Raw genomic sequence first — 57,492 nt, 5'->3', positions numbered from 1 at the left:
GCCACTCGATACGACAAGTCGCCCGAGAGCTACCTCGCAGGCCTCCACCTCCGCGCCTCCATGATCTGGATCAACGACCTGCTGAAGGCAACTGATTGATCACGACGTCACACAGGCCCTAGGACGGTTCGGCGGATGCGGAGCCGTGGCTGCGGCCATTGCCCGCCAGGGGCGTGCCCGACGAGCTGCCCGGCAGAGCGAGGCGTACGGCCGGCGCGCACAGCTGGCGCGGGTCGATGTCCATGACGGGCAGGCTGGCCACGTTATGGAAGGCCGGGGTGGGGATGCCACGGTAGGGGTCCTGCATGGGCGCCAGCCCGACGTGCATGCCGCGCTCGACGGGAGCCGGCTGCGGCGTGGCGGTGCGGGACGGGCCGCGGCCCGCGTGCTCCAGCAGGGAGCGCACCAGCCGGGCGATGGCCGTCTCGTCCCGGGTATGGCCGCCCTTGTCGAGGTGGGCGGCGGTGGCTTGGTCCCAGACGTGCTCGCTCCAGGCGTCGCCGATCAGCCGCTGGTAGACAAAGTCGGCCTCCGCCCACTTGTTGCTGCGGCGGTCCTCGAGCCAGACCTTCTCCGGCTGGTGGGGGTGGTAGCGCACCGGCCACCGCTGGCCCTTGCCCGGCCAGCCCGAGCGGGTGTTGCGGTAGCCGTTCAGGGCGCGGCTGTCGTAGGTGCGGTTGTTCAGGCGGATGCCCTTGTCGGTGACCTGCACCCAGGCAGTGGGCAGCAGCCGCAGCCGGTCCTCGGCGCCCAGCCGGAGGGGGACGTAGCCGCTACTGGCGACGTGGGCGGCGAACATCTGGTTGGGAGTGCGCGGCGGCATGGACGGCAGGAACGGGTTGCGCAGTTCGCTGTGCGGGCGCTGCTGCCAGCCCAGGGCGATCCACTGCTGCAGGAAGTCGTTGATCTGGTCGACGCGCCACAGCCGCTCTTTGGCGACGTGCTTGCCGCGGTGGGTGAGGTCCTTGCCGGTGTAGCCGGGCAGGAACTGGCTGAAGAGGCTTTTGACCGAGCCGAAGGTCCGCTCGATGATCGCCTTGTGGGTGGGAGAGTAAGCGCAGGCCGGGCGCACGGAAATGCCGAAAAGGCCCGCCCGGCGAACACCTTGCCGTTGTCCATGATGATCATCTCTGGGATGATCACCGGCCGGGCGGCCGCGCCCTCCATCCGCTCGTCGGCCTCCACCAGCTGGGCGTAGGGCAGATCGGAGCCCTTCACGCCCGCCTTGAGCGACCAGTGCGGGCGCATCGGCTGCGGGGTGCACATCTCGGCCAGCAGCAACAGGGCGTCCACCGCCTTGGTGGCCCGCCCGCCATGACGGCGGGAGTTGGCACCGGTCTTGGTGCCGCTGGACTTGGGCCGGATGACTGCGGCCAGGATCGTCCGGCTGGCCACGTCGATGGCCGCGGTCAACTCCAAGGAGACGACGCGTCCGGTCTCGTCCAGCGCCAGCACGTCCAGAGCGGTGGTGTCGATCTGCACCTGCTCGCCCGGCGTCGTGGCCATGGCCAGCGTGAACGGCGGCTCGGGGCGGTGACTGCCGTCGCCGCGCCGGGCGGCGGCCTGCTTTCCGTAGACGATCCCGAGCCGGTCCAGCAGCCGGTAGAACGTCGCCCTGGACGGCAGCAACTGCTGCGCCTTCTTCTTGAATTTCCGCACGCACGCCCTCCTGAGCAGCTCAAACAGTCGTGACCTGGTCCCGATGGACTTCTTCTCCTGCCGCTTGTGCACCTTGTGCAGCAGCTTGACGACCTGTTCGTCGACACGGCCGTGCCGGCTTGGGCCGCGCACCCGCTGTGGCGTAGCTGGTGTGTGCTTAATGATCTTGGTTGTGACCTGCTGTTGTTCAGCTGTACTGGGCGGTGGGTTCGCTCTGTAGGGGAGGCTGACGCGGGGCCGAGGGGCCGGCGGCGGGTGGTATGTGGGCTGAGCTGGTTGTTTGGTGCTGCGCAGTGTGCTGGGTGGGGCAGCGGTTTTTGCGCAGGGTGGTTGGCGCGCCTATAGGTACGGGAGTTGTCGGCTGGTCTTGTCAGGGCTGGGGCGGTACGGGTATGTGGGTTGGTTCAGCGGGTGGTCAGGCGTTTCCAGAGCAGGTCGTGGTCGGCGGGTGCGAGGCGGGGCAGTTGGAGGCGGCCGGCGAGTTGGTGGAGGAAGGCGGTCTGCTGTGTGCGTGTCAGGGGGTGCGGGGGCAGGCGGTGGAGGGCCGCGGCGAGGGTGAGGGTCTCGGGATAGGTGATCAGTTCGCGGCAGGTCAGGGCGCAAGAGGCCGGGCCTGGTGGCATGCGGGGGTTGGCGGCGGTGAGCCGGTGCAGGCGTGTGTGCCAGCGTTCGTGTACGTGCTGTTGGTGGTCGTACCAGCGGGTGGTGATCGTCGATGCCCAGCTCAGGGAGACCGGTGTTGCCGGGCGGCGCGCGCGAAGGTGGGCTTGGGTGAGTTCGGGGACAGCTCGGATGTCGAGGGGCGCGGGATGCCGGGGGTCGCTCGATGCCTGCTGGTGGCGGGTGCAGATCATGATCCGGGGCAGGCCCGGCGACGGGTGGATCCACGCGGAGGCTGCCGTGTGCGGGCTGCGGCCGATGGTGCAGGTGGTACACGCCGGCAGTGGCTGCAGGGCGGTCTCGAGGGCGCGCCAGTGGGCGGTGGGCGTGCCGTGCGCGCCGGTGTTGGCCGACGAGGGTGCGGGCGGGCGCAGATGGGGCAGGGCGCGGGTGAGGTGCGTGAGGGGGATGCGTGTGAAGCCGGACAGGCGGCGGGCGGCTTCGGCGCTGAGGCGGATCTCGGCGGCGGGCGGGGCGTTCTCGGTGCCGGTGACGGTGATGCAGAGACCGTCGAGGAGCTGGGCGGGGCTGAGGCGGTAGGTGGTGGCGAGGCGGGTGAGGTAGGAGGCGGTGGCTTCGCCGGGCAGTGGCCGTACGCGCAGCGGGCCGGGCACGGATGGCCACATGGTGGCGGCCCGCACCGGGGGCGATGGCCTGGTTGCGGCCGGGGAGGTCACCGGCCGCTGGGGCGGGCGGGGCGGCGGGTGGGGTTGCGGGGCCGGTAGTGCTCTTCGGCGAGGTGGTCGAGCGCGATGCCGTCCAAAAGTGTCTTGGTGATGCGTTCGCTGCTGTCGAGGATGGCTTCGATGGCGGCTTGGCGGATCAGGCGGGCCAGGCTGCCGATCCGGCCGGCGGTCCGCTCGTGCAGGTAGGGGGCCAGCTTCGGCAGGCTGCCTGCCCGGTGGGCGTGCAGGTCCAGGGCCTGCTCGAGGGCGGCGATCAGTTCCCGGAACGGCTCCCGCTTGCCGGCGCGTGCGGGTAGCGCCCCGCAGTCGATCAGGGAGGCGCGCCCGGCCAGCTGCGCGCCGCGCACCCCGGTGAACACGGCGCTGTCGGTGACGTCGATGCCCGCGTAGACGAACGTGGCCCGCACGCGTTCGGTGAGGTCTTTGAGCCAGTCGGCGGCCTCGGCGCCGCTGGAGGTGCGCGGGTTGAGCCGGTGGATCTCGTCGATCAGCACGAGCTTGACCCCGGCCGCGGTGTAGGTGTGGCAGACGGCGGTCGTGATCTGCGTGGTGGTCATGCGGGCGGTGACGGGGATGCCGAGGTAGCGGGCGAACTCCCCGGCCAGTGTCTTGGCGGTGGCGCCGGGCGGCACCAGCACGTAGGCGACGGGCACGCTCTCGTCGCCCGGGGCGGCGCGGCGGGTGTGGGCCAGGTGGCAGGTGCGGCCCACTTCGAGCAGCGCGGTCGTCTTGCCGGTCGTGGCCGGCCCGGTGACGATCAGGGACGGGCGGGCGGTCACCTGCTGGTGGCGGCCGAGGATCATCAGGGTGCGCACACTGCGCGAGAGGGTTTCGATGGCCGGGGTGCGCACGGTGACGAACTGTGAGTGGTAGGCCAGGCGTTCCTTGGGCGAGCGGGGTGCCTGGCCCGGCTGCGGCGGTGTGGGCGGTGCGGCGCGGGCGAACCGGGCGAAGGCGTCGAAGGTGGTGACTGCCCCTGCGGACGTCTCCTCGGCGGGGGGCGTGGTGTCGGGGCTGATCACCAGTGTTCGGCCTCCTCGAAGGCGTCGTACAGCGCGAATCGGGCCGGCGGCGGGGACTCTTCACCACCGGCCTGGCTGTCGTCATCGTCATGGGCGCGGGCTTCGGCTGCGTCGAGACTGCCCTCGGGGTCCCGGGCGGGATGCTGAGCCGGCGGTGTCCCCGGCGGGGAGTCCGACGGCTGGGACGGGGTGGCAGCCGCTGCCGTGCTCCCGGTCAGGGGGCGGCTGCGGCGCAGGACCTGGTCGGCGGCCTCCGCGAGGGCGGCTTCGTGTGCCTCGCGGTCGCCGCGCCGGCCCAGGGCGGCGCGGATGTGACGCCAGGCGGTCTCGCCCATCGGGGCGTGGACGTGGTCGCGGTGGATCCACGGGACCTCGTGCAGCTGTCCGTCGGGCAGCCGGATGTAGACCTGCCGCACGTCGTGCGGGTTGAGGTGAATCTCCCACTTGCCGCCGGGGCCGGTGGGGGAGGGCCGTCCGCGGTGTTCATTGAGGCAGGCGTGGTCGTAGGTGCGGTGGTTGATGCGGATGCCGCGGCCGGTTACGGGGTGGAAGCGCACGGGCAGCAGTTCCAGGTAGTCGGCGCCGGCCAGCGGCAGCGGCACGTACCCGGACGCGCCCAGCAGCGCGCCCCACATCTCGTTCGGGGTGAGGGCCTTCTTCGGCAGGACCGGATGGCGCAGGCCCTCGTGGCGGCGGTGCTGCCAGCGGGCGGTGACCCACTCGTCCAGAAGCTCCTGCAACTGGGCCACCGTGAACCGCGCTTCGTCCTCCACCGCCTCGCCGCGCTCAAGGACGTGGGAGCCGGTGTAGCCGGCGACGTGCTGTGCGAACAGGGTGTTGATACTGCCGAAGGTCCGCTCGACGGCGCCTTTGGCGGCCGGCGAGCGGGGCGGCGTCGGCTGCACGCTCACCCCCAGGGTCTCGCAGGCGGCCAGGAACGCGGCGGAGACGAAGATGGCCCCGCGGTCGATGACGATCGTCTCCGGCACCACCACCGGCCGCGCCGCCGCCTGCTCCAGCCGCGCGTCGAGGGCGAGCAGCCGGTCGTAGGGGACGGCGGCGTGGGCCAGGCGCAGATGGCCGGGCCAGCCGGGCCGTGCGGGATGGGGCACGGCCATCTCCGCCAGCAGCAGCGCCGCGTCCACGGCCTTGGTGCCCTCCTCACGCAGCACGGCCGCCACCACCGAGCGGGTCGCCACATCGAGAGCGATCGTCAGCTCCGGGCGCACCGGCTTCCCGTCCTCCCCGACGGCCATCACGTCGAGGCGGGTGGTGTCGACCTGCACCAGCTCGCCCGGCCGCAGCGCCACCGTCGGCGTGTACGGCCGTACCGGCGTGGCGGTGGAGGTGCGGGCCGGCCGTCCGGGATGCTCCAGAGGATCGGCGATCACGCGCACCAGCCGGTTGAACGTCGACGGCGCAGGCAACCCGACCGCGCCCGGCCCGTGGGTGTCGGCCAGGATCTGCCCGGTCAGCTCCCGCAGTCCCTTCAGCGTGCCCGTCGAGCGGCCGCGCTGGCGGCGCAGCGCCTCCAGCACCGCGGCCACCACCCGCTCATCGGCCCGCCCTGTCGCACACGACGGCTTGCGGCGGGGGACCAGCCCGAGCAGGCCGCTCGCGTGGTAGCGGGCGCGCATGCGGCGCACGGTGGCCCGGCTGACCTGCGGCCAGCCCAGCCGGGCGAGTTCGTCGGCCTTGGCCTGCTCCCGCTCGGCCATCGACCGCCGTGCCGGGTCGTATTCGGGCCGGGGCGTCCCGCCGCTTGCCGGGCCGCCGGGCAGCCCGGTCTCGACCTCGCGGATGTGCCGCTGCCAGGCCAGGGCCCGCTCGCGCTCCCGCTCGGGCACCGACTCCAGCAAACCCCACGGCGGCACCCCGGTGGCGGGGGAGCCCACCACCGTGAACGTCGGATCGGCGAACAGGAACGAGGACAGGACCGACGCCGTCTGCCCGTCCTCGCCGACCAGCGTCACCGACGCCCCGGCCACGGCGGCCACCTGCCATGCGCGGCCCTCGAACGTCACGTACGCACCCAGCTTCACCTGCCGGTGCCGGTGCCGGGCGCCGGCCACCGGGCGGCCGCCGTGTGCGCTCACCACAGCTCGGCCTCCGCCCGCGGGTCGTACACCCCAAACCCGCCGGTATCCCGGGCAACGCGGCCACCGGCACCGCCGCCATCAGCGTCGTGCACCGTCATGGCGCCGGCGATCCCCTCCACGGCCGCGACGTCTGCGGTGCGCCCTGCCTCACCGGAGCCGTCCCTCGTCTCGCTGCCCGGCTGTGCGCCCGCGCCGCGGCGCGCAAGGACGCCGCCGGTGCGGCGCCGGACCATCTCGTCGAACGGGCGCAGGGTGTGCTCGCCCTGCGCCCACCCGACCGCGTGGAGCAGGCCGTCGGGCAGCCGGACAAAGACCTGCCGCGGGTCGTGGGGATGGTGGTGGACCTCCCACCGCTGGCCGCGGCCGCGGTGTTCGTCCAGACACGCATCGTCGTAGCGGCGCCCGCCCAGCCGGATCCCGGAATCGGTGAGGGCACACCGGCGCGCCGGCAGCAGTTCGCCGTAGTGCTGCCCGGCCAGCGGCAGCGGCACCATCCCGGCCACGCCCAGCAGCACTCCGTGGGGGCGAGCCCCGCCCGGGGCAACAGCGGATGGCGCAGCTGCTCCTGGGGGCGCTGGTGCCACCTGACGGTGATCCATTCGTCCAGCAGGTCCTGCAGCTGCGGCATGCTCCAGTACGCCCCGACCTCCTCTCCCGCTCCGCATGCCTCTTCCGCCGTGGTGGCATGCCGCGCGAACAGGCCTGCGAGAACCTCCAGCGTGCGCACGGCGCCGCGCTTTGCGCCCGCCGTCCGCAGCGGGGCCGGCTCCAGGCTGATGCCCAGGCTCTCGCACACGGCCAGGACAGCGGAGGTGACGGCGGCTGTGGACTCGACGATGAGCGTCTCGGGCACGGCAGCCGGACGCGCCGCCGTGGCCTCGATCCGTGCGGGCAAGGACACCAGCCGCCGGGCAGGCCCGCCGGCATGGGCCTGCTCCAGCAGGGCCGGCCAGCCCGGGCGCTGAGGCCTGGGCACGGCCATCTCGGCCAGCAGCACCGACAACTGAACCGGCCCGTCCTGCTGCGGATGCAGCACGGCGGCCAGCACGCAGCCGCTCGCCGCGTCCAGTGCCGCCGTCACCGCCACCGGCACCACACCCCCGTCCTCGCCCACCGCCCGCACACCCAGGCGGGCGCCTGCGATGTGGACCCGCTCTGCGGGCCGCAGCGCAGGCGGCGGGCCGCCCGAGCGGGCCGGGCCGGTGGCGGTGCGCGCCGCACTGCCCGGCGGCTCGGCCGGATCCGCCAGCGCCTTCACCAGCCGGTACAGCGACGAGCGGCCGGGCAGCTTCACCCGGGCCGGCCCGTAGGTGTCCGCCACGATCTGCTCGGCCAGCTCGATGACCTGCAGGGTGGTGGTCTTCGACCGGCCGCGGCGCCTGCGCAAGGCCTCCAGCACGGCGGCCACCACCCGCTCGTCGGTACGCCCGGTGGGGGAGAAGGTGCGCAGGTGGCGCTTGTCGACCAGCCCTCACAGCCCCTGCCGCTGGTAGACCAGCCGCATCCGCTGCACCGTGGTCCGGCTGGCTCTAATCCAGCCCAGCGCGGCCAGTTCACGCGCCTTGACCTCTTCCCGCTCGGCGAGGGTGAAGCGCTGCGGGTCGTATTCGGGCCGGGGCACGCCGCCGCTTGCCGGGCCGCTGGGCAGCCCGGTCTCGACCTCGCGGATGTGCCGCAGCCAGGCCAGAGCCCGTTCCTGCGCGGCCAGCGGCACCGTCTCCCACAGCGCCGGGGCCGGCGGCTCGACGGCCGTGGGACCGGTCACCGAGAAGCCGGGCGCGGACACCAGATGGGCGGCCAGCACACATCCGGTGGCCCCGTCCTCGGCAGCCAGGTGCACTCGCCCGTCGACCAGGCCAGTCACCTGCCAGGTGCGGCCCTCGAACGTGACCTGAGCGCCCACCTCAACACACCGCCCACCAGGGGTGGCCACCACGTGCTTGCTCAACTTTCCTGCTGCTCCCGCCGCTTTCCATCGCCTGCGGCCGGGCCGGGCTTCACGAGGGTGTGCTCGTCCAGCGGCCGTGTCAGGTCCGCGGCCAGCCGACCGCTCCACAGCGCGTGGTAGAGCACCGGCAGCGTAGTGAGGACCTCGCCCGCCGCCGCGGCCCCGGCCATCAGCGGCCGTTCGGCGGCGAACGCCTCGAGCACCGCCTGCTCAAGGCCGCCTGCGTCACGGTGGCGGGGATGTCGGTAGCCGGCCAGCCACCGCACGTTCGCCGCCACCACCTTCTCGGGCGGCGCCAGACGCCGGTAGGTGAACCCCACCGCCTCACACGCCGCTTCAAGCACCGCGGCGGCGCGCTCGGCCCGGCCGGCGGCGGGAGCCGTCGCGGCGGGGCAGTCGGCGAGCACGGCGACCCCGTCGGCGTAGCGGGCGAACAGCTGCGGCACCCACGTCAGCACCCGCCCGCTGCCCGGATCACGCCAGATCAGCCGCACCGGCCGCGCCGACAGGCCCACCACACGCGGATCGCGGTCCAGGAACATCAACTGCGTGCACATTGCCTGCGATCCGTGCATCACATGCCGCCCGGTCGTGGCCGACCACCACCAGCCCGGCCCCCACCGCCGCCCGGGCACCACCGGGAACGCCGCCACCGGCGCCAGCTGCTCGAACTTGACTGCGATGGCGGCCTCCACCCAGCGGCGCTGCACGAGCGTGCCGTCCGCTCCGGCGAACTCAGCCTCCACCGCGCCCGTTTCCGGCACCCCGCAGGCGCCGCCCGGGAGGGCGGGCAAGCCGGTCTGCGCGCTGTCCTGGCTGCTGTCGGTGATCACGAACTCCACATAACGCCATGCCTGTCCTGCCGCGCAGGAGAACCGGACGGTAACCCCAACTGTGCTGCGTAGTGAACCCGTTGGGGTGCACGGCGGGGTCAGGATGCCACCCGGACGCGCCGGTGTCAGTGCGAACTCCTGCACTTTCCGCCTGCCGGGCCACCCCTGCTTCGGCACCACCCGCCGCACCCAGAGCGGACCGTGGCGCCAGGGCCGTTGCCCGGCCGCCGCCGGAGGCGTCAGTCTTCGCTACCGCCTGCGGCGAGCACCCGGGACAGCTCCTCGGCGGGCAGGCGCGACCACTGGGCCACCTCCTCCAGCGCCACCCCGGCCGCGACAGCCGCGGCGGCGGTATGCAGCACGGCCCGGTCGACCAGCTCGGCACTCTGGCTGAGGTGCTCCAGCAGCGTGCGGGCCACCTCGGCGGTGGTGCCGCTCTGCGCGCCGCGCAGTTGCGCCAGCTCCTCGCGGGCGTCGTCGAGCAACCGCGTGATGTGGAAGCGGTGTTCGGCGGAAACGGTGGCACGCCACCGGGTACCCGAGCCGCCCGCCTGTGCCTCCGCAGCCATCACGCGCAGCTGGCCGGCCATCGTTGCGGGCTGCTCTTCCCGCTTCAGATACCACGGATCGTCCCGCCACCCCGGCGGCCCGCCACCACGGGGGGCACGCACGATCGCATTCCTCCAGCCGCTCAGCGGGCCGCCGTAGTCGACCGCGGCCTGCGGCCCCAGCCAGTCCCGGTCCACCCGCTCGCCCAGCTGGTGGCAGAACGGGTCATCCCCGCCCCGCACCCGAGGCCGCGTCCCCCCGCTTGCCCGCCACGCCAGCTCGGCCATGGCCGGGTCCAGCAGTGCGTCGGCGACGGCCACCACCTCGGGGAAGACGACCGCGTCCCGGCCCACGATCCGCCACCGCTCCAGCTCCGTCCCGGCGTTGCCGCCCGCGACCTGGTGCAGCCGCCGCGGCCAGACCGCCTCGCGCTCCCAGTGCAGGGCCTGTTCCCACCATCGGGCCACCACCGCGTGCGCCAGTGCGAACACCCTCTCCGGCTCTGCTCCGGCCCGTACCGCCCGCCGCGCCACGCCGGTCCACCGCCGCTGCGCCGCGGCCACCTCCGGCACACCCCGCACGTCCAGATACTCAAGAAGCTGGTCGGCGTCCGCGTCCAGGAGCCACCGCCGGTGCCGGACACACACCCGCTCCCAGCGCGGCACGTACCGCACCACCCGCACGGCCGTCCCCGTACGCCGGGCCGCGCACAGGCGGCAGCCGAAGGCGACCGGCCCGGCGACCGCGCCGCCGGTCCGCCACGCCGCCGCCGGCACCGCGTTCTTTCCGGCCGACAGCTTGGCGTCCTCCTGTCCCCAGGACGGCAACGCCCGCGCCAGGATGTCTTCCTCGACGCCGCACAGGGCTGCCAGGAGCTGCCGTCCGGCTGCGTTCAGCAGTACCTCGGCGTCGGCCCGCGCGCCCCCGCCGTCGTGCCCCGGCGGGTAATTGCGCCACTGCCAGGACGACCGCAACACCCTCGCTTCCATCCCGTAACGGCTCGCGATGCGGCAGATCAGCGACGAGGTCGTCTCCCCCTGCAGGGGAGCGGTCCGCAGCAGGCCGGGGTGATGGGTCACTCCACCACGGTCTCGTGTCCGTCGTCCTGGCGGGCGCTTTCGCAACGGATGCCCAGCGGAATCCAAGCAAAGCCGGTTCCCCGGAACGGCTGTGGAGAGTTGATTCCTTTCGCAAGCTGCCTCTCTGCTCCTTCGCCGAGCCGGGGGCCACCCGAGGTCGGCCCAGCTGGTTTCAGTCGGAGCTGTCTCTCCTGGTCCCCACAGCGGACGGCGGCGCACGGACCCAGGTGCCGCGCGAACGGGACACAGGGTCAGGACTCCTGGATCGACACCTAACGCAACGCATTTCGTACGCACTTCGTACGGCAACCGTACGCTATCCGTACGGTTCGTGGGTTAGGGTGTTGCTCAGGAGGTGTTCCATGTCCGAGTTGTTCGATCGGATCGATGCGCTGGTCGCGTCCCGGTCTCCGCTGCCGCCGCCGTCGGAACGCAAGCGGCTGCGCGCCGCGCACGGCCTGACCCTGGATGAGGTCGCGGCCGCCCTGGATGTGCGGCGGGCGACCGTCAGCGGCTGGGAGTCCGGCAAGACCGAGCCGCGGCCGCCGGAACGCGAGGGGTACGCGCGACTGCTCGGCAAGCTCGCGGAGCTCTACCCCGCCGACACCAACGCCACGGCGCCCGTTGAGGACACGGCCGTTCCACAGACGTTCTCGAGCGCTCCCGCTCCGCAGGTGCAGCCTGTGCCCACAGACGTGGCGCCCGAGGCTGCGGCCATGACGACCGAACAGAACACCCAGCCCCGCCCCGCCGCCAACGCCGTGCCTCCGACTGCCGCGTCGCGTCCGGCGCGCACCACCACCACGACGACGTCGCGCCGTACGGCCGCGAGGAAGGCGGCCCCGGCGAACACCCCGGCAGGCGCCGACCCGCGGTTCGAGAACGGTCCGCTGGCGGTCGTTGATGTCGACGCCGACGGCCAGGTCCTCGCGTACTGCGTCGGCGGGCTGGTCCTGGACGTGCCCGCCAAGTCGATCCCGTCCCTGGTGGACTGGACGCTGCGTGAGGCGAAGCTGGGGCAGCCGAAGCTGTCCGGGCCGGGCAAGGACGCCGACCCGCTGCTCGTGCTCACCGAGTCGGCACTGGAGCGCTACGGCCTGCCCGTCGCCCTCACCGACGAAGAGCGGCTCGCCGGACGGATCCCGGAGGGCCACAAGGTCATCAAGCAGCTGATCCGTGCGGAGTGGAAGCTGACGAAGCGGGGGTTCGGGCCGTGGGCGCGGATCTACCGTCCCGCCACCGGTTCGGAGCGGGCCTGTGTGCAACTGTGCATCCCGTCGTGGAACGCGCTGGACACCCGGCACTGGGGCGAGGCCGGGCAGCTGCCGCCGGCGGAACTCGCCCGCGTGCTGGGCGTGTACGCGTCGCGGGTGATGACGCCGCGCGGATCGACCGCCGTGACCGGTCTGGAGCTGATGACCGCCCTGCACCCGCCGACCCGGGCCTCCGAGCCCGACGCCGACGGCAAGCGGCATTCCGAGCACAACCCCGGCAGTCTGGGCAAGGATCCGGTGGACTGTGCGCCGTGCGAGGCCCCCGACGGGCACCCGTTGCTCAAGGAGCTGCCGCGCTTCCACGTGCGCGGTCCGGCGGAGAAGTTGTTCGAGGAGGCGTACGACTGGGCGCGGCCGATGACGGATGCCGAGTGCACCCTGCGGCACCTCGTGGGCATCGACGTGAACATGGCCTTCGCGGCGGGCGCGAACGGCCTGGTCGTCGGCGTCGGTGCGCCGACGCATGTGAAGGCGCCGGTGTTCGATGCGAAGCTTCCCGGCTCGTGGCTGGTCGACCTCTCTCACGTCGACCTGTCCAGGGTGAAGGTCGCTAAGGACAAGTGGGCGGATCTGGACGCGAGTCTGCTGCCGAGCCCGTTCACGCCGAAGGGCGAGCGCCCGGAGGGCCCGGCCTGGTACGCGACGCCGACCGCGGCGTACGCGGTGGAGCTCGGCTACGAGGTACGTCCGGTCGAGGCGTACGTCCGGTACGAGAACGGCCGCTATCTGGACGGCTGGTACAACCGGCTCCGTGACGCTTTCCTTGCCACCATGGCCGACCTCGGTGTGGACGCCGACCTGTCGCCGGCCGACTTCCTCGCCGCCATGGACCGCTACCAGAGCCGTGACCCCGAGCTGGTGATTGTCGTCTCGGCGATCAAGGCGACGGTCAAGGGCGGTCTGGGCAAGCTGCGCGAGCGCCCGCGCGGTGAAGGCTGGCGGCCCGGCGAGCCGTGGCGGGCGCTGTCCCGCCCAACATGGCGGCCGGACATCCGCGCGGCGGTCATCTCCCGCACCCGCATCAACCTCCACCGCAAGATCGTCAAGCACGCGGCATTTGCCGGGCAGTATCCGGTCGCGATCCTGTCCGACTGCGTCGTCTACGCGGCCGACGGGCCCTCGCCGCTGGACTTCCTGCCCTACCGGGAGGGCAAGCCGCTGCCCGGCGGCTTCAAGCTCGGCATCAACCCCGGCCTGGTCAAGCACGAGGGTACCCAGGACGTCTTGTGGGGCGAGGAAGTCCGCGAGCGCTTCAACGCCCCGGAGCTCAACCTCGCCCGGTACATCAAGGACGGCACCGTCACCGACATCGACAACGGAGAGTAGGAGTAGGCCACGATGAGCTTGATCGGCGACGGCCTGGACGCCGCGGTGCAAAAAGCGTTCACCCGCCCGGCGCCCAAGAGCGCGGGTCCGCAGATGCGGTACCTGGTCAAGCAGCTGGGCGGCACCAAGGCGGTCGCCCAGATGCTGCGGGTCTCCCAGCGCACCGTCGAGCGGTACGTGAAGGACCAGATCAAAAAGCCCCGCCCGGGCCTCGCCGCGCGCCTGGAGCGCGAGGTGAAGGCCCGCTGGCAGCCGCAGATCCGGGCCAAGGCCCGCGAGAAGGCGGCGACCACCGGCGGCATCGTCATCGACACCCGCGCCCGGCTCGGCTACACCGCACCGATCGGGTCGACGGACCAGGACCGCATCCGGCACCTGACCGTCGCCCTGCCGCCCCGCTACGCCGCCCGTCTCTTCGACGCCCAGGAAGCCGGCTCCAGCGACGCCCAACTGCAGGAAATCGCGGCCGAAGCGCTCAAGGAGGTGTACTTCCAGGACAGCGGCCGCCGCGCCGGCAGCCTGGAAGAGGTCCGCTTCACGGACATCGAGCACCTCGAGTTCGACCTGTAGACCCCGAACAGCGACCACCGTCGACCACATTGACGCCCTCAGGACCGTGTGGTGGGGGCTATGGCCTGCCCGACTCGGGCTCCGCACGTGCGTCGGCAGTGCGATTCTGGCTGGCCACCCTTCAATGCTCGTCCCGCAGCGTGCCTTCAGGAGCGCACATTCGAATGACGATGTGCTGCCGCTCTACCCCCAGCCGTCCTACCAGGCAGGGACAGTCTCGTGACCAGGCAGATGTCACAACTCCTCGGAGAAATCGCACTGTTGAGGTGTGCGAGGTGCGTGAGGGTGGGCTGGAAGCCTGTACGGGAAAGGGAAGGGTGCGGAATGGAGCCTGTGATCACCGCAGCGGTGGTGACCGTGGCCGTCAGTGTCGTCAACGCCATTGTGAAGATCGCTCAGCGGCGGTTGAACGTGTCTGTGGAGATGGCGCGTATCAGTGAGGCGGCGCAGACCGAGCGGGTCCGCTGCCTCACTGGGCGGTCCGTCGCACTTGCCCCCTACCGTGACGGCCGTGAGGCGGATCTCGCCGACGGGAGCGGGGGTGGCGAGCGTGGACGACGCCGTCAGCGCTGACCTGCACCTTGCTGAGCCGCTGGAGACAGTTGCCACCCCCCTGCCGGGTATCCAGCTCGCCGGGGCCCTGCATGACGAGCAGTATCCCGCTCTGGTCCGTTTCCTGTTGTTGCAGGGGGCGTCCTGGGCAGAGGCCCAGGACGCCGCTCAGGATGCTTTCACTCAGATGTGCGCGCCAGGTGTCACGATCACCTACCCTCGCGCCTGGCTCCGCACGGTGGCATGGCGGTCTTGGGTAAGCCAGCAAGTGAAACTCGAAGAGACCTGCGCGGACCTGCCCGAACCGCAGCTCGGCCTGCGCTGGCAGACCCCGGCCCACGCCGCCGAACTGGGGGAGGAAGAACGCCAGGTGATCTCCCTTCTTCAACATTTGCCAGCCAAGCAACGAGCCGCAATGGCCTGGCATCTGGACGGTTTCACCACTGAGGAAAGCGCACGCGCGATGGGGACCACTCAGGCGGCCGTCCGCCAGAACCTGGCCCGCGCGAGAGCCGCACTGAAGCAAGGCCTGCGGCTGGAAGGCCGGCTCATCGACGAGAGGAGGAAGACGTGATGGGCAGCGATCCCCGCGCAGCGGAAGGAAACAGCCGACACGACGACGACCTCGACGCCCTGCTGACAACTATGCACCGTCGACTGGGCATTGCCATTGTTGACCGCCTCAACGCTCACGGTGGGCCGCCCGAACTGCGTACCCCGGACCTTGCTCTGGACCGCCTCCTGGCAGCGACCCACCGCGCCACGGGGAAGGCTGTCAGCCGCCGCCTGTCCCGGGACGACTACGCCGCTCAGCGCAATTCCGCACTCCAGGCGAGTCTCGGGCCCCGGGGTCACCTGGCCCGCCGCCCTGCGACGATCCGTGTGAAATACCGCGAAGGGGCACTGCGCTTGGTGCACACCTACTGGCCTTTCGACCTGGCCGAGGCCATGCGCACCGCTGTCCGCATCGTCCAGGACCTGTGTGACCTTCTGGGCGACAGCGCACAGCCGCTGGGCCGTGCCGACACTGTGGTGGAACAACTCCGAGACCACCTTGAGGGCATGTCCCGGCGGCCCCAACCATACCGGTCCCAGGCTGCGCTCAGCGGCCTGGACTACCTCAACGCCGTCCAGTCCGCCCTCGCCGACCCGGCCGAGCGCCTCGCCAACGAACTGCACAGCATCCGGGAACTCCTGGATGAAGAACTGGCCCCCTCCGTCACCGCACTCCAGGCACCCGGACGCGCCTACCTGTTCGGCGTCGGGGCAGTCGCCCAGGACCTCATCGACGATCTGGCCCACGGCTGTGGGCATGCCGACACGCTGGCCAGAGTTGTCGCAGAAGTCGAGCGGGCCAGCAACGACTTCATCGGAGCAGACCTCACCAGCGCCAAGCTGGACGATGTGCCCCTGGAGGGAATCCTGTGGGACGCAACAACTCTATGGCCAGCACAGTGGGAAACCCGGGTGCGCCGTGCCTCACTGCCGTCCGATGAAGAGCACGGAGTCCTCGTGGTCGCGGCCGAGGGATGCGACTCTGTGGTCCACGCCGATGCATAGGACGTCTGCTTGGCGATGCTGCGTCCAGGTCGGAGCTGTGCTGCCTATGGCAAGCGAGGGGGATGGCGATGGCCGTGCTTGCGAGAGAATTGCGTACGTGCAAGGGACACGTGAGCCGTCTTCGAGCTGACGCGTCCCGGTCGACGTGCCGTCCGGGACGCGCGCAGAGCAGTTGCCGGTCCGCGGGCAGTGCGGCACGGGGAGAACCTGATTGGCACAGCTCATAAGGCTCGAGGCAGTGGTTCACTCTCTGTCGGGCTGGACGGGGCTGGCACCGCTGCCTTCGCCCAGAGCACACCCAAGGCGCGGAGCGCATCGAGCTGTTCTGCGGTGAGTTTGTCGCGCCTCACCTTGGTGTTTGATACCCATACGCCCAGCTTCAGAAGCATCGGCTCCGTCTCGCCGTCGACCGTGGTCTCTTCGCTGTGGCCGCGCGGGACAGGCCGGTGGGCGCCTTCCCGTTCCACCCATTGCGTGAGGATGGCCAGGCCGCGCTGGAACGCCTGCTGCGCCATGCTCAGACTTTTCCTTGCGGACGTCGTCGCCGGGGTGGGAGACGGGGCCTCAGCGGCCTTGATGCCCAGCGTGGACAGCCGCTCCTGTTGCTCGCTCGATAGCTGCACCCAGGTGCCCGGGTTCTTTTGCCGCTGAAGCCACTTGCCCAGGTCGTCACCCTCGAACAGCACCCCGGGTTGAATGGCCGGCAGGCTGCCGTCGGCGTCGACCAGGTCGGCGAGCACCCGGTAGTGGCGCTGCCAGTCGAGCGGCCAGGGGCAGTTCCAGTCGGGGTCGAACGCCGCCAGCTGCTCCGCACGCTCCGCCGCCCGCTCGGGGTCCTTCCCGAGGCCGCCCTTCCGCCGGAGATTGGCCACATGCTGCCCGACCGGCACCATCGCGTCGCCCTCGCCCCAGAGAGCGTCCTGACGCGGAGCGAGGTGCCCGGTGGCCCGCTGGTACGACCGGAGCTGTTGGGCCAGTTCGGCGTAGTCGTTCACGCGATCGGCAGCGTCCCGGACGCCCGGATGTGAGTGGCTCGGTCATGAGGCTGGCACCTCGATCCAGAAAATCTTGGTGATCGGAGGCAGCACTTTGGGCTGCCCGTTCGACTCTTTGATGTGAACACTCTCGTAGAGCACGGGACCAGCTCGCTGGGGCCTGTCCTTGCGCAGTCCAGGTTGTGGGTGGCGTTATGTCTGCTCCCCGCTCTTGCGGGTGCCGCCGCGTTCCTGGCGGAATGGCAGCGCAGAGCCACCCTGATCGCCTTGGTACGCCACGCTCCTGGCGGCACGGTGGTGGTTCAGGAGCGGGGACGAGGGGGGCCTGCCATGCAGGTGCATGTCGGAGCGCCATCAGAGACGGACCAGGGGGAAACCGGTGTGACGCAACAAGGTCAGGAGAAAAGGCGACTGGTCGCCGCTTTATGGGAGCGGGAGGCCAAGGGATTGGCCCGCTACGCCATGGTGCGGACCGGCGGGGACAAAGCCGCGGCTGAGGACCTCGTGCAGCAGACGTTCATGGCCGCCGTTATTCAATGGGACGAGTCACTCGCCAGCCTGCACGCGGAGGAGCGCCGCAACTGGCTGCGCAGTGTGTGCCGACGGAGATGGATCGACGGCATTCGACGGGAGACCCTCGGGGACCGGCTGCAGGCTGATGTGGAACGGCTGTATGAACGCGTCAGCCCCGACCCCGCCCACGCGGTCATTGCCCGGGATGATCTGGACCGCTGCTGGCAGGTGTTGCGACAACTCCCGCCCAGGCGCAGGGAGGTCGCCCTGCTGTACTTCATCGAGCAACAGTCCGTGCTGCGCATCGCGGAGATCCTGGGCATCCAGGCATCGGGAGTGCGCAAACACGTGGCCAAGGCCCGGCAAGGGCTGCGCGAGGCTGTCGGCGGGCTCCTGGACGTGGAACCAGTCGAGACGAGCACCTTGCGAGAGGGAGAGGGAGAGGGGGAGCAGGAATGACGGACAACGAGCAGAGCCGCGCAGTCGACACCGACCTCCTGATCGGGAACATGCTGCACCAGACCGAAGCCGTGGTGGACATTGAGGAGGAGAGCCTGGCGCAGCGCAAGAACCAGCTGCTCGACTGGATGGCAGAGGCAACGCCGCCGGTGCCGCAACCTGGCAAGAGCCAGGAGAGGGAAGCCCGGCAGTCCCAAAGCGAGCGTGCTCGGGAGCGTCCGCTCAACGACGTGGCCTTCCTGACCGTCGCCGAAGTGGCCTCTGTCATGCGGGTCTCCAAGATGACGGTCTACCGCCTGGTCCACTCCGGTCACCTCCCCGCGATCCGTGTCGGGCGGTCGTTCCGGGTTCCTGAGCAGGCACTCCACCAGTACCTTTACGGGAGCTACATGGGCATCATCGAGTCCACCGACCGCCCGTGACCTGCGCTTCCCGGGCGAATCCTCGCCCGGGAAGCCCGTCCAAGCTCATGACGAGACGTTCCTGCCGTCCTCGCCGAACAGCGGCACCTGCTGGACATCGACGCCCCTGCGGACGCGGTGCCGCCACCGGCCAGCCGCGTCGCGGGCGACGTCGACGGCGATCTCCATCACGAGATCGGGCTGCACTAGGTGGACATCAAGGGTGCGCTGCGTTCCCCACCCGGCGTTGAACGTCCATCCTGTCCACGGGTGCGGGCCCGCCGGTGGGGTCAGCCGGCTGGCCAGGGCGCGGCCGGCGGTCTGGGACCCGACGTACCGCAGGCGGCCTGCAGGGTCGTAGCGCCCCAGCAACGCTGCCCGCGGCGCTGCGAGGGAGCCGGTGACCGCGCCGATGAAGGCCTCGGTGGTGACCCGCACCTTGTACTTGAGCCACGAACGCACCGGCCGGTAGGGCTCGGTCAGCCCCTTGAAGCACAGCCCCTCCAGCCCGGCCGCCGTCCACGCCAGCCATCCTCCCGCCACCTGGGGGTCGGTGGTCGACGGGCACAGTGTCAGCGGCGCCGCCAGGCCCAGGTCCGCGAACATCGCCTCCAGCGCCGCTCGTACGCCCAGCCGGTCACGTCCTCGCCCGCGTGGACCAGGTCGAAGACCACGTAGTGAGCCGGCCACTGGCGCGACGCCTCGACCGCACTGGCACCGCGCCGGGCGAGGCGTTGCTGAAGCCGCTCGAACGCCAGCCGGTCCCGCTCCCACACCACCAGCTCGCCATTTATGCGAACTCCCATCGGTGTCTCACGAAGCAGGTCGTCGAGCGTGAATCACCGGGTCGGGTGAGTTTGGATGGAGCTGCCCGCGAGCTCCTATTTGCCGCGGCAAGGTGAGTACGCCGCATCGGGTGAGGACGGGCAGGAGCACGCGTGACCACTTCCGTGATTGCGGATCTCTACTCCACGCGCCACGCGCGCCTGGCTCACTGCCCAGCCCTCCCGGACGTTGGAGGAGTACTTGATAGGGCTGGTGTGCGCGAGGGGCAGCCATTTGTGCTTGGCGCGAACGGTTCGTACGACGTGCACCTGAACCGCTTTCTGCGTGAGCTGCCGAGTTGGGGGGTGCGAGCAGATAACAGCGTGATGGCGTATGCCCGTGATGTGACGCTGTTCGTCCGGTTCCTGGAGACGTCTCGGCGTGGCAAGCGGATCTGGGACTGCGATGGCGAGGATCTGCGGGCATATAAGCGGGTGCGGCTGTGGACGGACGGGCCGCAGGCGGTGTCGGTGGGAACGTGGAACCGGTCGGTGGCCGCGCTGGACAAGTGGGTTGCGTGGTCGCTTGACGCCGGGCTGCTGCCGCGGGCTCCGTTCCGGTACGTCGACAAGACGGTGATGACTCCGGCGGGGCCGCGCCGGGTGCATGTGAACGCGGAGATGGAGTCGGACCCCCAGGACGAGCCGTTGCGGTTCGTGGCATTCGAGGACTACCTGCTGTGGCGGAACGTGGGGCTGCGAGGGGAACTTCCGGAAGGGCGATCGGACTCGCGGTGGCGGGGCCGGCATGGGGAGCGCAACGGGCTGTTCGCCGACGTGCTCGTACACAGCGGGATGCGTCTGGGTGAGGGGGCCAGTCTGCTGGTGCCGGAGGTGCCGCCGTTGAGCGGTCCTGGGGAGATCCGTGTGGCTGGCGCCGTGGCGAAGCGGGGCAGGGGGCGGCGGGTGTACCTGCCGCCGCGCAAGGTGCGCCAGGTCCACCACTTCCTGGCGGTCGAGCGGGACGCGATCGTGGTCCAGTGCGCGGCCGCGGGCGGATTTCCGGGCTGGTCGGACGCCCGACAGGTGGCACGGGCCGGCCGGTACGCGCTGCTGGCGCAGGGCGCTCAGCGGAGCTGGCCGTATGCGAGGATCTCGCCGACTGAGCGGCGCCGGCTGGCATGGGATGACAGCGGCGTGGTCTCGGGAGAGCCGCTGTGGTTGTGGCTTGCCGATGACGGTCGGCCGCTGCAGTCCGCTGCCTGGCAGGCGGCGTTCCGGCGGGCGAACGAGCGGTGCACGTCGTTCGGCCTGGGTATCGAGGTCCACCCGCACACGCTGCGGCACACCTACGCCGTGTACATGCTGGGACTGCTGCTGCGGCAGGCAGTCCGGGCGCTGGGCCAGCCGCTGAAGGGACCGTTGGCTCGCAGCGAACTGCGTCGGCTGCTGGTCGGCAATCCGATGCGTACCCTGCAACTGCTTCTCGGCCACGCCCGGGAGGCCACCGTGTACGTATACCTGGACGTGCTGGATGAGGCGCAGGAGATCGTTCTCGGCGCGCTGGCCCAATGGGACGCGCAGAGCGTGGTCCTGGAGCGGATGGGGACTGCGGGGTGAGCCGCCGGGTGCGTTTCCCCGAGCCGCAGGACGTGCCTTCGGAGCCGGATCCGGTGGCGGCGGTGGGGCCGGTGGCATTCACTGCCAAGTTCTCCGGCGGCGTGGAGCGGCGCTTCGACCTGTCGGGGCTGCCGTGCCTGCGGGTGGTCCGGCACCTAGCGCGGGCCCTGTCGCACCTGGCTGGGGTGGAGAACGGGCAGAGCTACGTGGGCACCACGGATGGCTACGCCCGTGCGGTGACCGAGTTCGTCACCCACCTTGCCGCCCGGGCCGGGGCCGGGGTCGAGCTGGATCTGGGTGACCTCTCTCCGGAACTCCTTGACTCCTTCGAGGCCGGCTTGGTCTCCCGTTACGGAGAGGACAGCGTCACGCCGTACGGACGGATGCAGCAGGTGGTGAAGCTGCTCCGGCTGGTACAGGAGGACCAGCCGGACAAGCTGAGCCCGGCGATGCAGGCCCGGTTGGGCTTCACCGCGGTGCAGGTGGGGCAAGGCCGAGCGCGGACTTTGAACGCCTACCCGGATGAGCTGTTCGAGACGATCCACTCTGCGGCCCTGGCCGGCGTTCGCGCTGCCCGCGACCGCATGCTGACCGGCGAGCGGCTGGCCGCAGCTGGCGCCGATCCAGTCGGCGGAGGCTGGCACGGGTGGACCCGGGAGAACGCGGCGTGGCACATCGCCCGGCGAGGCCCGCTCACCGGAGCGAACCCTTCAGAGCGGGGCGCCCAGGACAAGATCACGGAACTCGGCGGGCTCGGCCACCTCAACCGCCTCTTCTTCCTGACCGCGCACGACGTGGTCGCGTTCGTAGTGCTGCTGATCTGCCAGACCGGCCTGGAGCCCGAGGCCGCGGGCGCGCTGTCCAAAGACTGCCTGGTCAATCCGGCCCGCGGGTACGTGAGCGTGGCGTATGTGAAGAACCGGGCGCACGGCCAGTCACGCAAGACGCTGCGGGTGGCCGACGGCGGGGCCCTGCACCACCCGGGCGGGGTCGTCCGGCTGGCGCTGCGGCTGACAGCCCAGGGGCGCGAGCTCACTGGTACCGATCTGCTGTGGACGCACGCGCAGCGCACCGGCCGGGTCATCACCAGCTTCGGCCGCTATCGCGCCACCGACATGGGGCAGTACAAGCACGCGTTCGTCGAACGCCACGCCCTTGCAGCGGCGTTCACCGCTGCGGGGGAGAAACCGACGCTGAGTCTGCGGCGGCTGCGCAAGAGCTACAAGTCGCGCCGCTACCGCCAGACCGGCGGAGTGCTGGAGGACTTCGCCGAGGGCCACACCCCGCGGGTCGCAGCCAAGCACTACGCCAACATCGAAGCCCACCGCCCGCTGCACGACCAAGCCGTCGAGGACGGTTTGCGCGAGGCCCTGGACGCCGCCCTGGACCCACCGGTGGTCTTGGCCGAGGACGGGACGCGGCTGGACGCCTCTCCGGCCGGTCTGCTGCCGGGAGAAGTCGCGCAGGCATTGTCAGGGGACAGCGACGTGTGGTTGGCCTCGTGCCGCGACTTCCACGCCTCGCCCTTCGCCCGCCGTCCGGGCGCCGGCTGCCCGGTGGCGGTCTGGGGATGCCTGGAGTGCCCCAACGCGGTTTTCACCACCCGCCACCTGCCGGCGCTGATCAGCTTCACCGGGTTCCTGACCGCCCAGCGAGAGGAGATGACCATGCCGGAATGGAACGCTCGCTACGTGCTGGCGTTCGAGCGCGTGACCGCCGGCATCCTGCCGCAGTTCACCGCCGAACAGCAGGCAACTGCCCGCCTCATCGCCGAAAGCCACGACCCGTCCCTGCACCTCCCCGCCCATATCCTCGGCGGTCTGCTGTGAGCTCCCGGCCGGCAGCAGCCCGCACCACGCCCGCCCCCGCAGGCGTTCAAGAGCTGGTACCGGTGCCAGACGACGCTCCGGTACTGCCCGATCACGTCCTCTCGGCCGCGCGCCGCCCCGGCACTGGCCCGCGGTTCGCTGATGCGGTGTGGGACCTGGGGCCGTTCCTTCCCCGCAGCAGCAACGGGCGCACGATCGTGTTCGCCTCAGTCGCCGACCCCGTGACTGCCCGCGTCCTGCGTGAGTACCTCTACTCCCGGCTGCGGCGGGGCAACCCGTCCTTGCAGCGGCGCGGCCCGATGAAACTCACCGGCACGTTCGCCGCCTTCGCCAAGGCCCGGGCCGCGATCACCACCTTGCAGGAGCTCGGCGCCGCCCGCCTGAGCGAGGTGACCCCCACGCACCTGAGCGCAGCCCTGAAACGGTGGCAGGCCATCTCGCCGGGAGAGGCGGCGATGCGCGTGACGGCGTTGAAGCACGTGTTCGCCCACGGCCCGTTCCTCCACTCCGACCGACTGCTAGTCAACCCTTGGCCTGGCCGGTCGGGACACGCGGTCGCCGGTGTCGTCCGTGACCCGGAGAACAGCACCGAGCGCATCCCCGAGGAAGTGATCGGCCCCCTGCTGAAAGCCGCTGTCTTCTACGTCACCACCGCCGGCCCGGACATCCTCGCCGCCCGGGCCGAGCACACCCAACTGCAGGCCGCCGGCAAGGAGCCGAAGCGGTGCGGCGGCAACGGCTCGGCCAAGGCCCGGATCGACGCGTACGTGGAGGAACTGCGCGCCGCTGGCCGCGGCATCCCCGCCCTGCCCACGCGTCAAGCCCGCAGGTACCCGGACGTGCCTGTGGTCGACGGTGTGCTGCAGGCACCCAACACCTCCCTGGTCGCGCGCCTGACCGGCGTGGCCTGTTCCGCGGAGGTGCGGGGCTACCTGCTCACCGCCGCGGCCGAGCTCGGATACGAGAGCGGTGGTCTGCACACCGTGATGTCGCCCTGGCCCGACACCGGTCGCCCCTGGCGCATGGGCCCGGGACCGACCGAGGTGGGAGCGGAGACCACTCAGATGCGTACCGCCTGCTGGATCGTGATCGCATACCTCTCGGGGATGCGTGACCCCGAAGTACGCGAGCTGGCCCCGGACTGCGCCTTCACCGAGCCCGGCCCGGACGGCCGGCCGCGGCACAAGCTGCGCGGCAAGGTCTTCAAGGGCCGCAAACTCAGCGGTGAACAGACCGAATGGGTCGTCCTGGGCATCGTGCACCAGGCCGTCGCGCTGCTGCGTGCGGTCAACGACGACCCGACTCACCTTTTCGGCCACACCGGAATGACCAGCCACGACCTCGTCCTGTACGGGTCGGTCAACCTGCGCCTGAACGCGTTCCGCGATCACCTCAACGAACTGTTCGGCACACCGACGGCCCCCTACATCCCGCCGCTGGCGGTCAGCGCCGCGGACAAACCCGTGCGCGATGAGGACATCGCCGGTGACGGGGAGGCCGAACGGCAGGACAAAATGCCGTGGCGGCTGAACACCCGGCAGTTCCGCCGCACCCTGGCCTGGCACATCGCGCACCAGCCATTCGGAATCGTCGCCGGTGCCCGCCAGTACCAACACGCCGAACTGGCCATCTTCGACGGCTACGCGGGTACCTCCGCCTCCGGGTTCGCTGCCGAAGTCGCCACCGAACGCGCCATCGCCCAGCTCGACTACGTCGAAGACCTCTACCGCGACTGGAACGCCGGCCGCCGCTCCGGCGGCGGAGCGGCCGCCCGCGTCAGCGCCGAATTCGACCGCGTCCGCCGCGAGCTGGGCGACCCGCCCGGCATCGTCGCCAGCCCCGCGCGGCTGCGCACCATGCTCCAGCACCTGACCAAGACCCTCCACCCCGGCATCCTCAACGACTGCTTCTACCAGCCCGCCACCGCGGTCTGCGCCCACCGCACCAAGCGCGCCGGCCGCCCTCTGCCCCTGCTCACCATGTGCCTGACCTGCCCCAACGCGCGACGCTCCAGCATCCACCTACCCCGCCTGGCCACGGCCCGCGCCCAAGCGCAGCAGCCGCTCGACGCACCTGCCGGCCTCTCCGGCCTCCAGACCGCCGCACTGGCCGCTCACATCGCCGACCTCGACCACGCCCTCACCGACCTACCTGCGTCGCCCGGCTCCGCCCGTGAGTGACCCAGCGGCGCTCCGCCTGCGCCACGCCCTCGAACACGCAGCCCTCGTCGTGCAACCCGGCACCGACCAGGCCATCGTTCACGCCTTCGAGAGGATCCTTGCCGGCCAGCCCGAAAACACCGGCGGCACTCTCACCGTCACGACACTGTGCACCGAGGCCGGCATCTCCCGCGCCACCTACTACCGCTCACCTCTGGCAAAGATCATCACAGTGCTCCTCCGGGAGCCCGACGCGCCCCGTCCGCAGACAGACACCCTGACCGGCGAGATCACCCGCCTCAAAGGAGCCGAGCGGGCCCTGCGCTCACGCCATGCAGCCGAGCGGGAAGAACTACGAGCCACCATCGACGCCTACGCCCAGCACATCCAGGCCCTCACCCTGCGCCTGACGGAGCTCGAAGACGCCAACGGCGTTCTGCGCCGCCAGATCCAGCAGCCAGACTCGACCGTCACGCGCCTTCCGCAGCCGACGTGACCACCGTCTGGCCGTGTTCGCGAGTAGCGGCTCTGGTGCACATTCTGGGACGAGGCCACTCTGCGTGACGCGACTGAACCTCTTCTTCAGCTCAGCCCGCAGCAGGATCGTTACCCGCACCGAAAAACGGCACGTCGGCTGGTGCCATGTCAGTTCGCAGAGCTGGTACCGGGTACGTATTCCAAAGCTGCGGTATTCGTATGCCATCGCGCGGAGCCCCATGTGACTACAGGGGCGTGCTATCGCTGACGGATCACAGACCAGCCCGTGATCTCGGCGTCATTCTGGCTGCTTCCGCCGACCATTCTTGATCACGCTCCGGGAAGTGGATCGTTCGGAGAAGAGGCGCGAAAGTTGTCCGTGGAGGCGCGTCTTTTTGCGGATGGCGGGGGCGACCTCGGTGGCGAGGAGTTCGAAGGAGGTGTTGACCATGGCCGGGGGCATGCTGCCGAAGTCGATCAGTCCCACGAAGCGGTCGATGCTGAGGAGTTCTCGTTCGGTGAGGATCTTGTCGATCACTTCCCGTGGGCTGCCAGTCGCCGAAAGGGCTGGCGGTGGCCTGGAAATGCTCCTGGCCGATGAGCCAGCCGCGGCCGCCCGGGGTCTTGGGCCGCAGGTATTCGCGGTAGTGCGGGTAGACGTTGCAGCGTGCGTCCTGGGAGGTCTCGCCGACGTAGAAGTGGCTGGTGACACCGAGGCGCAGAGCTGTGGCCGGGTGGCTGGCGGCGGCTCCCACGGCGCGGTAGTGCTCGGTCAGGACACGGGCGCTTGGCTCGCGGCCGGAAGACTGTTGCCTCTCCAGGAGGGCGCGACGCTTGCCGTCGTCGGAACGTCACCCACCCCGGTGCGCGGGTCCTGAGCCACCGTCTTCAGCCTCCACGGCTTCCCGCACCCGCTGCTCCTCGCGCACGGAGCCGACGTCGCGCTCCAGGGGGGTGCGGCTTACGGCTGTCGCAAGGTCCTCCAGGGCGCGCTTCTGCAGGTCCGCCTCGCGCCGTAGCGCTGGGCTCCGGGCACCGGCGCCCTCCCACGCCTGGAGAGCTTTCTCCACGCGTCCCCAGTCCGGATCCCTGTGCTCGCGCATGTCGGCTGCCGCCTGCGCCGTGTCCGTTTCCAGGGCCTTGGCGAGCCCCTCCGCCTCGAGGGCGGAAGGGTTGTCGTCCTGCGGGGCGTGGTTCTGCATGAGCGTTGCCGCCCTGTCGAACCCGTCGAGCGCCTCCTGTGCGTCCTCCGCCTCACGCGAAGTCAGGCCCCTGGGGCGGACCGGTTCCTGTTTTGCCCGGTCGTATGCCTCCTGCCAGACGGCACGCGCTTTTCTGCTCGCCAGTTGTGCACTGCGCGTGTCGGCACGGCGTTCCCTGGTCGGTTCGGCGTAGTTGCGGAGCACTGCGGCCGCGTAGCGGCCGTTGGCGGCGAGCCAGTCCGCGAGCCGTTCCGGCAGCCGGGGCGTCTCCCAGGCAGGGAACACCGCGTAGGCCAGCATTGCCAGGGCTCCGCCCAGCAGGGTGAGTACCATCCGCTCCGGGACTGTCTGTTCCCATGCCTGGCCGCCAATGCCGAGTAGGAAGACGACGTACGCGGCAGTGAAGCACTGGGAGTAGGCGTAGCCGGTACGGATCAGGGTGTACGACAGGCCCGCCGAGACCACCGCCAGCGCACCGAAAACATGGGCGTCCGGGCCCAGGGCCCGCACCACTCCGGTGGCGAGCGCGACCCCCACCAGGGTCCCGGCGAGACGGGCGACCGCACGCGCGTACGTCCGGTGGAAGTCCGGACGCATCACCATCACCGAAGCGATGGGCGCCCAGTAGCCGTGACCCAGGGGTAGCCGGGCGGCGATGAGATAGCCGAGCGTGGCTACCGCCGCCAGCCGAACGGCATGCCGGAAGACGGGCGAGTCGCGGCGGAGCTCACGACGGACCGCCCGCACGATGACCGGGATCAGCCGGAACATGGTCGGCCGCACCAGGAACTGAGCGCCCGCGGGGCCATGTTGCGTGGGCGTCCTTCTGCGCACGTTGCCGCACTCAGCGATCTCCACCGCCTCACCGAGCAGTCCCGCGAGCCTCTCGGCGGCCTGCCGCGCGGGACCCTCGAGCACCTCGTGCTCCTCGTCTCCACGCAGGAGGTCCACAGTCTTGGGCGGTACCTCGACGGGGGTGCCGCGCCGGATCGATCGGGCGGCCGCATCCAACACGTCGGCGGCCGCGTCGAGCAGCTCCCGCGCGCGGTCCCTCCCAGGTCCCTCAGCCGGGGCGCCGACGTCCGGGTCGGCGAGCGCGGCGATGGCCGGCAGAATGCGCTCGGCAAGTCCTCGAGGGCCGTGGAGGACGGCGGGGCGGGTGCGAGCCTGTGACGGCGTGACGGCGGCCGCGTCCCGGGCTGTCATCAAGGGCTCCGGGTCGAACCGGGCGGTCGGGTCGTGCCGGAGCTGGCGGGCGTAGTCCGCCACGGCGGCCAGGGCGTCGGCGAGCGCGTCACGATGCGCCCCCCATCGGCGGATCGGGAACAGCAGGATCAGCACGGCCTGCACCACTCCGCCGAGCGCGATGATCCCGGCATGTTCCAGGGCTCGTCCGACGCTCGTGGGCAGGGTGATGGTCACAAGCATGCTGCCTACCGTCGTCGCTGCGACGATCCCAGCGGTCGATCCGACGGCCCACGCCAGCCCCGCGACAAAGGTCCACAGGGCCAGCAGCGGAAGGAACGTCACGAGTCGCCCCGCCGCCAGGTAGCCCACCAGGGTACTGAGCGCCAGCCCCACGCCGGCGCCGAGCGCGATCACCTTGCGTGGACGCCAGGTGCGCTGGAAGGTGGCCCCACCCGCGGAGAAGGCGCCGAGGGCGGCAGATGCGGCGTACGCAGGGGAGCCGAGCCATAGCGCCGCCCCGATGACGAGTGCCACACCGACGGCCGTGCGCAGCGCGAGCAGGGGCTCCAGCCGCGTCTCCTCGATTTTGAGCCCGGACCAAAGGACTTCCCTGAAGGCCCGCGGCCACGTCACGGGCGTGAGCCCAGGCGGGAGGCCATGCCGGCTCGCGTCGGCCTGGTTCTGGTCCGTCCGTCGTGCGGGAGGGCCTCCCACACGGTCCAGCAGCAGGGTGACGGCCGCGGTTCCTGGGACAGGGGGTTGCCGCTGCGGACGCCCCTGGCCGAAGCTCCGGCAAGTGCCGAGGAGCCGATGGGCTGCTGAACAGTCGATCTGCGCTCCGTCAGCGCGGTCACCGACCGCACCATCACGTCATCGTCACCGCCGCCAAGGAGACGGGCGTGACACACCGTCCGCCATCGCCCTCGGCTCCTGTGCGTCTTCGTACAGCTAGCCATCGTGCTCGTCCTGGAGCATGTGGCGACGTTCCTGTTCGCGCTTGGAGTAGGCGGCTGCTCGGATCGCCTCGTCGCTCTCCAGGCCTGATCCCAGCGCGCCGCCCACCGTGGCAGTCGAAGCCACGAACCACGACAACGTCCAGTAGTCCGTTGCGTTCAACGGGTCTCGTGTCATGGAAGCGAACACTTGGTCGTTGAGGATGAAAAGCGCCCACACAAAGTTGATGACCACTAGGCCCACGTAGCAGACGAGCACCCCGATACCCACGGTCAGGACGGTCGAGACGTTGTAGAGCCGCGCCCTCTGCCTCGCCTCCGGCGAGCCCTGTGCCGAGTGATGCCATAGCTGCGCGTCCACGATCAGCCAGCCGATCATGAGCGCCACGGACCCGACCGTGGCGATGATGAGGCGCGGCACGCTCAGAGAATCGGCCAGGGTCCAGACGGTGGAGTTCACAGTGGCGACGGCTCCCGTAGCGAGCGCGGCAGCCAGGGCTTTCGAAAGGCCTGGCACCAACCGCCACGGCTGGTTGGCGCGGACCATACCGAAGAGAACCCGTAGATAACCGCGCGGCCCGCTGATGGCGTACCGGAGATCAGGGCTCTCCTCCTCGCCGACCGGGCTCGGATGAACGGGTGTGAGACGGCCGTCGACGGACTCCGGAAGCATCTGCCTTCGTGGAGGCCTCTCAGGGGCGGTGGGCTGCGGGCCCGCCAAGCCGAGCACGGCTTCTTCCACGGCAAGGCGCGCCCTCGTCTGCAGCCGGAAGCCCCCCAACGAAGGTAGCGACAACAGGGCCAAGCCGTGTTCGTGGCTCATATCCGCGACGAGCCTGCGGCCGTGCAAGTGCAGCGGGAGGTCGGTGAGGGCGACGACGATGTCCCAATTCTCCGCACTGCCACGGTCTATGATCCGGCGCATCAAGGTGGGTGGGTCCTCGGTCCCTGAAGTGAAGGGCTCACTGATCACTTCGATGTCGAACCGTCGCCCCTGGCCAGACTTGTCGGCGAGCCGGGCAGGAAGGGTCCGGCTCATGCGCTTCGCAATCTCGGTCGGTGCGTCCGGATCCGCCAGGAGGGCCACGACCGTGACGCCCTGCGACGAGGCTTGCATGACTGGATCCTTCTCGTTGTCTGTCCCCGCGACCGCAAGTGCCCACAGAATGCCCTCGGGGTGGCGTCGGCGCTGCGATGACACGCTGGCTCACGCCGGCCGGTGCAGGCGGCGCGGCCAGATCTCCTCGTTCTCCCAGTACGGGGCCTGCTCCCTGTGACCGGTGCTCAGCTCCCTCACGCCGTCGTCAGGAGCCCGCGAGCCGGGCCGCGAGATAGGGCGCGGTGGCGCTGCGGCGGGCCCTCGCCACCTTGGCCGGCGGGCCCGCCGCGACCACACGCCCGCCCGCGTCGCCACCGCCCGGCCCGAGGTCGATGACCCAGTCGGCGGTAACGATCGTGTCCAGGTCGTGCTCGACGAGGACGACCGTGTTGCCCGCGTCGACGAGCCGGTGCAGCTGTCGCAGCAGCAGCGCGACGTCCGAGGGGTGCAGCCCAGCCGTCGGCTCGTCGAGCAGGTAGAGCGCGTGGCCGCGGCGTGCTCGCTGCAGTTCGGTGGCCAGTTTGATGCGTTGCGCCTCACCACCGCTGAGCTCCGTCGCGGGCTGCCCCAGCCGCAGGTACCCCAGTCCCACCTCGCGCAACGTCTCCAGACTGCGGGAGGCGGCCGGGACGGCGGACAGGAACTTGGCGGCGGCGTCGACGGACAGCGCCAGTACTTCCGCGATGTTCTTGCCGCGGTAGGTGACCTCCAGCGTTTCGGCGTTGTACCGGGCGCCCTGGCAGGTCGGGCACGGCGCGTAGGTGCCGGGCAGGAACAGCAGTTCCACCGCGACGAATCCTTCGCCCTGGCAGGTCTCGCACCGCCCTTCAGGCACGTTGAAGGAGAACCGCCCGGCCGAGTAGCCGCGCGCCCTGGCCTCGTCCGTCGCCGCGTACAGCTTGCGCACCGCGTCGAACATCCCCGTGTACGTGGCCAGGTTGGACCGGGGAGTTCGGCCGATGGGCCGTTGATCGACCCGGACCAGCCGGTCGAACGACTCGACCCCCGACGCGTCCTGGACGTCGACCTCCAACTGCGCCTCGTCGGGATCCTCGGGTACAAGTCCGAGGTGGCCGCGGACAACCTCCGCCAGCACCTGCGTCACCAGCGTCGACTTTCCGGAACCGGACACGCCCGTAACCGCCGTCAGCACGCAGAGCGGTACGTCGACGGACACGTCGTGCAGATTGTGGCGGGAGACGCCGCTCAGGTGCAGCCAGCCGCGCGGTGTGCGCGGGCGGTGATCGAGCGGCTCGGCGCGCCCGAAGAGGTACTGGCTCGTGGCCGACTCCCTCACCCGCTCCAGGCCGGCGACCGGGCCGCTGTACAGCACGCGCCCGCCGCCCTCGCCCGCGCCGGGGCCGATGTCGACCACCCAGTCCGCCCGCCGTACGACGTCCATGTCGTGCTCCACGACGAACAGCGAGTTGCCCGCCGCCTTGAGGCGGTCCAGAACGTCCAGCAGCGGTTCCGCGTCAGCCGGGTGCAGGCCCGCGGAGGGTTCGTCGAGGACGTAGACGACGCCGAACAGCCCCGAGCGCAGCTGAGTGGCGATCCGCAGGCGCTGCGCCTCGCCGGGCGACAGGGTCGTCGAGCGGCGCCCGAGGCTGAGATATCCGAGGCCCAGGTCGAGCAGTACGTCGACCCGTGCGACCAGATCGCTGCAGATCCGGACCGCGACCTCGGTCGTCTCCCCGGATCGGGCGGTCGACGTGGTGGCGTCGGCCTTGGACCGCCTTGCGACGGGCCGCAGCAGGGCCGCGACATCGGTGAGCGGCATCGCGTTGATTTCGGCGATGGAACGTCCGGCGAAGGTCACGGCGAGTGCCTCAGGCCGCAGTCCGCTGCCGTGACACTCCGGGCAGGGCACACTCCTGACGAACCGGAGTGCCCGTTCGCGCATCTTCTCGCTCTTGGAGTCGGCGAGGACGTGCATGACGTGCTTGCGGGCGCTCCAGAACTTGCCTTGGTAGCCGTAGTCGACGCGGTCCTCCTCCGGCTCGATGTACACGGAGGGCTGCTCCTCCGTGTACAGCAGCCAGTCCCGGTCCTTCTTCCTGAGCCTGCGCCAGGGGCGGTCGATGTCGATCCCCAGGCCGCTCACGACGCTGCGCAGGTTGGCGCCCTGCCAGGCGCCCGGCCAGGCGGCGATCGCCCCCTCGCGGATGCTCAGCGAGGGGTCCGGGACGAGCAGCTCCTCGGCGACGTCGTGCACGACGCCCAGTCCGTGGCACTCCGGGCAGGCGCCGGCCGCGGTGTTGGGTGAGAACGACTCGGCCTCCAGCCGCGCGGCCCGGGGCGGATAGGTGCCGGCGCGGGAGTACAGCACGCGCAGCAGATTTGACAGCGTGGTGATGGTGCCGACCGTCGATCGCGAGCTGGGCGACCCGCGTCGCTGCTGCAGGGCCACGGCGGGTGGCAATCCGGTGATTTCCTGCACGTGCGGTGCGCCGACCTGTTGCAACAGCCTTCGGGCGTACGGTGCTACGGACTCGAAGTAGCGCCGTTGGGCCTCCGCGTAGAGCGTGCCGAACGCGAGCGAGGACTTGCCCGAACCGGAGACGCCGGTGAAGGCGACCATCGCGTCCCGCGGAACGTCGACATCGATGTTCCGCAGGTTGTTCTCACTGGCGCCGCGCACATGCACAAAGGGGTCGGTCGCGTCCTTGTTCACCATTCCTGAGTACCTGATTGCGCCGGGAACCGCACGACAGGCGCCGTCCCCGGGCCTCGCTCCCACGGGCGTCCGGGGTGTCCCGGATCCATTTTCGATACACGACCCAGCTAGGTGTTCGTGCCGTGGCGCCGACGAGCGGCCGCGACGGGTGCCCCGGAGAAGTGAGAACTTCGACACGCGCCGGTCCGGGTGGACCAAGGTGGCACTGCACCCCGGGTCCGTGCCCGCGTAGACCGGGGGCCCCGCTCCCGACGGTGGCGGCAGCGTGTCCTGCGGATGATCCCCAGCAGCCCGTTGGCCCTCGTCATCATCGAACTCAGGTACGGGTACTCGTTCGCCACCCGCACACCGTGGGCGCCCGCCGCCCGCCCCCCAAGACCCCGGACGGCGCGTCACAGCACAAGCGGGCAGAAACTCACTGCTGCGGCACTGGCCTGGGCGGTGTCCAGCCACCTGAGGGTCTGTTCAGTGAGAAATCGGTGCCACAACACGGACTGGCCGGTCACGGCCGAGGCCCTTCAGGGCCTGCGGTGCGGACCAGGTTGCCGGCATTTTCCCGGTGCTCGTGCACGAGGCGGATCGCCATGGCACCTTCACCGGTGGCCGAGGCAACTCGTTTGACCGAGCCGCTTCTGACGTCGCCGGCTGCGAAGACCCCTGGAAGGCTGGTCTCCAGCAGCAATGGACCACGGCCGAGCGAGTCCCACCGGGTCGCGTCGGCAGCAGCCTGGGCGTCCGCCCCGGTCAGGACGAAGCCCTTCTCGTCCAGGGCGAGCACGCCCCTCAGCCACTCCGTGCGCGGGCGAGCCCCGATGAACACGAACAGCGCGGCGGCCCGCAGCGTGCCGCGCTCACCATTTGCGTTGTCCTCAACGCTCAGCGACTCCAGTTTCTCCTTCCCGGAGACGCCCCGGACTTCGGTATGGAGCAGCACCTCGATCTTCGGGTGCCGTTCCACCTGGTCCACCAGGTAACGCGACATGTCCGCGTTGAGGTCGCTGCCCCGGACGAGGAGGTGGACTCCGGACGCGTGGTGGGCCAGGAACAGCGCCGCCTGTCCGGCGGAGTTGCCTCCGCCGACAACGGCGACCGGGTCCGCCTCGCAGAGACTGGCCTCGTGCACGGTCGCCGCGTAGTAGACGCTGATGCCCTCCAGGCGGTCGATGCCGGGCACCTCGAGTCTGCGGTACCGGACACCTGAGGCGAGCACCACGGCGTCCGCCCGGACTTGGGACCCGTCTGTGAAGGTGACTACGTACTCGTCGTCCTGCGGGATGAGCCTGTTGACCTGGGCCGGGACCATGAGGCGGGCACCGAACTTGTGGGCCTGGAGCACCGCGCGTTCGATGAGCTCGCCTCCGGAGATGCCCGACGGGAAGCCGAGGTAGTTCTCGATGCGGGACGAGGTGCCTGCCTGGCCTCCGGTGGCCACGGCGTCGACGGAAATCGTGGTGAGGCCGTCGGAGGCGCCGTACACGGCTGCGGCGAGTCCTGCGGGGCCCGCGCCGACGACCATCACGTCGCACTGGGCGGCCTCCGCCGTGGGGGCGGGCAGCCCGATGAGCCTGGCGAGTTCGGCGTTGCTCGGATTGCGCAGCACCTGCTCGCCCTTCCAGAGGACCACCGGAGTTTCCTCGGGGCGGATGGAGAACCGACGCAGCAACGCCTCAGCCTCCTTGTCCCTCTCCAGATCCAGCCAGCGGTGGGGCAGCCGGTTGCGGGCAGCGAATTCACGTAGCCGCAGCGTGTCCCGCGAGTAGCACGATCCCAGGATGCGGAAGCCTGCGCCGAGGCCGATGAGAAGATGCCGTCGGCCCAGATACGCGCGGAGGATCAGGTCGCCGAGTACGGGGTCGCGGCCGACCAAGGTGCGTTGGCGCTCCACCGGTACTGCCAGGATCTCACCTGCCTCACGCACCACGGCGGTGTCGAACGCCGCCTGCCCCTCCAGCATCCCCAGTTCGCCCAAGAACCTGCCGGGTCCGTGTGCCGCCACCGTGCGCTCTTCCGGCCCGCCGTGGTCCTGGAGGATCTCGACGGTCCCGCTGAGGATGGCGAGGAACTCCCGGAAGGGCTCGCCCTCCCGGTACAGCACCTCACCTTCCGTGGTCCTGCGGCGCTCACCGTGCGCGGTCAGGTCCTGAAGCTGTTCCGGTGTCAGGCGCGGGAACGCCCCGTATCGGTCCGGCGTCTCGCGGGCGGCACCATTCTTGTGCTGGGCAGTACTCATCAGACCAAGGCCTCATGGACGTAGCACCAGCGCCAGTCCTCTCCCGGTTGGAAGGACTGCACGATGGGGTGCTCGGCGCTGCCCGCGTGTCGTCGGGCGTGTTTGAGGGGTGAGGAGTCGCAGCAGCCGACGTGCCCACAGGTGAGGCAGAGCCGCAGGTGCACCCATGGGGAATGCTCCCTGAGGCACTCCTCGCAGCCCTGCGGGGTACGCGGCGTCACTGGCCGCACCATGGCCAGGTGCGGGTCCGGAATCGTTGCCATGACGTTCTCCTCTCGTGGGGCTACGGCAGTACGGCGGCCAGCGAGTTGGGCAGGCCGGACTTGAGGTGATCCCACTCCCCTTCGCTGACGTAGCGCTTCAGAGCCTCCAGCACGGTCCGCACGACCGTTTCGATGCCGCCGTCCACCGCGTAGGGAAAGTCGTCCCTGACGCGCTGGAAAAAGTCCTCGCCACTGAGTTTCACCGGTGTCCCCGACGGCTTCCATCCGTCGTAGTAGACGCCGCGGATCAGAGTCGGAAGCTGCGCCCCCAGGTGCACCGCACCGTCGACGGAGAGGCGATCCCGTAGCCGGTGCAGGACGGCGCGCAAAGCGGCGTACGACTGTTTCCGGCGTTCCTTGGGCCAGCCGTTGGCTTCCTCGATGTCCCTGAGGAGCCGATTGGCTTTGTCCACCATGGTATCGAAGGAGGAGAATGTCGTTTCACTCATTTCATGGCTCCTTTCGTTACCGGAGAGCCCTTGTGGTGGCCGGGCCATGCCGACTCACCGACCCGCGGTGGTCTGCCGTCCTTCCAGGGCCTGTTCGACCCACTGACGCAGGACGTGCGCCGGTGCGGCACCGGCCTGTCGGGCCACCGTCTCGCCTCGGTCTTGGACGAGCAGCGTGGGCACTGCTTGGACCTCGAACCGCCGACTGACTCCTGGGTTCTTGTCAATGTCGACTTTGACGAGCTTGATCCGTCCGGCAAGGTCGCGGGCGACCTGTTCAAGGGCGGGGCTGACCATGCGGCAGGGGCCGCACCAGGTGGCCCAGAGGTCGACGACGACAGGTTGGACGGCGTTGTCGGCGACTTCGGTGAAGTCGTCGTCGCCGGCGTCGACGACCCAGGGCAGTGGCTGCTTGCAGTGGCCGCATTTGGGGCGTCCCTCAGCGGCAACAGGAATGCGGTTGCCGCGCCCGCAGTGTGGGCAGGTCACCGTCGTTGTACGGGTGGTGTTCACGCTGCCCTCGCTTCCCGGGCCTCTTCCTGCTGGTCGTAGGTGACCACCAGCTCGCCGTGTTCGGCGTCGACGCGGACCGTCGCGCCGTCCTGGACGTCGCCGCGCAGAAGGGCGCGCCCGACCAGCGTCTCGACCTCGTGGGAGATGTATCGCCGTAGCGGCCGGGCCCCGTACACCGGATCGTAGCCCTGGTGGGAGATCAGCTCTCGGGCCGCATCGGTGAGTTCTACGTTGATGCGACGTTCCGCGAGCCGCTGCCGCAGTTCGTCGAACTGCAGCTCCACGATTCGTTCGATCTGCCGCTCACCGAGCGGCTTGAACAGCACGATGTCATCGACGCGGTTGAGGAACTCCGGACGGAAGTGCCCGCGCAGTTCGCCCATCACCAGGGCGCGGGCGTCAGGCTTGATCTCACCCTCGGCGGTCGCGCCGTCGAGGAGGTGCTCGGAGCCGATGTTGGACGTCATGATGATCACGGTGTTGCGGAAGTTGACGGTGCGGCCCTGAGCGTCGGTGATGCGGCCGTCATCGAGGATCTGCAACAGGGTGTTGAAGACGTCGCTGTGTGCCTTCTCGATCTCGTCGAACAGCACCACCGAGTACGGCTTGCGGCGTACGGCCTCGGTGAGCTGGCCGCCTTCCTCGTAGCCGACGTATCCGGGTGGTGCGCCCATGAGCCTGCTGACGGTGTGCCGCTCCTGGTACTCACTCATGTCGAGGCGGACCATGTTCTCCTCGGAGTCGAACAGCGCCCGGGCGAGAGTCTTGGTCAGCTCGGTCTTTCCTACGCCGGTGGGGCCGAGGAAGATGAAGGAACCGATGGGGCGGCGAGGGTCGCGGATGCCGGAGCGGGCGCGGATGATCGCGTCGGCGACGAGCTGGACGGCCTCGTCCTGGCCGACGACACGCTCGCGAAGGATCTCGTCGAGGCGCAGCAGCTTGTCGCGTTCACCCTCCTGCAGGCGGGCGACCGGGATGCCGGTCCAGGCGGCGACGATCTCGGCGATCTCTTCTTCGGTGACCACCTCGCGCAGCAACCGGTTTTGTCCCTGCCTGGTGGCCAGCTGCTCCTCCTCCGCTGCGAGTCGGCGCTCCAGGTCCTGGAGGCGGCCGTATCGGAGTTCGGCGGCGCGGTTGAGGTCGTAGGCGCGTTCGGCTTCCTCCGCCTCGTGGCGAACCTGCTCCAGTTCCTGGCGCAGTTCCTGCACACGCCGGATCGCCTGCCGTTCGGCCTCCCACTGGGCGTGTTTGGCGTCGGCCTCTCCGCGGAGGTCGGCCAGTTCCTTGCGCAGTTCCTCCAGGCGGGTTTTGCTGGCGGGGTCAGTCTCTTTGGAGAGGGCGGCTTCCTCGATCTCCAGGCGGGTGACGCGGCGGGTGATCTCGTCGAGTTCGGCAGGCATGGAGTCGATCTCGGTACGCAGCCGGGCGCATGCCTCGTCGACGAGGTCGATGGCCTTGTCGGGCAGGAATCGATCGGTGATGTAGCGGTGGCTGAGGGTGGCGGCGGAGACCAGCGCGGTGTCCTGGATCTTGACGCCGTGAAAGACCTCCAGGCGCTCACGCAGTCCGCGCAGGATGGAGATAGCGTCCTCCAGGCTGGGCTCGTCGACCAGGACCTGTTGGAACCGTCGTTCGAGGGCTGCGTCCTTTTCGATGTGTTTGCGGTACTCGTCGAGGGTGGTGGCGCCGATCATGTGCAGTTCGCCGCGGGCGAGCATCGGCTTGAGCATGTTCCCCGCGTCCATGGCTCCTTCGGCGGCGCCCGCACCGACGACGGTGTGCAGTTCGTCGACGAAGAGCAAGATGCCGCCTTGTGCAGCCTTGACCTCGCTGAGCACGGCCTTGAGGCGTTCCTCGAACTCGCCTCGGTACTTGGCGCCGGCGACCAGGGAGCCCAAGTCGAGGGCGAACACGATCTTGTCGCGAAGGCCCTCAGGGACGTCGCCGCGGACAATGCGCTGGGCGAGGCCCTCGACGATGGCGGTCTTGCCGACACCGGGGTCTCCGATGAGAACCGGATTGTTCTTGGACTTGCGGCTCAGGATCTGGGTGACGCGGCGAATCTCGGCGTCCCGGCCGATGACCGGGTCGAGCCTGCCTTCCTTGGCCTCGGCGACGAGATCGCGGCCGTACTTCTCCAGAGCCTCGTAGGCCACCTCGGGATTGGCGGAGGTGACGCGCTGGTTGCCGCGGACCTGGGTCAGCGCGCCCAGGAACGAGTCCCTCGTGATCCCGGCCTGGTTGAGCAGACGTCCGGCGGCTGTTGATGCCCCCTCTTCAGCCAGGGCGAGCAGGAGGTGCTCCACGGACACGTACTCGTCCTTGAGGCGTTTGGCCTCCCGTTCAGCGGCGTCGAGCAGGCCGGCGAGGCGCTGTGTGACGAAGACCTGGCCGGGTGCCGCACCGGGGCCGGTGACCTTCGGGCGGCGGGAGACTTCCTCGCGCACGGCCGCGCGCAGTTTCTCCGGCTCGGTTCCGGCCTGTTGCAGCAGCCGTGGGATCAGACCGTCCTCCTGATCGAGGAGTGCGAGCAGCAGGTGTTCTCCGTCCACTTCGGTCTGCCCCATGCGGCCGGCCTCGGTCTGGGCCTCCTGGAGGGCTTCCTGGGATTTCTGTGTGAGACGGTTCATGTCCATGGGGGTGTATCACTCCTCGTGCCGCGGGCGCGCAGGGCGGTTTCGAGCAGGCTGATGCGGTCGAGCAGGTCGAGCACCAGGCCGATGGATGCGTAATTGAGGCAGAGTCCGGAGCGCAGCCGCTGGATGCGGGCAAGTGCCGCTGGGGCGTCGCGGTCGAAAACCAGGTGGCCGGCGGCGTCGCGTTCGGCGTCGACCAGCCCGAGGGCGACGAACCGGCGGACCAGATCAGGATGGAGACCCGATCGACGGGCCACGGCCTCCAAGGAAAGTCTCGGGGTGGGAACGAGCGCATACCGGACAGCCGTCGAAGCGGTGGCGACATAGGTGACCGGCTGTACCGGACGGTCGCCTGCACCGGACCGGCCGATGCCTGCCGTTCCCGTGGGTCGGTCGTTCATCGCGTCCTCCTGGGGTCGAACGAGGAGGTCGCGGCGAGCTCCTCGAACAGTTCACGCTCCCGGTCGCCAAGCGTGGGTGGCACCATGACGCGGAGTTCGGCGTACAGGTCGCCGTTCGCACCGCGCGGGTTCGGCATGCCCTCGCCGCGCAGCCGCAGCCGACGGCCGGTGGACGAGCCGGCAGGCACCGTGACCTTGGCTGTGCCACCGCCGGGGGTGGGCACCGGCACGGTCGCGCCCAGGGCCGCCTCCCAGGGGGTGACCGGGACCTGCACGTGGACATCGCGGCCGTCCAGCCGGAACCGAGGATGGGACTGAATCCTCACCCGCAGGTGCAGGTCGCCCGCAGGTGCGGCACCACTGCCCCGCCCTCCCTCTCCCGCCAGCCGGATGCGCTGCCCGTCGGTGACGCCCGGCGGGACGTCGACCTCGTAGCGCCGCGGCTGCCCGGTGGGTCCTGCGAGTGTGACGGTACGGCGGCCGCCCTTGTACGCCTCCTCGAGGGTGAGCGGCAGTTCGGCCTCCTGGTCGGCTCCCGGTACTCCTGCGGAGCCGGCGCCTGCGCCGAAGAGCGAGCCGAGCAGATCCTCGATGTCGACATCCTCGGCTGAGAATCCATCGCCGAAGCCGGTGGCGTACCGGACGCCGGGGCCGCCCGCGCCTGCGGTCCGCCGGGTACGGAATCCGCCACCCGCTCCGGCCGCGACCCGGTCGTCGAAGTCTTCGGGGATCTTGCGGAAGTCTTCGCCGAAGCGGTCGTAGCGTGCCCGGGTCTTCGGGTCGGACAGCACGCTGTATGCCTCGTTGAGGTCCTTGAAGCGTTCCTCCGCCGCCGGGTCCTTGTTGACGTCGGGATGGTGTTTGCGGGCGAGCTTGCGATATGCCTGCTGGATCTCGTCCTGGCTCGCGGTCCGCGACACTCCCAGCACTTCGTAGGGGTCCCGTGCCATGACAGATCACTCCCGCTTCGCGACAGTCACGGTGGCGGGCCTGAGCTGCCGATCGCCGTCGCCGTAGCCCGGGCGCAGCACCTGCACGACGGTGCCCGGCTCGACGTCGGGGTCATCGACCACGCTGACCGCCTGGTGCCGGGCCGGGTCGAAGGCGACGCCGGTCTCCGCGTGCCGCGGGTAGCCGAGCAGTTCGAGGACGTTCACCGCCTGGTCGCGGACTGTCCGGATGCCTTCCACGACCGCGTCCGAATCGGCGTCGGCGTGGGACAGGGCGAGTTCGAGGTTGTCCAGGACGGGCAGGAAGGCGGCAGCCGTACGGGAACGCTCCACCGTCCGCTCCCGCTCCAGTTCCTTGGCGTGACGCTTGCGCAGGTTGTCGAGGTCGGCGAGCGCGCGCCGCCAGCGGTCCTCCAGTTCCTTCATCGCGGCTGTGTACTCGTCCTCCGCGGGTGCGGGGCCGACCACGTCGGGTCCCGTTTCGTCGTTTGTCGTTTGCGGCCGGAGAGGCGGGGCGGGTTCATGCGAGTCCTCGCGGGGAGGGCCTGCGGCGCCTTCCGGGGCCGTTTCGGGTTCGTGGGGGTGTCGGGGCATGGCGGCCTCAACCCTTGTCGAACTCGGCGTCGATGACATCGTCGTCATCGTTGCCACCACTCGGGGGAGCGCCGGTGGCGGCGTCCTGGCCCGGGCCTCCCGTGGCGGTGGCACCCTGCTGGGCAGCCAGTCCGGCGAGGACCTGCTGGAGTTCGGAGGCCAGTGGCCGCACACGCTCCACGCCTGCCTCTTCCTTGACCGCCGCCCGGGCATCGGAGACGAGCATCTCGGCGCGCGCCTTCTCGTGCGCGGGGGCTGCGTCGCCCAGTTCGGCGAGGCGCTTCTCGACCTGGTACGCGACGGCGTCGAGCTCGTTGCGTGCGTCTACAGCCTCGCGGAGCTCTCGGTCCTGGCCCTGGTTGCTCTCGGCCTCCTGGACCATGCGCTCGACCTCACTGCGGTCCAGGTTGGAGCTTTCGCTGATGGTGATGCCCTGTTCCTTGCCGGTGTCCCCGTCGCGCGCCTTGACATTGAGGATGCCGTTGGCGTCGATGTCGAAGGTGACCTCGATCTGGGGTTCGCCTCGCGGCGCCGGCCGGATGTCGGTGAGCTGGAACCGGCCGAGCACGCGGTTGTCGGCAGCACGCTCGCGCTCACCCTGGAGGACCACCACATCGACCGCCGGCTGGTTGTCCTCGGCGGTGGAGAACGTCTCGGTACGCCGCACCGGGATGGTGGTGTTCCGCTCGATGATCTTGGTCATGACCCCGCCGCGCGTCTCGACGCCCAGCGACAGGGGTGTGACATCGAGCAGCAGGACGTCCTTGACCTCGCCCTTGAGTACCCCGGCCTGGATCGCGGCGCCCAGGGCCACGACTTCGTCGGGGTTGACGCTCATGTTGGGGTCCTTGCCGCCGGTCAGCCGGCGGACCAGGGCCTGGACCGCTGGTATGCGTGTGGAGCCGCCTACGAGGATGACCTCGTCTAGGTCGCTCTCACCGACCTTGGCGTCGGCCATTGCCTGCTGGACCGGCTCCAGGCACCGTTCCACGAGGTCGCCGGTGATCTGCTCGAATGTGGACCGCATGACGGAGTCGGTGAGGTGTTTGGGGCCCGCGGCGTCGGCGGTGATGAACGGCAGGCTGACCTGCGTCTGCGTCACAGAACTGAGCTCGGTCTTGGCCTTCTCCGCCGCCTCGAACAGTCGTTGCAGCGCCTGCGGGTCATTCCGCAGGTCGATGCCGTTCTCCTTCTGGAAGCCGTCTGCGAGATGGTCGACCAGGCGCCGGTCGAAGTCGTCGCCGCCCAGGTGGCTGTCCCCGGCGGTGGAGCGCACCTCCACCACGCCGTCGCCGACATCGAGGATGCTCACGTCGAAGGTGCCGCCGCCCAGGTCGAAGACGAGGACGGTCTCGTGCTCCTTCTTGTCTATGCCGTACGCGAGAGCGGCAGCCGTCGGCTCGTTGATGATCCGCAGCACCTCCAGACCTGCGATCCGACCGGCATCCTTGGTGGCGGTGCGCTGGGCGTCGTTGAAGTAGGCGGGCACCGTGATGACCGCCTCCGTGACGCGCTCCCCCATCTGCTTGGAGGCGTCGTCGGCGAGTTTGCGCAGCACCTGTGCGCTGATCTCCTCAGGCGCGTACAGCTTGTCCCGCACCTTGAAGCGGGCCGCTCCGCCGTCGCCTTCGACGACGTCGTACGCTACCGCTTTCGCCTCGTCCGAAATCTCATCGAAGTGCCGGCCGATGAATCGCTTGGCCGAGTAGATGGTGCCCTTGGGGTTGAGGATCGCCTGGCGCCGGGCCATCTGGCCCACCAGGCGCTCCCCGGTGTCGGTGAAGGCCACCACGGACGGTGTCGTTCGGTTGCCCTCGGTGTTGGGCACAACGGACGGCTCGCCACCCTCCCACACGGCGATCACCGAGTTGGTGGTACCCAGGTCGATACCCACTGCCCTGGCCATGAGGAACTCCTCCCGGTGGTGCGGCCTGCGCCGATTCCCGGTTCACTTTCGTTCAGGTACGGATAGGACCTCCGCGAATGGCCCGCGGCGCCAGGTACTGCGTCGCCGCGACCACCTCGCACCGGCTCGGGTTCGTCGAGCGGAGCGAAGTACAACTCCGGCAACCGCACCAGCACGGCGCGCAACAGCAAGAGAATGCCGAACAGCCGCAAGCGCGAGGAACAAGGCCGACGCGGCGGGGCTCAGCCGGTTCACTGGCCCGAACAGGCAGACCGTGCGCCTCGTACAGGGCAGCCGACGTGTAATTCAGCTCCGGCGTCGCCCTGCCCCTGGTGCCGGTTTGCACGCGGAGGACTTCGAACGCATCCCAGCATGGCGAACCGCGTGGTTCCACGCCTGCGCCTGGCCGGCCAGAAGTTCACGAGCCCGGTCACCCTAGGAGCACTAGAGTGGAAATACGGATATATCGCACGGGGTGGTTCGCGAGCGGGTGGCCGAAACACCGCTCGTCTCGCCCTCTGAGGGCTCGGGAGTGATCCCATGGCCAGGAGCCGGTCGCACAACCTGTACCGCTCCGACCGAGAGGGCAGTATGTCGCGGGACAGCTCCCGGCGGGCCCCCGCGGCCGCGCGCGGAGAGCCCCACCGCCCTGCTCAGCCCCCCACCGACCACGCCCTCCACGAACTCACGCTGCTGTCCTGCACCCTGTTCGACACCCCGGATGAGAGCGAGATCCTGCGCCTGGCCATGGACCACATAGCCGCCATCGGGCCGTACAGCGCCGAGGCCGGCTACCTCGAAGCGGACGGTGACCTCGTCCCCAGCCCGAGGAACCGGAAGAATCATGCCTTGGCCGTGGGCCGGAGGGTGCGGGAGCTGGCCGGACAGGACGGTCCTGTCACCGTGCCCGGCAGGCCCCGGGGCCGGGCCCTGGGACTGCGCGGACTTGAGGGACTCCACGGTTACCTTGTAGTGACGTCCCGCTCCCGGCCCACCGAAGCCCAGCGGTTCCTGCTCGCCACACTCGTCAGGCACACCGCTGCTGCGCTGTCAGTCGCGGTCGCACACCGCCGCCGTCGCGAGGCGGTCCTGGAGCTGGACCGGCTCAGGGAGGAACGCGCAACCCTCCAGCGGCAGCTGATCGCCGTCGTAGCTGAGCTGGCGTACCGGCGAACCGTTCACGCACGCATGGCCAAAGTCGCTGCCTCGGGCGATGCAGAGGAGGCCGTCACCCACGCCCTGCACGGGCTGACTGGACTCCCCGCTCTGGTCGAGGACCGCTTCGGCCGGCTGAGGTCCTGGGCCGGCCCCAGCCGACCCGACCCCTATCCGGAACCGGACCCCGTGCGCCAGGACGAACTGTTGAACGCCGTTGGCCGGGAGGCCGGGCCGGCGCGGATCAAGGACCGACTGATCACTCTGGTCCGCCCGCACGGCGAGATCCTGGGCACGCTGGCTCTGGTCGACCCCCACGGCGAGGCAGACGAGCACACCGTGCTCGCGCTGGAACAGGCCGCCACGTCGCTCGCCCCGGAGCTGGCGCACCTGCGCAACCTGGCCGAAGTGGAACTGAGGCTGCACCGCGAACTGGCCGACGACCTACTGGCAGGAACGGACGAGACCAGCGCCTACGCCCGGTCCGAGGCCGTCGGACACGACCTGCACCGCAACCACTACATCGTCGTGGTGCAGTGGTCGGACCGGACGGACGATTCCTTCGCGCAGACCGTGGGCCGAGCGGCCTCTGCCGTGGGCATGCGCTCACTGCTGACCCGACGTGGCGAGAACGTGGTCCTGCTCGCTGATGAGAGGCCGCACGCCCGAGCGCTGTACGACGCGCTCACCCTGGAGACGGGAACACCGTCCGGAACCATCGGCGTGAGCGCCCGGTGCGATTCCCCCGATGACATCCCCCAGCGCTATCAGGAGGCGCAGCGCGCCCTGGAAGTGCGCCGCCACTCCCGCAAGCGATACGGCACGACGTTCTTCGACGAACTCGGCCTCTACCGCATCCTGGGGCCTGGCAACGATTACCGGGAACTGGAGGCGTTCGTCCGCGAGTGGCTCGGGCGACTCATCGACTACGACGCCCGACACAACTCCGCCATGACGGAGACCCTGGCCCGGTACTTCGACTGCGGCGGCAACTACGACGAGACCGCCGCATCCCTCGCCATCCACCGCAGCACGCTGCGCTACAGACTTCAGCGCATCCGCGACATCAGCGGCAACGACCTCGCGAACGTCGAGGACCGGCTCAACCTCCAGGTGGCGACCCGAGTGTGGAAGATCGTGCTGGGCGGATCCGGCTGAGGGCTTGTGTAAGAGCTGGGCAAGCGCAGCACCCGCCCTGGAGAACGGAGGTCCAGCTCCCTCGACCGCGATGCGTGCGACCGGGCGTCGGATGCAGGCGGGCCGCGCGCTTCCGCCCCCGCCGGTCTCGTGACTGCGCAGCAGCGTGTTCGCCCGCTGCCCACGACGCCTGCGCTGTCTGCTGGTTGCGAGAGCGGCAGCAGCGCACGACCCCAGACTGAGCAATGTTCATAGAACACGTGCAAAAGAGCTGGCACATCGTGGCCGCCGTTTGACCGGCACTCTCGTCATGCCTGATCCCTCGGCTTCTTCGAAGCATCGGATATCCCCGCAAGCGTCCGGCCCTGTGTGAACTCCGGACGCCGACGTGGCGGTGGCGTCGGCCCGCCTCAGCGGTGAGCCAAGAGAGCCCGGGTCTCAATGTTGATCTGCTGAGCCTCTCCGGTGGGGACGACCACGACGGGAACTCGCGCGCCGGGCTCGCTGATGATTTCGGGACGTTCGGCGACGAGTGGTCGCAGGCCGCCCGTGAGGCCGAACACAGACAGTCCGGCGCACACCTCTTCACGCACCTCAGGCTGGTCCTCGCCGATCTCGCCGGTGAAAACGAGAGCGTCCAGGCGGCTCAAGGATGCGGCCATGCCGGCGATGCCGCGGCGGCACTGGTGGGTGAAGACGTCAAGGGCGAGTGCGGCGCGCTCGTCGCCGGCCGCCCGGCTGCGGACCAGGTCGCGCGTATCGTCCGAAGTGCCGGAGAGGGCGAGCAGACCGGACCTGTGGTTCAGAGCGTCCTCGATCTCGTTCGCAGACACATTCTTCCGTGTGATCAGCCAGGTCAGGGCGCCAGGGTCGACGCTGCCGCTGCGGCGACTCATCACCAGACCCTCCAAGGGCGTAAAGCCCATAGTCGTGTCGACGCTGCGCCCATCACGCACCGCGCAGGCGGAGCAGCCACCGCCAAGGTGCACGATCACCAGGTGCAGCTGCTCGGGACGGCGGCCGAGGAGTTCAGCGGTGCGGGCCAGCGCCCAGGCGTAGGACAGACCGTGGAAGCCGTAGCGGCGCAGACCGTACTCATCGCGCCAACTGGAAGGTACCGCGTACTCCCTTGCCGCAACTGGCAAGCCGGCGTGGAAGACGGTATCGAAGCAGGCGACGTGGGGAACTCCCGGCAGTAGGTCCCGAGCCGCATCCAGAACGGTCAATGCTTGCGGGACGTGCAACGGCGCGAGGTCTGCCACCCGGTCCAGGCGGGCACGCACATCGTCGTCAAGCAGTGTGTGGCTGCGCAGCTCCGATCCGCCGTGGACGATGCGGTGACCCACAGCTGCAGGAGCCGGCCCTTCCTTCAGTAACTGCCGCAGCGATCCGGTTGCCCCCTCGTCAGGCGGAGAGTCACTGTGGTGTTCGTTAAGGACTTGACCACCGTCCCCGAAGACCGTCAGACGCAGGCTCGATGACCCCGCGTCAGTCACCAGTACCGGGCTGGTTCGTGTGCGCACACACCGATCCTCTCCCTCGTTCCGCAAACATCCCTCGAAAGAGTTTCATGACTTTCGTAGCGGGCTTCCACGACCCGGCACTGAGTACCCGATCCGATCGCACTGGAAACAGGACGGTGCGCCAAGCGAGCCCGGCAGACCAGCAATCGGCGTACCGATCAGCAGGGCGCTCGGACCCACTGGCGACTTCCAATCGCCGCTACGGCCGATGTAGGGCAACGGAACAGGAGGGCAGCCCCCCCCTGGCCACACCTTCGTCCATGAAGGCCCACGCCGCGGTGTGCACGGCCACTGATCCATGTAGCCGAAGGACCCAACTGATCGCCCAGGCCACCACCTGCATGATCCTTTAGATCGCCCGGCCGGAGACCGGGCGGCGGAACTGCTGGCGTCGCTGACGCCGCCGGTTTCTCACCGGACCAGACGGGCAGGGCGTCACCGGTGAGTGGCTGGATCGACGGGCGGTTGTAGCTGGGTTGGCAGGGTCCGCCGCGAGTACGAAAACCGCGTCAGCGCCCTCGGAGAGTGACCTGCCCGCGCCCTACGCCCGCCTTCAGTAGCGCGACCGCAACCCGTGTAGTTACTCAGCGTTACTCGCCACTTGGATGCAGCTATACGAGAACTGGGCCTACATCCGCGTCATCCCGGGGCCCCGGAAGGTGAGACACCAACCCGCTGAGACATACGCGCAGGTCACATAACACCGTCGAGCCCGGTGTCCGCCGGCAGCTGCGCGAGCGCCGCGGCCCGGATTTCGGGGAACGAGGCCGTCATGTCCGTTCCCTGCCTCGAGCGCAGCAGCACCCGCCCGCCCGCGTGCACGGCGAGCTGGGCGCGGAAGCCGTCCCACTTCGGCTCACCCGCCCAGCCCGGCCGCAGATCAGGCCGGGGTACGGGAGTGCTCAGCATCGGCTCCGGCAGCATCCACGTCATACCGGATCCCTTCCAAGAAGAGCTCTGATGCTGTCCTGCTGGTTATGAACTGCCCTCGGTCAGCTGGCTGGCGGTGTTTTCGATCCACAGCAGCGTCCACTCGACTCCGGCCTGCCACCCGGGCTCCGCGCCGTCGTACCGGCCTTCGGCGTCGGCCCGGATGTTGGCCGCGAGGGTGTGCAGGTCCTTCTGCAGGCCCTCGCGGCCGCGCCGTGTCCATGGCCTGGCGCATCTCGTCAGCGATCTCAATGGGGTACTTGTCGCTCACCGGCCCCACCTTGGACGAGCACCTCCGCTGATGGCCATACCGCTAGGTCACCCAGTTGGAAGCCGTACAACGAAGCTTTGGTCAGCCAGTGATCGCCCGTGGCAGGCTCTGCTCTCCAGCCGAGGGAGTATCTCCAGGAAGTCTTCCCGGGCGTGCACGAACGCCTCCGACAGGCAGCCGCGATGCCGCCCCTTGCTGACCGAGGCCGGCCGGGTGGCGAAGCCGCAGAAGATTTGCCTCCGGCGCGGCCAGTTTCCCCATCCAGCCACCTTTCGTTCTCGATACATGGTCGACTGTGGGTATGAGTGCACTGCGGCTGACGAAGCCGACCATTGGGGTCCTGGAGGTCTTGCTCGCCTCCACGACTGATGCCCCCGCCTGGGGGCTGAGCATCTGTCGCGCGGCGGATCTGGGACCCGGAACGGTGTATCCGATCTTGGAACGCCTGGAGGAGCGGAAGTGGGTGGAGAGCCGGACTGAAAACAGTCCGCATCCTGGCCGTCCGGCGCGCCGCTACTACGACTTGACCGGGCTCGGCCGCAGCCAGGCGACTGCCGCGCTGGAAGCCCGCCAGGCCCGCCGGTTCAAGCTGCACCTCGCGGGGGGTTCTGCGTGAGTACGTCATCGCGGACAGCGCAGGTACGGGTGAGCCGACGCGCGCGACAGGTCATGAAGCACCACCTTCCACTGTCCGCGCAACGTCGCAGCCTGCTCCAGGAAGTGGACATGGCGGTGAGCAAGCGAGCGACCGGACGACTGCTGCAGGACTGTCGCGCTGTCGTCTTACGTTCCTCGGCCGGCTTGTACCTGGTTGTCGCGCTGGACGCTCATGGTGCTCGTATTCTCGTCGAAGTGTCCGAAGAGCCTCCGCCGGCAAGTCTCGTCGACCGAATGACAACGGACATCACGGTCTCTGGGGGCCAGATCGTCAACACCACCTTGTTGGCCTCGGCCGGCATCGGGGCCGCTGCGCTTCTCGCGGGACTCCCGCTCCCCTCGTTCTCATTTCCAGTGGCCTACGGATGGGTCGTGGGAACGGGAGTGGTCGTCTCGGCCACGTACTTCGTCTCCGCACACCGCCGCGCGCAGAAGGCGGCCCGCCCACGCGACACCGGTTCATCCGCTGCCTGGACCATGAGGGCCTGGGCTACCCGTATCGCCGGCACGAAACGGGACACCAGCCAGTGGGAAGACCATTTGACGGGCTCGCCTGAAGAAGGGCTCACACTGACCTGGCCGGAGCAGAGAAGGCACGCTGCAGGATTCCTCATCGCCGCCGTGCGCATGCGCGCTCACGACCTCCTGTCCGGACTGTGGAAGCCGGTGGACTGGATGCTCTCCCGTAAATGCATGCGTGACACCGCTGTCGCCATACCACCAGCTCTACTGGTGATCTACATCGTGCAGCGCGACGGCCTTCACGTGCTGCTGACAGAGGGATGGAGCTGGGTCACAGGCTGCGGAATCGCCATGTTCGGACTGATCCGCTGGCTGCAGAGCCTGCGGGGTATCGAGACGGCCAACTCGTCATCAGGCAACGGCCAATAGCACCCACGCCAACCTCGAGGCTCAGCGCACCACTACGTCCACCCACTTGCAGGATCCAGAAGAGCCTGGTCTTTTGTCGGGCAGCTGCACCACGGTGGACGGCCCGCCACCCGCGTCCACGTTTACCAATCGCCGTACCTTCGCTGCAGTTCGGGTAACGCCGTCCTTCACGGCGCCGCACCTGTCTGCCACGGCAGCAGCTGGCCCCGACCGGTCTGGCGACCACGGAGGACCGACCACGGTCACGATGCGAGAACACCACCACCGACCGTGCCCACAACCCCGCCGACAACTGTCCGCACCCCTTCAGGCGCCTGACGGTGTAGCCGCAGGTCACCAGGCCGGTAGAGCCCGACCAGAGGGGCCGACATCCCCCTCTGCACACCCCCACACCCCACCAGGCCGAGAAATGAGGAGACGGGAAGGGGGCGGGGAGCCTCAGGGGATCGGGGCGCTGGTCTGGTTGGTTGCGCGTCGGCAAGGGCCTCCGCGCTGCTCGCTCGGACAGGGCGGAAGTGGGGGTAGCCGGCGGCGTGACGGAGCGAGGGAGCCGATCGGCGGCGATTAGGGCAGACGTACATGCTCGGTTCGCCAACGACGCCTTCGGCGGGGACGATGCGCAGAGCTTTAGATGGTGGAGCCATTCCTATTGATCGGGAGAGTTGATCGGCGTTAACGTCGTCCTTTACTTTGCGTTACGAGAAGAGCACCGCCTGCATCTGGTGGGTTTGGTGCCTGCGGGGGGTGGCGTGCCGGAACGCATTGCGATGGCGGCTGGTCTGCCGCCGATCAGTTTTGTGGCCCATCAGCTCCGTACGGGTGGATCGGGCGGGGCCCGGGACGACTTCGAGAAGATGATCATTGAGCTGGCGAACGCCACAATGCCCGGGGCGCGCACCATCGCGGCCAACCCGGGTGACTGGGGCATCGATGCCTTCGCCGGCGACTTGGGCGGCTCCATCACGGTCTGGCAGTCCAAGTACTTTCACCCTGTCACGGCGGGCACCTCGCACCAGAGAACGATCCGAGAGTCGTTCCAGTCGGTGATCAAACAGGCGGCTGAGCACGGGCACACGGTGAAGATGTGGATCCTGTGTATTCCTTCCAGCATGGACGGGCCGACCGCGAAGTGGTGGGACACGTGGAAGAGAACCCAGGAACGTGCCCACAACCTGGTCATCGACTTGTGGGACGAGACGCAGCTGACGGTCAGACTGCGGGCTCCGGAAGCTGATCATGTGCGCCGCGCCTACTACGAACCGTTCACGGCAGTGCCTCCCGCCGCCGAGGAAAGTCGCTCCGTTCTGGAGGTGGACGAGGACAAGGCGGTTGCCTTCGACTCTGCGCTCTTCGTCAGGCAGATGAGGGAGGCCGGCCACCTTGAACTCGATGGTGCCAAGCGTCAGTTCTTCAATGCGGACCTGGTCGCGCGCGAGATTGCCCATAAGGGCGTGCCGTCGGAGGTCAACGCTTTGGTGTCCACCGATGCGACTCTCCACGGCGTGTGGGAGACCCGCTTCAACGAGTGCTGCGCTGACGACAGTCTGCGCAAGCTGCACAGTCTGGTCTGGGCTGATGTACGGACGGAGCACCCTCAGTTGCCCAAGCAGCTGAGGTTGGAGGTAGCGCACGCGTGGGGCCTGGTTCACCGGCTCGTGGACAACCGAAAGGCAGGCTGGGTCAAGCACTGGCGCACCGTTGCCGCCGCGCACCCCGAAACCGATCCGCCCATCCAGCAGCCCCAGCACGAGCCCCCGACCGATGAAGAGGAGTCGCCGTGGACGCCGACCGTCCGGTAGTCATGCCGGAGGACGAAGTCCAGTTCCGGCTGGCACAGCTCCTTCTTCTCATGAACGCCATGGCCAACCAGAAGCCGCCCGGCGCGAACCTGGAGCGCATCGCCTACTACGACTTCCTCTCCGCGAACCCCTTCCTGGTGGTGGAGCCGGACAGCCGGGAGGCGTCCCTGCTGCGTCTGGCAGGCTTCGACCCGCGGGTGCTGTCCTACGCGTCCTCGGGACAGCGCTTCACCAGCCGCCGTGAGCGAATTCAGCATGACCTGAGCCTGCTGGTGGCCTACGGATGCTGCAGTGCCGCGAATGAGCAGGGGGGACTCGTCTACCGCATCACCTCTGCCGGACGCGATCTGAGCGCTCACCTCACCACGACCTACGCCAGATCCTTCACCACCGCAGCCGAGATGGTCGTCGGAAAGCTACGGCGGCTCAGTGACACCCGCCTGCGCAAGGAGACCGCAGGCTGGCTGCGGGTCGACGGCAGCAACCGGCCCGCCTCGGCTCTCGCCAGTGTCCTTGCAACCGTGGACCGCGGCCGGGCGGTACTTCAGCCACTTGAGCAGCCCTTCGCGGAGGATGACCGATGACCGAAACACATGGCATCCGCGTACGACGTCTGCGCCTGGTGGGCATCGGTCGCAACTACGACATCGACTTCACCTCGGAAGGGCGCATCCAAGATCTCTCTGTGATCTCGGGAGCCTTCAGCTCGGGTAAGACAGCCGTTCTGGAGTTCGTCGCCTACGGTCTCGGCGCCAAGAACCACCCCAGACACCCCGAAGTGCTGCGCAAGGTCCGCTCGGCCCTGCTGGAAGTCGAGCTCTCCGGCGATACCCACGTCATCGAACGGGCTGTGGGCGAGCCCTCCACTGTGGCCTTCGTCCGCCGCGGACGACTGGATCAGCCATCCCCGGCTGTCGCAGAACGGAAGGTACTCGCCCCCGCAGGCGACCCCCAAAGCCTCTCCACTCTCCTACTGAGCCACTGCAATCTGGAAGGCGTAGAGCTACGGGAGGCGCCAACCGATGCGGAATCACGTACCGACCCGCTCAGCATCCGCGACCTGATGTGGCTGACCTTCCTCCCCAACGAACGGGTCGCCGACAAGAACTTCCTCTTCGAAAACAGCCCTCCGCGCAAGCACAAGCTGCGCCAGGTCGTCGACGTCGTCTTCGGTGTCCACGACGACCGCGCCGTGGAACTCGGCTCACGCATCAAACAGCTCGAGGGACGTCTCAACCGCGCTCGTGCCGAGCTAGCCGCAGCCACCGCCTTTGTCGCCGAACAAGACAGCGAACCAGCCACCGATCCCCAGACCCGCCTGGGTGCTGAGCGCCAGTTGGCGTCGATCACCGCGCAGCTTGAAGAACTGGACCAGCGAGCCCATGCCGCCACCAGCTTCGCCGAAGAGCTCCGCCAGACTCACCGGCGCGCTGCACAAGAGGCCCGCACGGCCTCTGCAGTTCTGCGTGACCGAGAAACACAGCTTGCACGCATGCTTCCCCTGCGCGCCCAATACGCCGACGACCTCCTCAAACTCGGCATGCTCGCTCAAGCGCGGCAGCTGTTCGACCCGCTCCGCGTTCGCACGTGTCCCGCCTGCCTAAACCCGTTGTCGGTCTCGCCCCAAGTCATCGATGGGCACTGCAGCATGTGTGACCACGACTTGCCGCAAGCGCCGAATTTGACCCTCGGTGCAGCTGCGAACAGCGACATCAGCGCGGAATCTGAGCAGCTGGACGTCGCGGCTGAGATCCGTTCGACAAAGGCCCGGCTCAAAGAGATCACTACATACATCGAGGAACTGGATTCCTCGCTGTCCTCTGCCAGGCAGCGGGCTCAGATTGTCGATTTGGAAGAACAGCGTGCGGCGAAAGCCCTCGACGAAGCCACCTCACCAACCGTCTCCACCTTCCTGGTGGCTCGAGACGAGTTGCATCGTCGCAAAGAAGTAGCCACGCGTCAGATCGACCAGTTGAATACTGCGTCCAAACTGCAAGAAGGCCTGGCCAAGCGGGCTGGACTCGTGAGCCGGCAAGAGGCGAACCTGGGTCATCTGCGTGAAGAACTTGCGCAACTGGGTGACGCCACTCAGGACCGAAATGAGGTGCTCCGGCAGATCAGCACCCGGTTTGGCCGCCTCCTCGCTGAGTGGCATTACCCCAAACTGAGTCAAGCCCTCGTGGCGAACGACCTGACTCCCTGTGTGCGCGGTGAGCCTTACCAGGTGGCATCTTCAGGAGCCAGGACGCTCATCACCCTCGCCTGGCAACTGGCCGTCTTCGAAACTGCCTTCGAGAGCGGGGCAGCGCATCCTGGCTTCCTCATGATCGACAGCCCGCAGAAGAATCTCGGACACGGCACCGGCCGCGACACCCTCATCGCAGACGCTGTCAGCACCGACGACTTCTATCGGCACCTCACACAATGGCTGGCACGTCATGGCAACGGGGCACAGGTCATCGTCGCCGACAACAGCCCACCTGAGCTGATCGAGGACCGTGTGATCGTTCGTTTCAGCCGAGACGAGGCAGAGCCGCCCTACGGCCTTATTGATGACGAGACGGGCTGAAAACAAGACCGTTTGAATCAGGTCCTGCCCGGAAACCGGACAGGACCTGAAGTCCGGGCTCACGCCCACCGGGCTCATTCCTGCCCGGAGTGTCAGAGGCGAGAGGAGTATTGGCGCATGACGCAAATGAACCGGGAATGGGCGATCGCAAAGCTCAAGAGATTCCTTGCCATCGCAGCCGTCAAGCATGTCGGCCCCCCGCCAGGAGTGATCTCCGCTGGTAGCTATCAATTCGTTAACCCGAAGGATGACGTACAGGCCGCAGCCCAGATCGCCGAACAGATCCTGGACAGGGTGCTTCCCTCGTGGCGGACTGCCGACTGGGAAGAGGCCAGAAGGCCGATGTGGCGCCACCGCGAGGCAGCCAACCGCGCGATCGGCTTGCTAGAAGCCGAACAGGAACTACAGGAGAACTTGGGAAGCGGCGCTCCCCAACTGGACGCGGCCACGCTGCACCCGTGGGTGTGGGGCAGCGTCGCTGGCCTATGGAGCAGCGGCCACTTCCGTGAGGCAATCGGTGCCGCAGCCCGGGCGGTCAACGCTCAATCGCAGGCCAAGCTTGGCCGCCGGGACGCATCAGAGGCCAGGCTGCTTGGTGACGCCTTCTCCACCAACGCTCCCGCTCCCGGCCACCCGCGCCTCCGGCTGAGCACTGACGACGGAGGCGACACTTTCAAGAACCGGCACGACGGGGCTGGCAACTTCGCCCGAGGGGTCTACTCCGCCATCAGGAATCCAATCGCCCACGAAGAAGGCGAAGAACTCGAAGAGAACGAGGCACTGGAGCACCTGGCCGCCTTCAGCATCCTCGCCAGATGGGTGGACGCTGCAACGGTGGAAACGGTGTAACAAGACCAAGCCGACGGGGGTGGTAGCCAGATCCTCGGCCGTTAGTCCGTGTTTTTTCTCCTACGCCCAGTCCATGCCCAGCGCGGCGAGTGAAGCGAGCTGGTCGGCACTGAGCTTGTCGCGCCTTGCCCGGGTGTTCGATGTCCATACGCCCAGTTTGACGATCACCGGTTCGGCCTCGCCGTCGACTGTGATCTGCTCACTGTGCCCCCTCGGCACGGGCCGCTCCGTGCCTTCCCGCTCCACCCACTGTGCGAGGGCCGCCAGGCCGCGCTGGAATGCCTGTTGGGCCTTGCTCGGGCCCTTCGCCGTACGCGCGGCCGCCGGGCTGGGAGACGGGGCCTCAGCAGGCTGCACGCCCAACGCGGTCAGCCGTTCCTTTTGTTCGGTGGACAGCTGCGCCCAGGTGCTTGCCTGGCGTTGCCGCACGAGCCATCGTCCGAGGTCGTCGCCGTCGAACAGGACGCCCGGCGCGATGTCGGGGAGGTGGCCGTCGGCGTCGACGAGGTCGGCGAGGACGCGGTAGTGGCGCTGCCAGTCCAGCGGCCACGGGCAGTTCCAGTCCGGGGCGACCGTAGCCAGCTGCTTCGCGCGCTTCTCCGCCCGCTCCGGGTCCTTCCCCAGCCCGCCCTTCCGCCGGAGGTTAGCCAGGTGTTGGCCGACCGGCACCATTGCCTCGCCCTCGCCCCACACCGTGTCCTGGCGTGGGGCGAGGTGCCCGGTGGCACGGCGGTAGGACCGGAGCGCGGCGAGTTTGTTCTCCCAGGCTTCTTCGCCCGGTTCCCAGACCATCCCGGCCTCGGGGGCGTCCAGCAGGGTCTGGCGCCGCTCCTCCAGCTCACTTGCCCGCAGGGCTTTCCGCTGCTGGTGGACCCAGCGCCCAAGCGGAAACGCCTTGGTCGCCCCGACTTCGACCTCAACGTCGTAGGGGACGGCGTAGAGGCCGGTGATCTTGTTCTCCTTCCGCCAGCGGAGGAGGGCTTGGTAGCCCTCGAGCCACACCAGGGATTCAGGCCGGTAGACCCGGGTGCGCAGGAACGCGGCGATGGTCGACGCGTCGCGCGGGCTGGAGAAGTGGAGCAGGGCCGATTCGGCAGCGGCGTCAGTGTCGTCCTGCTCCTGGTCCTCGCCGCCGACGGCCCCGACGATCCGTCCGTCCTCATCGCGCTGGACGTGCACCTTGCGCTTCCCGCTGCTGAGGGCGCGGGAGGCGAGCTGCTCGACGAGTCGTTCATCGTGACTGCGGAGTCCTTGGAGGACCGCTACAAGAGGGCGGAACGAGGCGCTGGCGACCATGTCGGTCGGGTCTTCGCCCGGCTCCAGGAACACCGGCACGATGATCCGTGCGACTTTCGTGGAGCCGTCGCGGTTGAGGCGGAGCGCGCGGCCGATGTTCTGGACGATCTCGACCTGGGAGCCGCGGGTGTCGGCGAAGCAGATGGCTTCGACTCCCCGCTCGCCGGTGATGTCGACGCCTTCTCCGAGTACGCGAACGCTGGCGAGGAACGCGCGGTGGACCCGGCGGTCGGCCGCGTCGATGCCGTTGGCGAACTGCCGCAGAACCTCGCGCCGCTCACTGACGAGGTGGTCGCCGCACAGCCACGCCGACCACACCCGGTCCGGGGGTACGTGGCGGCCGGCCTCCAGCTCGTAGAACTCCGCGTCGATCGAGGACGCGGGGAGCCGGTCCGCGGCCGCCAGGTCCTCGTCGGAGGCGTCATTCAGGTACAGCTCGGCTGCGGTCTCGGGCAGCTTCTCCGCGAACGCGGCGGCTTCCTCGACCTTCTGGTGGAACGTCATGACGGTGCGTAGGTTCCACCTTGCGGCGTGCTCCAGGAGTGCGGTCTGCAGCAGAGCGAGGCGCCGGCCTCGCTGTGTCTCTTCCGATTCCCCGAGGAGGGGGGAGGGGGCGCGGATCTCCAGGACGTCGATCTCGAATCCGGCGAGGATCTCGCGCTCGATCGCCTCCGAGAGCCCGAGCTCCGCCAGCCACGGCCCGTAGGTTTCCGAGTCCTGGCCCATTGACGCGATCTCGAGTTCCTCGCTGGCCGCGACTTTCTGCGGCCGGGGCGCGGCGAGGATGCGCGGGGTCGCGGTCAGGTAGAGCCGGAAGTCGGCGGGGATGCGGGCGTTGTCGTGGATCGCCGCCCATGGCCTGCCAAGATCGCCCGCGGTTGAGTGGGCTTCGTCGATGATGGCGAGCGAAAAACCGTCCATCTGCTGCCCGTACAGGCGCTCTCCGCCCGCCAGGGCGGCCTCCAATGGCCCGCGAACGCGTCCCTGGCCCATCGGGTCGTCGAAGTCGTCGCGGTCCACGAGGGAGGCGTACGTGGCGAACACGACGACCGGCCCCTCCCCGGCCCACAGGGCGAGCTGGATCGGGTTGGTGGTGGTGCGCACCCCCAGCGAGTTGAGCACCGCGTCGTTCTCCAGCGAGCACACGGCGACCATCGGGGCCTGGTGACCCACCAAGCGCCACGCCTGGGCGGTTTGCACGAGCAGGTCCAGGGTCGGGACCGTGACGAGGATTCGCCCGCCTGGAAAGCACTCCAGAGCACACGCGGCGGCCGTGATCGTCTTGCCTGAGCCGGTCGCGGAGACGATCGTGCCCCGGGCACCCTGCGGTGGCACAGATGACCTTGCAGGGAATCCTACCCACTTTCGGAAACTTGTCTTCTGATCTACCTGATGTTCTCGGAGCGCGATCCTCTGCATCGTCAGGATCCTTTCACCAGTCGGTACGGCGCACGTCAAAGTTTTCCGGGTGGAGATCCTGCGGCAGGTTCAGCCGGAACGTTTCCTGGAAGAACCCGAGCCTTTCCTTCTCCTCAGGCAAGGCCGTCAGCAACTCGAAGGCATACGCGGCGGCATCAACCATGCGCCCGGAGCCGATCTCCTCGTACAACGACCACTTGCACCCCCGAGCAGCCTCACGACACGCCTGCGCGGCAGCGTCCTGCTCCCCGGAACACAGCGCACTCAGCACCTGGATCAGGCTGCGCCGCCACATGAGCGGTATCAGGGGGTCAGTCAGAGCGGCAGCCACCATGGAAGCGGCGGCCACGGCCGGCATCATCAGGTTGGACTGGACGTACACGTGGTTGTCCGCCCAACCTTCGCCTACTCGCTCAGGGGGAGTCCCGCTCAACGCGGTAAGGAAATCGCCCGGGACATGCTTGGCACTCATTCCACAGCCGCACGCCATCTCGCCCCAGCTATGACGAGAGATTTCCGCGCGAAGAGCTTGCCCAACCAAGTGTTCCTCCAGAAGCCAAATAGGGGTGTCCCGTGTTTCCGCCAAAGGTACATGCTGCATTAACTTGATGCACGCGATACACTAGAACCACACGAACGAGCACCCCCCTTCCTGGTAGCCAGCCAGGCCCGCGCCAGCGGGCCCCAACGGTTCTGGAGGCGCAGCCGGAAGGACCGTCAGGCGGGGGAGCGCAGCGGACCCGCCGGGAGCGCCCCGCGCTCCCCCAACTCCCGGACTAGAGGCCCCACCGCCTCCTGGAGCGCAGCGGAAGGAGGCACCCATGCGCAGCATGGGTCAGCGGGAGCGCAGCGACCGCGTTCCCTTGCACATCGCGCAGCGATGTGGTACCCGCTCCGCGGG

The 57,492-nt window shown here is 69.2% G+C and carries 49 protein-coding genes and 1 pseudogene; 21 read left to right on the top strand and 29 right to left on the bottom strand.

All coding sequences use genetic code 11. The annotated features are described in order from the left end of the window. Positions 1-118 precede the first annotated feature (118 nt). Positions 119-1,072, bottom strand: a complete 954-nt coding sequence (locus tag ACIOKD_RS40325; RefSeq protein ID WP_402093358.1) for a Mu transposase C-terminal domain-containing protein — start codon at positions 1,070-1,072, stop codon at positions 119-121. Positions 1,073-1,363: 291 nt separating this feature from the next. Here ACIOKD_RS40325 and ACIOKD_RS40320 point away from each other — a divergent pair, with 291 nt between their 5' ends. Further along, positions 1,364-1,537, top strand: coding sequence for a hypothetical protein (locus tag ACIOKD_RS40320; RefSeq protein ID WP_402093357.1), 174 nt, complete (start codon positions 1,364-1,366; stop codon positions 1,535-1,537). A 526-nt stretch (positions 1,538-2,063) separates the two neighbouring features. On the opposite strand, the gene ACIOKD_RS40315 is transcribed toward ACIOKD_RS40320, so the two are convergent. Genes ACIOKD_RS40315 through ACIOKD_RS40300 form a run of 4 tightly spaced genes read right to left on the bottom strand, consistent with a single transcriptional unit; the run spans position 2,064 to position 6,620 of the window. Then, a complete protein-coding gene (locus ACIOKD_RS40315) occupies positions 2,064-2,933 on the bottom strand; it encodes a TniQ family protein (RefSeq protein ID WP_402093356.1) in 870 nt (289 codons plus the stop codon). A 59-nt stretch (positions 2,934-2,992) separates the two neighbouring features. Then, entirely contained in the window at positions 2,993-4,027 is a 1,035-nt protein-coding gene (locus ACIOKD_RS40310) for a TniB family NTP-binding protein (RefSeq protein WP_402093355.1), read from the bottom strand. Beyond that, positions 4,024-6,126, bottom strand: a complete 2,103-nt coding sequence (locus tag ACIOKD_RS40305; protein ID WP_402093354.1) for a transposase — start codon at positions 6,124-6,126, stop codon at positions 4,024-4,026. The genes ACIOKD_RS40310 and ACIOKD_RS40305 overlap by 4 nt, the downstream gene beginning before the upstream one ends. Continuing rightward, complete coding sequence (locus ACIOKD_RS40300; RefSeq protein WP_402093361.1) at positions 6,120-6,620, bottom strand: Mu transposase C-terminal domain-containing protein; 501 nt, start codon at positions 6,618-6,620, stop codon at positions 6,120-6,122. Before ACIOKD_RS40300 ends, ACIOKD_RS40305 begins: the two co-directional genes overlap by 7 nt. 318 nt (positions 6,621-6,938) lie before the next feature. On the opposite strand from ACIOKD_RS40300, the gene ACIOKD_RS40295 reads away from it, so the two are divergent. Together ACIOKD_RS40295 and ACIOKD_RS40290 are read left to right on the top strand one after the other, a co-directional pair. Then, the gene (locus tag ACIOKD_RS40295) at positions 6,939-7,091 is read left to right on the top strand and encodes a hypothetical protein (protein WP_402093353.1); all 153 of its coding nucleotides are present in this window, start codon (positions 6,939-6,941) and stop codon (positions 7,089-7,091) included. Positions 7,092-7,268: 177 nt separating this feature from the next. Then, positions 7,269-7,436, top strand: coding sequence for a hypothetical protein (locus ACIOKD_RS40290; protein ID WP_402093351.1), 168 nt, complete (start codon positions 7,269-7,271; stop codon positions 7,434-7,436). Between the two features lie 161 nt (positions 7,437-7,597). On the opposite strand, the gene ACIOKD_RS40285 is transcribed toward ACIOKD_RS40290, so the two are convergent. The 3 genes from ACIOKD_RS40285 to ACIOKD_RS40275 form a co-directional block, all read right to left on the bottom strand. Beyond that, a complete protein-coding gene (locus ACIOKD_RS40285; RefSeq protein ID WP_402093349.1) occupies positions 7,598-8,074 on the bottom strand; it encodes a hypothetical protein in 477 nt (158 codons plus the stop codon). Continuing rightward, the gene (locus ACIOKD_RS40280) at positions 8,071-8,916 is read right to left on the bottom strand and encodes a TnsA-like heteromeric transposase endonuclease subunit (RefSeq protein WP_402093348.1); all 846 of its coding nucleotides are present in this window, start codon (positions 8,914-8,916) and stop codon (positions 8,071-8,073) included. Before ACIOKD_RS40280 ends, ACIOKD_RS40285 begins: the two co-directional genes overlap by 4 nt. 230 nt (positions 8,917-9,146) lie before the next feature. Further along, a complete protein-coding gene (locus ACIOKD_RS40275; RefSeq protein ID WP_402093346.1) occupies positions 9,147-10,535 on the bottom strand; it encodes a DNA-binding protein in 1,389 nt (462 codons plus the stop codon). A 362-nt stretch (positions 10,536-10,897) separates the two neighbouring features. Here ACIOKD_RS40275 and tap point away from each other — a divergent pair, with 362 nt between their 5' ends. From tap to ACIOKD_RS40250, 5 genes are all read left to right on the top strand, one after another. Further along, positions 10,898-13,135: a telomere-associated protein Tap gene (gene tap, locus ACIOKD_RS40270; RefSeq protein WP_402093345.1), complete on the top strand. Its 2,238-nt coding sequence runs from the start codon at positions 10,898-10,900 to the stop codon at positions 13,133-13,135. A 12-nt stretch (positions 13,136-13,147) separates the two neighbouring features. Next, complete coding sequence (gene tpg / locus ACIOKD_RS40265; protein WP_402093343.1) at positions 13,148-13,705, top strand: telomere-protecting terminal protein Tpg; 558 nt, start codon at positions 13,148-13,150, stop codon at positions 13,703-13,705. Between the two features lie 324 nt (positions 13,706-14,029). Then, entirely contained in the window at positions 14,030-14,278 is a 249-nt protein-coding gene (locus ACIOKD_RS40260) for a hypothetical protein (RefSeq protein WP_402093341.1), read from the top strand. Next, entirely contained in the window at positions 14,256-14,831 is a 576-nt protein-coding gene (locus ACIOKD_RS40255) for an RNA polymerase sigma factor (protein ID WP_402093340.1), read from the top strand. Before ACIOKD_RS40260 ends, ACIOKD_RS40255 begins: the two co-directional genes overlap by 23 nt. Then, on the top strand, positions 14,831-15,817 hold the full coding sequence (locus ACIOKD_RS40250; protein WP_402093338.1) for a hypothetical protein: 987 nt from the start codon (positions 14,831-14,833) through the stop codon (positions 15,815-15,817). The genes ACIOKD_RS40255 and ACIOKD_RS40250 overlap by 1 nt, the downstream gene beginning before the upstream one ends. Positions 15,818-16,101: 284 nt before the next feature. On the opposite strand, the pseudogene ACIOKD_RS40245 reads toward ACIOKD_RS40250, so the two are convergent. Further along, positions 16,102-16,782, bottom strand: a pseudogene (locus ACIOKD_RS40245) (helicase associated domain-containing protein); the annotation flags it as partial. Positions 16,783-17,193: 411 nt separating this feature from the next. Here ACIOKD_RS40245 and ACIOKD_RS40240 point away from each other — a divergent pair. Both ACIOKD_RS40240 and ACIOKD_RS40235 read left to right on the top strand, forming a co-directional pair. Next, a complete protein-coding gene (locus ACIOKD_RS40240) occupies positions 17,194-17,784 on the top strand; it encodes an RNA polymerase sigma factor (RefSeq protein WP_402093337.1) in 591 nt (196 codons plus the stop codon). A 230-nt stretch (positions 17,785-18,014) separates the two neighbouring features. Further along, positions 18,015-18,206: a helix-turn-helix domain-containing protein gene (locus tag ACIOKD_RS40235; RefSeq protein ID WP_402093359.1), complete on the top strand. Its 192-nt coding sequence runs from the start codon at positions 18,015-18,017 to the stop codon at positions 18,204-18,206. Positions 18,207-18,251: 45 nt separating this feature from the next. Here ACIOKD_RS40235 and ACIOKD_RS40230 read toward each other — a convergent pair whose 3' ends face one another. Together ACIOKD_RS40230 and ACIOKD_RS40225 are read right to left on the bottom strand one after the other, a co-directional pair. Beyond that, positions 18,252-18,791 carry a hypothetical protein gene (locus ACIOKD_RS40230; RefSeq protein ID WP_402093336.1) on the bottom strand — a complete coding sequence of 180 codons (540 nt, stop codon included), beginning with the start codon at positions 18,789-18,791 and terminating at the stop codon, positions 18,252-18,254. Next, a complete protein-coding gene (locus ACIOKD_RS40225) occupies positions 18,758-18,991 on the bottom strand; it encodes a hypothetical protein (protein ID WP_402093335.1) in 234 nt (77 codons plus the stop codon). Before ACIOKD_RS40225 ends, ACIOKD_RS40230 begins: the two co-directional genes overlap by 34 nt. Before the next feature lie 132 nt (positions 18,992-19,123). Here ACIOKD_RS40225 and ACIOKD_RS40220 point away from each other — a divergent pair, with 132 nt between their 5' ends. The 4 genes from ACIOKD_RS40220 to ACIOKD_RS40205 all read left to right on the top strand — a co-directional run bounded on the left by ACIOKD_RS40220 (position 19,124) and on the right by ACIOKD_RS40205 (position 25,053). Further along, positions 19,124-20,569 (top strand): tyrosine-type recombinase/integrase, encoded by a 1,446-nt coding sequence (locus tag ACIOKD_RS40220; RefSeq protein ID WP_402093334.1) that lies wholly within the window; start codon positions 19,124-19,126, stop codon positions 20,567-20,569. Beyond that, positions 20,566-22,398: a hypothetical protein gene (locus ACIOKD_RS40215; RefSeq protein ID WP_402093333.1), complete on the top strand. Its 1,833-nt coding sequence runs from the start codon at positions 20,566-20,568 to the stop codon at positions 22,396-22,398. Before ACIOKD_RS40220 ends, ACIOKD_RS40215 begins: the two co-directional genes overlap by 4 nt. Before the next feature lie 62 nt (positions 22,399-22,460). Continuing rightward, positions 22,461-24,578, top strand: coding sequence for a hypothetical protein (locus ACIOKD_RS40210; protein ID WP_402093332.1), 2,118 nt, complete (start codon positions 22,461-22,463; stop codon positions 24,576-24,578). Then, entirely contained in the window at positions 24,571-25,053 is a 483-nt protein-coding gene (locus ACIOKD_RS40205) for a hypothetical protein (RefSeq protein WP_402093329.1), read from the top strand. Before ACIOKD_RS40210 ends, ACIOKD_RS40205 begins: the two co-directional genes overlap by 8 nt. A gap of 279 nt (positions 25,054-25,332) precedes the next feature. On the opposite strand, the gene ACIOKD_RS40200 is transcribed toward ACIOKD_RS40205, so the two are convergent. The 13 genes from ACIOKD_RS40200 to dnaK all read right to left on the bottom strand — a co-directional run bounded on the left by ACIOKD_RS40200 (position 25,333) and on the right by dnaK (position 42,095). Beyond that, complete coding sequence (locus tag ACIOKD_RS40200) at positions 25,333-25,572, bottom strand: hypothetical protein (protein WP_402093328.1); 240 nt, start codon at positions 25,570-25,572, stop codon at positions 25,333-25,335. Between the two features lie 313 nt (positions 25,573-25,885). Beyond that, complete coding sequence (locus tag ACIOKD_RS40195) at positions 25,886-28,057, bottom strand: FUSC family protein (RefSeq protein ID WP_402093327.1); 2,172 nt, start codon at positions 28,055-28,057, stop codon at positions 25,886-25,888. A gap of 315 nt (positions 28,058-28,372) precedes the next feature. After that, positions 28,373-29,494, bottom strand: coding sequence for a hypothetical protein (locus ACIOKD_RS40190; protein WP_402093326.1), 1,122 nt, complete (start codon positions 29,492-29,494; stop codon positions 28,373-28,375). 187 nt (positions 29,495-29,681) lie between these two features. Next, a complete protein-coding gene (gene uvrA / locus ACIOKD_RS40185) occupies positions 29,682-32,153 on the bottom strand; it encodes an excinuclease ABC subunit UvrA (RefSeq protein WP_402093325.1) in 2,472 nt (823 codons plus the stop codon). A 502-nt stretch (positions 32,154-32,655) separates the two neighbouring features. Further along, entirely contained in the window at positions 32,656-34,383 is a 1,728-nt protein-coding gene (locus ACIOKD_RS40180) for an FAD-dependent oxidoreductase (protein ID WP_402093323.1), read from the bottom strand. Beyond that, on the bottom strand, positions 34,383-34,646 hold the full coding sequence (locus tag ACIOKD_RS40175) for a UBP-type zinc finger domain-containing protein (RefSeq protein ID WP_104783392.1): 264 nt from the start codon (positions 34,644-34,646) through the stop codon (positions 34,383-34,385). The genes ACIOKD_RS40180 and ACIOKD_RS40175 overlap by 1 nt, the downstream gene beginning before the upstream one ends. A 20-nt stretch (positions 34,647-34,666) precedes the next feature. After that, the gene (locus ACIOKD_RS40170; protein WP_365408839.1) at positions 34,667-35,095 is read right to left on the bottom strand and encodes a DUF2267 domain-containing protein; all 429 of its coding nucleotides are present in this window, start codon (positions 35,093-35,095) and stop codon (positions 34,667-34,669) included. Between the two features lie 54 nt (positions 35,096-35,149). Continuing rightward, positions 35,150-35,608: a thioredoxin gene (trxA, locus tag ACIOKD_RS40165; RefSeq protein WP_329204141.1), complete on the bottom strand. Its 459-nt coding sequence runs from the start codon at positions 35,606-35,608 to the stop codon at positions 35,150-35,152. Then, positions 35,605-38,244, bottom strand: coding sequence for an ATP-dependent chaperone ClpB (gene clpB, locus ACIOKD_RS40160; protein ID WP_402093321.1), 2,640 nt, complete (start codon positions 38,242-38,244; stop codon positions 35,605-35,607). Before clpB ends, trxA begins: the two co-directional genes overlap by 4 nt. Continuing rightward, positions 38,235-38,645, bottom strand: a complete 411-nt coding sequence (locus ACIOKD_RS40155) for a chaperone modulator CbpM (RefSeq protein ID WP_329204143.1) — start codon at positions 38,643-38,645, stop codon at positions 38,235-38,237. The genes clpB and ACIOKD_RS40155 overlap by 10 nt, the downstream gene beginning before the upstream one ends. Further along, on the bottom strand, positions 38,642-39,595 hold the full coding sequence (locus tag ACIOKD_RS40150) for a DnaJ C-terminal domain-containing protein (RefSeq protein WP_402093320.1): 954 nt from the start codon (positions 39,593-39,595) through the stop codon (positions 38,642-38,644). The genes ACIOKD_RS40155 and ACIOKD_RS40150 overlap by 4 nt, the downstream gene beginning before the upstream one ends. 6 nt (positions 39,596-39,601) lie before the next feature. Continuing rightward, positions 39,602-40,189 (bottom strand): nucleotide exchange factor GrpE, encoded by a 588-nt coding sequence (locus tag ACIOKD_RS40145; protein ID WP_383806839.1) that lies wholly within the window; start codon positions 40,187-40,189, stop codon positions 39,602-39,604. A 7-nt stretch (positions 40,190-40,196) separates the two neighbouring features. Beyond that, a complete protein-coding gene (gene dnaK / locus ACIOKD_RS40140) occupies positions 40,197-42,095 on the bottom strand; it encodes a molecular chaperone DnaK (protein ID WP_402093318.1) in 1,899 nt (632 codons plus the stop codon). A 540-nt stretch (positions 42,096-42,635) separates the two neighbouring features. Here dnaK and ACIOKD_RS40135 point away from each other — a divergent pair. Next, positions 42,636-44,408, top strand: coding sequence for a PucR family transcriptional regulator (locus tag ACIOKD_RS40135; protein ID WP_402093317.1), 1,773 nt, complete (start codon positions 42,636-42,638; stop codon positions 44,406-44,408). A 389-nt stretch (positions 44,409-44,797) separates the two neighbouring features. On the opposite strand, the gene ACIOKD_RS40130 is transcribed toward ACIOKD_RS40135, so the two are convergent. The 3 genes from ACIOKD_RS40130 to ACIOKD_RS40120 all read right to left on the bottom strand — a co-directional run bounded on the left by ACIOKD_RS40130 (position 44,798) and on the right by ACIOKD_RS40120 (position 47,092). Beyond that, on the bottom strand, positions 44,798-45,910 hold the full coding sequence (locus tag ACIOKD_RS40130) for an acetate/propionate family kinase (RefSeq protein ID WP_402093316.1): 1,113 nt from the start codon (positions 45,908-45,910) through the stop codon (positions 44,798-44,800). Positions 45,911-46,603: 693 nt separating this feature from the next. Further along, positions 46,604-46,843, bottom strand: a complete 240-nt coding sequence (locus tag ACIOKD_RS40125; RefSeq protein ID WP_402093315.1) for a hypothetical protein — start codon at positions 46,841-46,843, stop codon at positions 46,604-46,606. A 42-nt stretch (positions 46,844-46,885) separates the two neighbouring features. Then, on the bottom strand, positions 46,886-47,092 hold the full coding sequence (locus ACIOKD_RS40120; RefSeq protein ID WP_402093313.1) for a hypothetical protein: 207 nt from the start codon (positions 47,090-47,092) through the stop codon (positions 46,886-46,888). 320 nt (positions 47,093-47,412) lie between these two features. Between ACIOKD_RS40120 and ACIOKD_RS40115 the strand changes: the two genes are divergently transcribed. The 6 genes from ACIOKD_RS40115 to ACIOKD_RS40090 all read left to right on the top strand — a co-directional run bounded on the left by ACIOKD_RS40115 (position 47,413) and on the right by ACIOKD_RS40090 (position 53,876). Next, positions 47,413-47,727, top strand: a complete 315-nt coding sequence (locus tag ACIOKD_RS40115) for a PadR family transcriptional regulator (RefSeq protein WP_402093311.1) — start codon at positions 47,413-47,415, stop codon at positions 47,725-47,727. 110 nt (positions 47,728-47,837) lie between these two features. After that, positions 47,838-48,659 carry a hypothetical protein gene (locus ACIOKD_RS40110; RefSeq protein ID WP_402093309.1) on the top strand — a complete coding sequence of 274 codons (822 nt, stop codon included), beginning with the start codon at positions 47,838-47,840 and terminating at the stop codon, positions 48,657-48,659. A 662-nt stretch (positions 48,660-49,321) separates the two neighbouring features. Then, positions 49,322-50,458 (top strand): serine/threonine protein kinase, encoded by a 1,137-nt coding sequence (locus ACIOKD_RS40105; protein ID WP_402093307.1) that lies wholly within the window; start codon positions 49,322-49,324, stop codon positions 50,456-50,458. After that, complete coding sequence (locus ACIOKD_RS40100; RefSeq protein WP_402093305.1) at positions 50,437-51,042, top strand: ABC-three component system middle component 2; 606 nt, start codon at positions 50,437-50,439, stop codon at positions 51,040-51,042. Before ACIOKD_RS40105 ends, ACIOKD_RS40100 begins: the two co-directional genes overlap by 22 nt. Next, positions 51,039-53,027 carry a DNA recombination protein RecN gene (locus ACIOKD_RS40095; protein ID WP_402093303.1) on the top strand — a complete coding sequence of 663 codons (1,989 nt, stop codon included), beginning with the start codon at positions 51,039-51,041 and terminating at the stop codon, positions 53,025-53,027. The genes ACIOKD_RS40100 and ACIOKD_RS40095 overlap by 4 nt, the downstream gene beginning before the upstream one ends. A 117-nt stretch (positions 53,028-53,144) precedes the next feature. Continuing rightward, on the top strand, positions 53,145-53,876 hold the full coding sequence (locus ACIOKD_RS40090; protein ID WP_402093301.1) for a TIGR02391 family protein: 732 nt from the start codon (positions 53,145-53,147) through the stop codon (positions 53,874-53,876). A 60-nt stretch (positions 53,877-53,936) separates the two neighbouring features. On the opposite strand, the gene ACIOKD_RS40085 is transcribed toward ACIOKD_RS40090, so the two are convergent. Together ACIOKD_RS40085 and ACIOKD_RS40080 are read right to left on the bottom strand one after the other, a co-directional pair. Beyond that, positions 53,937-56,591, bottom strand: coding sequence for a Helicase associated domain protein (locus ACIOKD_RS40085; RefSeq protein ID WP_402093299.1), 2,655 nt, complete (start codon positions 56,589-56,591; stop codon positions 53,937-53,939). Between the two features lie 13 nt (positions 56,592-56,604). Beyond that, complete coding sequence (locus ACIOKD_RS40080; RefSeq protein ID WP_402093297.1) at positions 56,605-56,973, bottom strand: hypothetical protein; 369 nt, start codon at positions 56,971-56,973, stop codon at positions 56,605-56,607. Positions 56,974-57,492: the final 519 nt, after the last annotated feature.

Origin of the sequence: Streptomyces sp. NPDC087844, assembly GCF_044742785.1 — a bacterium.
In the GTDB taxonomy this organism is placed as follows: Bacteria; Actinomycetota; Actinomycetes; order Streptomycetales; family Streptomycetaceae; genus Streptomyces.
Note: the sequence above shows the minus strand (reverse complement) of the source record. Positions and strands in the feature narration are given on the sequence as shown.

What these genes read in the sequence shown, in the direction of transcription:
- ACIOKD_RS40180 (WP_402093323.1), bottom strand. Translation starts at nt 34,383, where the DNA reads ATGAGTACTGCCCAGCACAAGAATGGTGCCGCCCGCGAGACGCCGGAC.
- ACIOKD_RS40290 (WP_402093351.1), top strand. Translation starts at nt 7,269, where the DNA reads ATGTGGACCCGCTCTGCGGGCCGCAGCGCAGGCGGCGGGCCGCCCGAG.
- ACIOKD_RS40190 (WP_402093326.1), bottom strand. Translation starts at nt 29,494, where the DNA reads ATGCAAGCCTCGTCGCAGGGCGTCACGGTCGTGGCCCTCCTGGCGGAT.
- ACIOKD_RS40230 (WP_402093336.1), bottom strand. Translation starts at nt 18,791, where the DNA reads ATGTTCGCGGACCTGGGCCTGGCGGCGCCGCTGACACTGTGCCCGTCG.
- ACIOKD_RS40145 (WP_383806839.1), bottom strand. Translation starts at nt 40,189, where the DNA reads ATGCCCCGACACCCCCACGAACCCGAAACGGCCCCGGAAGGCGCCGCA.
- tap (WP_402093345.1), top strand. Translation starts at nt 10,898, where the DNA reads ATGTCCGAGTTGTTCGATCGGATCGATGCGCTGGTCGCGTCCCGGTCT.
- ACIOKD_RS40175 (WP_104783392.1), bottom strand. Translation starts at nt 34,646, where the DNA reads ATGGCAACGATTCCGGACCCGCACCTGGCCATGGTGCGGCCAGTGACG.
- ACIOKD_RS40095 (WP_402093303.1), top strand. Translation starts at nt 51,039, where the DNA reads ATGACCGAAACACATGGCATCCGCGTACGACGTCTGCGCCTGGTGGGC.
- ACIOKD_RS40110 (WP_402093309.1), top strand. Translation starts at nt 47,838, where the DNA reads ATGGCGGTGAGCAAGCGAGCGACCGGACGACTGCTGCAGGACTGTCGC.
- ACIOKD_RS40125 (WP_402093315.1), bottom strand. Translation starts at nt 46,843, where the DNA reads ATGACGTGGATGCTGCCGGAGCCGATGCTGAGCACTCCCGTACCCCGG.
- dnaK (WP_402093318.1), bottom strand. Translation starts at nt 42,095, where the DNA reads ATGGCCAGGGCAGTGGGTATCGACCTGGGTACCACCAACTCGGTGATC.
- ACIOKD_RS40170 (WP_365408839.1), bottom strand. Translation starts at nt 35,095, where the DNA reads ATGAGTGAAACGACATTCTCCTCCTTCGATACCATGGTGGACAAAGCC.
- ACIOKD_RS40135 (WP_402093317.1), top strand. Translation starts at nt 42,636, where the DNA reads ATGGCCAGGAGCCGGTCGCACAACCTGTACCGCTCCGACCGAGAGGGC.
- ACIOKD_RS40085 (WP_402093299.1), bottom strand. Translation starts at nt 56,591, where the DNA reads ATGCAGAGGATCGCGCTCCGAGAACATCAGGTAGATCAGAAGACAAGT.
- ACIOKD_RS40115 (WP_402093311.1), top strand. Translation starts at nt 47,413, where the DNA reads ATGAGTGCACTGCGGCTGACGAAGCCGACCATTGGGGTCCTGGAGGTC.
- ACIOKD_RS40320 (WP_402093357.1), top strand. Translation starts at nt 1,364, where the DNA reads ATGACTGCGGCCAGGATCGTCCGGCTGGCCACGTCGATGGCCGCGGTC.
- tpg (WP_402093343.1), top strand. Translation starts at nt 13,148, where the DNA reads ATGAGCTTGATCGGCGACGGCCTGGACGCCGCGGTGCAAAAAGCGTTC.
- ACIOKD_RS40090 (WP_402093301.1), top strand. Translation starts at nt 53,145, where the DNA reads ATGACGCAAATGAACCGGGAATGGGCGATCGCAAAGCTCAAGAGATTC.
- ACIOKD_RS40260 (WP_402093341.1), top strand. Translation starts at nt 14,030, where the DNA reads ATGGAGCCTGTGATCACCGCAGCGGTGGTGACCGTGGCCGTCAGTGTC.
- clpB (WP_402093321.1), bottom strand. Translation starts at nt 38,244, where the DNA reads ATGGACATGAACCGTCTCACACAGAAATCCCAGGAAGCCCTCCAGGAG.
- ACIOKD_RS40155 (WP_329204143.1), bottom strand. Translation starts at nt 38,645, where the DNA reads ATGAACGACCGACCCACGGGAACGGCAGGCATCGGCCGGTCCGGTGCA.
- ACIOKD_RS40300 (WP_402093361.1), bottom strand. Translation starts at nt 6,620, where the DNA reads ATGGTGCCGCTGCCGCTGGCCGGGCAGCACTACGGCGAACTGCTGCCG.
- ACIOKD_RS40225 (WP_402093335.1), bottom strand. Translation starts at nt 18,991, where the DNA reads ATGGGAGTTCGCATAAATGGCGAGCTGGTGGTGTGGGAGCGGGACCGG.
- uvrA (WP_402093325.1), bottom strand. Translation starts at nt 32,153, where the DNA reads ATGGTGAACAAGGACGCGACCGACCCCTTTGTGCATGTGCGCGGCGCC.
- ACIOKD_RS40150 (WP_402093320.1), bottom strand. Translation starts at nt 39,595, where the DNA reads ATGGCACGGGACCCCTACGAAGTGCTGGGAGTGTCGCGGACCGCGAGC.
- ACIOKD_RS40250 (WP_402093338.1), top strand. Translation starts at nt 14,831, where the DNA reads ATGGGCAGCGATCCCCGCGCAGCGGAAGGAAACAGCCGACACGACGAC.